Origin of the sequence: Ureibacillus acetophenoni, from assembly GCF_900220965.1 — a bacterium.
GTDB classification, from domain to species: Bacteria; Bacillota; Bacilli; order Bacillales_A; family Planococcaceae; genus Ureibacillus; species Ureibacillus acetophenoni.
This window is the reverse complement of sequence record NZ_OBQC01000009.1, coordinates 1-57,671: the sequence shown is the minus strand read 5'-3', so window position 1 is coordinate 57,671 and position 57,671 is coordinate 1. Positions and strand designations below refer to the sequence as shown.

Annotated in this window: 53 protein-coding genes and 1 pseudogene; 9 read left to right on the top strand and 45 right to left on the bottom strand. The window is 35.3% G+C overall.

Annotated features, from left to right (window positions below; all coding sequences use genetic code 11):
* Positions 1-141 precede the first annotated feature (141 nt).
* The 6 genes from CRO45_RS12430 to CRO45_RS12405 all read right to left on the bottom strand — a co-directional run bounded on the left by CRO45_RS12430 (position 142) and on the right by CRO45_RS12405 (position 6,852).
* Positions 142-582, bottom strand: a complete 441-nt coding sequence (locus CRO45_RS12430; protein ID WP_097149972.1) for a CoxG family protein — start codon at positions 580-582, stop codon at positions 142-144.
* A gap of 147 nt (positions 583-729) precedes the next feature.
* Positions 730-1,785, bottom strand: coding sequence for a PDDEXK-like family protein (locus tag CRO45_RS12425; RefSeq protein WP_097149971.1), 1,056 nt, complete (start codon positions 1,783-1,785; stop codon positions 730-732).
* A 56-nt stretch (positions 1,786-1,841) separates the two neighbouring features.
* The gene (locus CRO45_RS12420) at positions 1,842-3,098 is read right to left on the bottom strand and encodes a M20/M25/M40 family metallo-hydrolase (RefSeq protein ID WP_170949488.1); all 1,257 of its coding nucleotides are present in this window, start codon (positions 3,096-3,098) and stop codon (positions 1,842-1,844) included.
* Between the two features lie 107 nt (positions 3,099-3,205).
* Positions 3,206-4,399 (bottom strand): diaminopropionate ammonia-lyase, encoded by a 1,194-nt coding sequence (gene dpaL / locus CRO45_RS12415; RefSeq protein WP_097149969.1) that lies wholly within the window; start codon positions 4,397-4,399, stop codon positions 3,206-3,208.
* Positions 4,400-4,422: 23 nt separating this feature from the next.
* The gene (locus CRO45_RS12410) at positions 4,423-5,574 is read right to left on the bottom strand and encodes a M20 aminoacylase family protein (RefSeq protein ID WP_235864589.1); all 1,152 of its coding nucleotides are present in this window, start codon (positions 5,572-5,574) and stop codon (positions 4,423-4,425) included.
* A 24-nt stretch (positions 5,575-5,598) separates the two neighbouring features.
* Entirely contained in the window at positions 5,599-6,852 is a 1,254-nt protein-coding gene (locus CRO45_RS12405) for a Zn-dependent hydrolase (protein WP_097149967.1), read from the bottom strand.
* A gap of 109 nt (positions 6,853-6,961) precedes the next feature.
* Between CRO45_RS12405 and CRO45_RS12400 the strand changes: the two genes are divergently transcribed.
* A complete protein-coding gene (locus CRO45_RS12400) occupies positions 6,962-7,846 on the top strand; it encodes an AraC family transcriptional regulator (protein ID WP_097149966.1) in 885 nt (294 codons plus the stop codon).
* A gap of 62 nt (positions 7,847-7,908) precedes the next feature.
* On the opposite strand, the gene CRO45_RS12395 is transcribed toward CRO45_RS12400, so the two are convergent.
* From CRO45_RS12395 to CRO45_RS12375, 4 genes are all read right to left on the bottom strand, one after another.
* Positions 7,909-9,462, bottom strand: a complete 1,554-nt coding sequence (locus tag CRO45_RS12395) for a methyl-accepting chemotaxis protein (protein ID WP_141400331.1) — start codon at positions 9,460-9,462, stop codon at positions 7,909-7,911.
* Between the two features lie 259 nt (positions 9,463-9,721).
* The gene (locus CRO45_RS12385) at positions 9,722-9,997 is read right to left on the bottom strand and encodes a hypothetical protein (protein ID WP_097149963.1); all 276 of its coding nucleotides are present in this window, start codon (positions 9,995-9,997) and stop codon (positions 9,722-9,724) included.
* Positions 9,998-10,178: 181 nt separating this feature from the next.
* The gene (locus tag CRO45_RS12380; RefSeq protein WP_097149962.1) at positions 10,179-11,360 is read right to left on the bottom strand and encodes a NupC/NupG family nucleoside CNT transporter; all 1,182 of its coding nucleotides are present in this window, start codon (positions 11,358-11,360) and stop codon (positions 10,179-10,181) included.
* Positions 11,361-11,700: 340 nt separating this feature from the next.
* Entirely contained in the window at positions 11,701-12,111 is a 411-nt protein-coding gene (locus CRO45_RS12375) for a LysE family transporter (RefSeq protein WP_235864588.1), read from the bottom strand.
* Here CRO45_RS12375 and CRO45_RS12370 point away from each other — a divergent pair.
* Positions 12,083-13,180: a DUF4236 domain-containing protein gene (locus CRO45_RS12370; RefSeq protein ID WP_097149961.1), complete on the top strand. Its 1,098-nt coding sequence runs from the start codon at positions 12,083-12,085 to the stop codon at positions 13,178-13,180. The two genes, CRO45_RS12375 and CRO45_RS12370, sit on opposite strands and share 29 nt — an antisense overlap.
* Positions 13,181-13,261: 81 nt before the next feature.
* Here CRO45_RS12370 and CRO45_RS12365 read toward each other — a convergent pair whose 3' ends face one another.
* From CRO45_RS12365 to CRO45_RS12345, 5 genes are all read right to left on the bottom strand, one after another.
* Positions 13,262-14,119, bottom strand: coding sequence for a Gfo/Idh/MocA family oxidoreductase (locus CRO45_RS12365; RefSeq protein ID WP_097149960.1), 858 nt, complete (start codon positions 14,117-14,119; stop codon positions 13,262-13,264).
* The gene (locus tag CRO45_RS12360; protein ID WP_097149959.1) at positions 14,116-15,381 is read right to left on the bottom strand and encodes a hypothetical protein; all 1,266 of its coding nucleotides are present in this window, start codon (positions 15,379-15,381) and stop codon (positions 14,116-14,118) included. Before CRO45_RS12360 ends, CRO45_RS12365 begins: the two co-directional genes overlap by 4 nt.
* Before the next feature lie 66 nt (positions 15,382-15,447).
* The gene (locus CRO45_RS12355; protein WP_212613429.1) at positions 15,448-16,500 is read right to left on the bottom strand and encodes a dihydrodipicolinate synthase family protein; all 1,053 of its coding nucleotides are present in this window, start codon (positions 16,498-16,500) and stop codon (positions 15,448-15,450) included.
* A complete protein-coding gene (locus tag CRO45_RS12350; protein ID WP_097149958.1) occupies positions 16,501-17,520 on the bottom strand; it encodes an NAD-dependent epimerase/dehydratase family protein in 1,020 nt (339 codons plus the stop codon).
* 14 nt (positions 17,521-17,534) lie between these two features.
* Positions 17,535-18,788, bottom strand: coding sequence for an Nramp family divalent metal transporter (locus tag CRO45_RS12345; RefSeq protein WP_097149957.1), 1,254 nt, complete (start codon positions 18,786-18,788; stop codon positions 17,535-17,537).
* Between the two features lie 362 nt (positions 18,789-19,150).
* On the opposite strand from CRO45_RS12345, the gene CRO45_RS12340 reads away from it, so the two are divergent.
* Positions 19,151-19,336 carry a hypothetical protein gene (locus CRO45_RS12340; protein WP_097149956.1) on the top strand — a complete coding sequence of 62 codons (186 nt, stop codon included), beginning with the start codon at positions 19,151-19,153 and terminating at the stop codon, positions 19,334-19,336.
* A gap of 88 nt (positions 19,337-19,424) precedes the next feature.
* On the opposite strand, the gene CRO45_RS12335 is transcribed toward CRO45_RS12340, so the two are convergent.
* The 4 genes from CRO45_RS12335 to CRO45_RS12320 form a co-directional block, all read right to left on the bottom strand.
* Positions 19,425-20,072 carry a DarT1-associated NADAR antitoxin family protein gene (locus CRO45_RS12335; RefSeq protein WP_170949487.1) on the bottom strand — a complete coding sequence of 216 codons (648 nt, stop codon included), beginning with the start codon at positions 20,070-20,072 and terminating at the stop codon, positions 19,425-19,427.
* 38 nt (positions 20,073-20,110) lie between these two features.
* Positions 20,111-20,992, bottom strand: a complete 882-nt coding sequence (pdxS, locus tag CRO45_RS12330; RefSeq protein WP_170949486.1) for a pyridoxal 5'-phosphate synthase lyase subunit PdxS — start codon at positions 20,990-20,992, stop codon at positions 20,111-20,113.
* Between the two features lie 144 nt (positions 20,993-21,136).
* Entirely contained in the window at positions 21,137-21,502 is a 366-nt protein-coding gene (locus CRO45_RS12325) for an SH3 domain-containing protein (RefSeq protein ID WP_097149955.1), read from the bottom strand.
* Between the two features lie 96 nt (positions 21,503-21,598).
* Positions 21,599-22,162: a hypothetical protein gene (locus CRO45_RS12320; protein WP_097149954.1), complete on the bottom strand. Its 564-nt coding sequence runs from the start codon at positions 22,160-22,162 to the stop codon at positions 21,599-21,601.
* Positions 22,163-22,330: 168 nt separating this feature from the next.
* Here CRO45_RS12320 and CRO45_RS12315 point away from each other — a divergent pair, with 168 nt between their 5' ends.
* Positions 22,331-22,900, top strand: coding sequence for a YdhK family protein (locus CRO45_RS12315; RefSeq protein ID WP_097149953.1), 570 nt, complete (start codon positions 22,331-22,333; stop codon positions 22,898-22,900).
* A 69-nt stretch (positions 22,901-22,969) separates the two neighbouring features.
* On the opposite strand, the gene CRO45_RS12310 is transcribed toward CRO45_RS12315, so the two are convergent.
* Positions 22,970-24,157 carry a D-alanyl-D-alanine carboxypeptidase family protein gene (locus tag CRO45_RS12310; RefSeq protein WP_097149952.1) on the bottom strand — a complete coding sequence of 396 codons (1,188 nt, stop codon included), beginning with the start codon at positions 24,155-24,157 and terminating at the stop codon, positions 22,970-22,972.
* 234 nt (positions 24,158-24,391) lie between these two features.
* Positions 24,392-25,099: a S1 family peptidase gene (locus CRO45_RS12305; protein ID WP_097149951.1), complete on the bottom strand. Its 708-nt coding sequence runs from the start codon at positions 25,097-25,099 to the stop codon at positions 24,392-24,394.
* 132 nt (positions 25,100-25,231) lie between these two features.
* Between CRO45_RS12305 and CRO45_RS12300 the strand changes: the two genes are divergently transcribed.
* Positions 25,232-26,563 carry a glycosyl hydrolase family 18 protein gene (locus CRO45_RS12300; protein WP_097149950.1) on the top strand — a complete coding sequence of 444 codons (1,332 nt, stop codon included), beginning with the start codon at positions 25,232-25,234 and terminating at the stop codon, positions 26,561-26,563.
* A gap of 251 nt (positions 26,564-26,814) precedes the next feature.
* On the opposite strand, the gene CRO45_RS12295 is transcribed toward CRO45_RS12300, so the two are convergent.
* From CRO45_RS12295 to CRO45_RS12245, 10 genes are all read right to left on the bottom strand, one after another.
* Positions 26,815-27,987 (bottom strand): macrolide family glycosyltransferase, encoded by a 1,173-nt coding sequence (locus CRO45_RS12295; protein WP_097149949.1) that lies wholly within the window; start codon positions 27,985-27,987, stop codon positions 26,815-26,817.
* A complete protein-coding gene (locus CRO45_RS12290; RefSeq protein ID WP_097149948.1) occupies positions 27,984-28,421 on the bottom strand; it encodes a helix-turn-helix domain-containing protein in 438 nt (145 codons plus the stop codon). The genes CRO45_RS12295 and CRO45_RS12290 overlap by 4 nt, the downstream gene beginning before the upstream one ends.
* A 721-nt stretch (positions 28,422-29,142) precedes the next feature.
* Positions 29,143-30,276: a DUF418 domain-containing protein gene (locus CRO45_RS12280; protein ID WP_097149946.1), complete on the bottom strand. Its 1,134-nt coding sequence runs from the start codon at positions 30,274-30,276 to the stop codon at positions 29,143-29,145.
* A 132-nt stretch (positions 30,277-30,408) separates the two neighbouring features.
* Positions 30,409-30,759 carry a thioredoxin domain-containing protein gene (locus tag CRO45_RS12275; protein ID WP_097149945.1) on the bottom strand — a complete coding sequence of 117 codons (351 nt, stop codon included), beginning with the start codon at positions 30,757-30,759 and terminating at the stop codon, positions 30,409-30,411.
* 42 nt (positions 30,760-30,801) lie between these two features.
* On the bottom strand, positions 30,802-31,716 hold the full coding sequence (locus CRO45_RS12270) for a LysR family transcriptional regulator (protein ID WP_097149944.1): 915 nt from the start codon (positions 31,714-31,716) through the stop codon (positions 30,802-30,804).
* Positions 31,717-31,857: 141 nt separating this feature from the next.
* Positions 31,858-32,853, bottom strand: coding sequence for an ABC transporter ATP-binding protein (locus CRO45_RS12265; protein ID WP_097149943.1), 996 nt, complete (start codon positions 32,851-32,853; stop codon positions 31,858-31,860).
* Positions 32,843-33,853 carry an ABC transporter ATP-binding protein gene (locus CRO45_RS12260; RefSeq protein WP_097149942.1) on the bottom strand — a complete coding sequence of 337 codons (1,011 nt, stop codon included), beginning with the start codon at positions 33,851-33,853 and terminating at the stop codon, positions 32,843-32,845. The genes CRO45_RS12265 and CRO45_RS12260 overlap by 11 nt, the downstream gene beginning before the upstream one ends.
* Positions 33,826-34,752, bottom strand: a complete 927-nt coding sequence (locus CRO45_RS12255; RefSeq protein ID WP_235864587.1) for an ABC transporter permease — start codon at positions 34,750-34,752, stop codon at positions 33,826-33,828. Before CRO45_RS12255 ends, CRO45_RS12260 begins: the two co-directional genes overlap by 28 nt.
* Before the next feature lie 15 nt (positions 34,753-34,767).
* Positions 34,768-35,721 carry an ABC transporter permease gene (locus tag CRO45_RS12250; RefSeq protein ID WP_097149940.1) on the bottom strand — a complete coding sequence of 318 codons (954 nt, stop codon included), beginning with the start codon at positions 35,719-35,721 and terminating at the stop codon, positions 34,768-34,770.
* 202 nt (positions 35,722-35,923) lie between these two features.
* On the bottom strand, positions 35,924-37,474 hold the full coding sequence (locus tag CRO45_RS12245) for an ABC transporter substrate-binding protein (protein WP_235864586.1): 1,551 nt from the start codon (positions 37,472-37,474) through the stop codon (positions 35,924-35,926).
* Between the two features lie 251 nt (positions 37,475-37,725).
* On the opposite strand from CRO45_RS12245, the gene CRO45_RS12240 reads away from it, so the two are divergent.
* Together CRO45_RS12240 and CRO45_RS12235 are read left to right on the top strand one after the other, a co-directional pair.
* The gene (locus CRO45_RS12240; protein WP_408057147.1) at positions 37,726-38,880 is read left to right on the top strand and encodes an amidohydrolase; all 1,155 of its coding nucleotides are present in this window, start codon (positions 37,726-37,728) and stop codon (positions 38,878-38,880) included.
* 27 nt (positions 38,881-38,907) lie between these two features.
* Positions 38,908-39,333 (top strand): hypothetical protein, encoded by a 426-nt coding sequence (locus CRO45_RS12235; RefSeq protein ID WP_097149937.1) that lies wholly within the window; start codon positions 38,908-38,910, stop codon positions 39,331-39,333.
* A 627-nt stretch (positions 39,334-39,960) separates the two neighbouring features.
* Here CRO45_RS12235 and CRO45_RS12230 read toward each other — a convergent pair.
* From CRO45_RS12230 to CRO45_RS12215, 4 genes are all read right to left on the bottom strand, one after another.
* Complete coding sequence (locus CRO45_RS12230; protein ID WP_097149936.1) at positions 39,961-41,136, bottom strand: M15 family metallopeptidase; 1,176 nt, start codon at positions 41,134-41,136, stop codon at positions 39,961-39,963.
* Positions 41,137-41,147: 11 nt separating this feature from the next.
* Positions 41,148-41,867 (bottom strand): TraX family protein, encoded by a 720-nt coding sequence (locus CRO45_RS12225; protein WP_097149935.1) that lies wholly within the window; start codon positions 41,865-41,867, stop codon positions 41,148-41,150.
* A 327-nt stretch (positions 41,868-42,194) separates the two neighbouring features.
* Positions 42,195-42,425: a hypothetical protein gene (locus tag CRO45_RS12220; RefSeq protein WP_097149934.1), complete on the bottom strand. Its 231-nt coding sequence runs from the start codon at positions 42,423-42,425 to the stop codon at positions 42,195-42,197.
* 113 nt (positions 42,426-42,538) lie between these two features.
* Positions 42,539-43,672, bottom strand: coding sequence for an SEC-C metal-binding domain-containing protein (locus tag CRO45_RS12215; RefSeq protein WP_097149933.1), 1,134 nt, complete (start codon positions 43,670-43,672; stop codon positions 42,539-42,541).
* A gap of 417 nt (positions 43,673-44,089) precedes the next feature.
* Between CRO45_RS12215 and CRO45_RS12210 the strand changes: the two genes are divergently transcribed.
* Positions 44,090-44,575, top strand: a complete 486-nt coding sequence (locus CRO45_RS12210; RefSeq protein WP_097149932.1) for a pyridoxamine 5'-phosphate oxidase family protein — start codon at positions 44,090-44,092, stop codon at positions 44,573-44,575.
* Positions 44,576-44,713: 138 nt separating this feature from the next.
* On the opposite strand, the gene CRO45_RS20350 is transcribed toward CRO45_RS12210, so the two are convergent.
* The 8 genes and pseudogenes from CRO45_RS20350 to CRO45_RS12175 form a co-directional block, all read right to left on the bottom strand.
* On the bottom strand, positions 44,714-44,836 hold the full coding sequence (locus CRO45_RS20350; RefSeq protein ID WP_268878133.1) for a hypothetical protein: 123 nt from the start codon (positions 44,834-44,836) through the stop codon (positions 44,714-44,716).
* Between the two features lie 171 nt (positions 44,837-45,007).
* Complete coding sequence (locus CRO45_RS12205) at positions 45,008-46,936, bottom strand: serine hydrolase domain-containing protein (RefSeq protein ID WP_097149931.1); 1,929 nt, start codon at positions 46,934-46,936, stop codon at positions 45,008-45,010.
* 22 nt (positions 46,937-46,958) lie between these two features.
* Positions 46,959-47,537 (bottom strand): TetR/AcrR family transcriptional regulator, encoded by a 579-nt coding sequence (locus CRO45_RS12200; protein WP_097149930.1) that lies wholly within the window; start codon positions 47,535-47,537, stop codon positions 46,959-46,961.
* A gap of 429 nt (positions 47,538-47,966) precedes the next feature.
* Positions 47,967-48,461: a GNAT family N-acetyltransferase gene (locus tag CRO45_RS12195; protein ID WP_097149929.1), complete on the bottom strand. Its 495-nt coding sequence runs from the start codon at positions 48,459-48,461 to the stop codon at positions 47,967-47,969.
* Between the two features lie 398 nt (positions 48,462-48,859).
* On the bottom strand, positions 48,860-50,161 hold the full coding sequence (locus CRO45_RS12190; RefSeq protein WP_097149928.1) for a hypothetical protein: 1,302 nt from the start codon (positions 50,159-50,161) through the stop codon (positions 48,860-48,862).
* Between the two features lie 155 nt (positions 50,162-50,316).
* Positions 50,317-51,657: pseudogene (locus CRO45_RS12185) on the bottom strand (ABC transporter substrate-binding protein).
* Positions 51,658-51,890: 233 nt separating this feature from the next.
* The gene (locus tag CRO45_RS12180; RefSeq protein ID WP_235864585.1) at positions 51,891-53,108 is read right to left on the bottom strand and encodes a M20 metallopeptidase family protein; all 1,218 of its coding nucleotides are present in this window, start codon (positions 53,106-53,108) and stop codon (positions 51,891-51,893) included.
* Complete coding sequence (locus CRO45_RS12175; protein WP_097149926.1) at positions 53,099-54,484, bottom strand: M20/M25/M40 family metallo-hydrolase; 1,386 nt, start codon at positions 54,482-54,484, stop codon at positions 53,099-53,101. Before CRO45_RS12175 ends, CRO45_RS12180 begins: the two co-directional genes overlap by 10 nt.
* 247 nt (positions 54,485-54,731) lie before the next feature.
* Between CRO45_RS12175 and CRO45_RS12170 the strand changes: the two genes are divergently transcribed.
* Positions 54,732-56,000: a M20/M25/M40 family metallo-hydrolase gene (locus CRO45_RS12170; RefSeq protein ID WP_097149925.1), complete on the top strand. Its 1,269-nt coding sequence runs from the start codon at positions 54,732-54,734 to the stop codon at positions 55,998-56,000.
* 44 nt (positions 56,001-56,044) lie between these two features.
* Here CRO45_RS12170 and CRO45_RS12165 read toward each other — a convergent pair whose 3' ends face one another.
* Together CRO45_RS12165 and CRO45_RS12160 are read right to left on the bottom strand one after the other, a co-directional pair.
* Positions 56,045-56,680, bottom strand: a complete 636-nt coding sequence (locus CRO45_RS12165; protein ID WP_097149924.1) for a DUF421 domain-containing protein — start codon at positions 56,678-56,680, stop codon at positions 56,045-56,047.
* 145 nt (positions 56,681-56,825) lie between these two features.
* Positions 56,826-57,671, bottom strand: an 846-nt coding sequence (locus CRO45_RS12160; RefSeq protein WP_101956407.1) for an NCS2 family permease, incomplete at its 5' end; no start/stop codon positions are given.

Here is a 57,671-nt window from a genome sequence, read left to right as displayed (position 1 = left end):
AATTCGGTTTCCGTGACAAGTTGCCTCAATTCCCCTAAATACTGTCAAATAACTCACATATTTTCATCACATATTTTCAATAGAACTTCCTGATTAACAAAAAAAGAAGCCAATCCGATGATGGATTGGCCCTCATACAAACTACGCAAATACCAAAATTTTACGAGCAATTGATTCTGTTAAACGAGATGCTACTTTTGGAACAGCCCATTTAATAACTGGAGTCAACAGCGCACCTGAAATCCCGCCTGCGTTGACTTCTACCGTGCAAGTCATTGTTGTTTTTCCACTAACTTCTTCTGCAGTAAATTGACCGCTTCCTGTGAAGTTATCTGATAATCCTTTTAACTCAAACTTAATATTTGAAGGTTCGTTCCATTCAATAATGTCTACTTGCGCTTGGATTGTTTTTTTAATCCCTTTTACGCTACCTTCAAAAGTCCAAATTGATTGTTTGTCATTGAGAATTTCGTGTTCTTTATAAGCTGGCACTTCTGTTGCCCATTTTTCAAGGTCACTCACATAATCCCAAACTGCTTGTACTTCTACTGGAATTTCAACTGTATGTGTTCCCGTCGCCATCATAATCCCTACTTTCACTACGTATGAGCTTTAACTCAACAATTTCTTAAAAGATAATTATTGCATAAAATGTGTAAAATTACATTACTAAAATACACATTCGCCTATGTACAGTCCTCTCATATCTCAAATGTGCGTTGATCCTGCTCACGAAAAATATTGATTAAGGTGTTGTGCCGTAGAAATAAATACTTTCTTCGCTTCATCTAAATTGAATCTTTCTTCTGATTTATAACAGAGAACTGTTCCTTTGTTTTCCTTCCAATGATGAAATCCATCTATAATTAACTTTTTATTTTCCTCTTCTTGCAGCTCTTCTTCAATTCCGTATAAGTAGAAATAAACTTTGAAATCCCCTTGAGGTAATACGACTAAAACAAGGTTTGATTGTTGCCCCCACTGATCTGGGCAGTAAAAGCGGATCGCTACTCGTTTCGACCAATTATGAACTTTGTCTTCTACTTTATTGCCCGTTGTTTCAGATAAAATAGAAGAGAACATTTTTCGTAATGAATTAATATAATGATCCTTCACCTCAATGAGCTCAAGAATCTTATTATAGTTTTGCTGTACAAAATTCACCAATTCCTTGTCCACCTTAGACTCTCCTATCAATTCCTCTATATTTAATAAATAATCCTTCATAAAAAACGACCATTTCGCACTGTTACCATTAAACATATACGGTCCTGCTTGTTTCTTAATTTCCGAAATAAAATCATAATACAAAACACTTGTCCAATTAGGTGGTATATTCGATATTTCATTTATTGATAATAAAGCGAATATTGGCTGTTTATGAGGGTACTTCATTTTTATATAATCTTCATAGTCTTCTAGCGGATTAAGTAATGAGTGATAAATTTTGTTTTCGATAATGAGCACCCAATTTTCACTTTCAACAATTAGGTCGATGCGGTTCCCCGAATGAGTGACAACCTCACGCTCAATCTTTTCGATTTGACTCGCTTCAACACTTTCAAACTCTTTTCCTACAACTTTAATAAAGCTAGATAAAAATAAAGTATCAAATTGATGCTCCTCATTTGGATCTAAAAAGAAAGCCAACACATCACTAATCGGATTTTCATAATGTCCTCGTCCGCCAATAGAAAACACCGTTTTTTCCCTTTTAGGTCTGACAAATTTCTTCATATTTTCAAGGATGTCTTTGTATTCTAAAATCGTTTTTTGAACTTCCAAAACTTTGTTACCTCATTTCCTACATGCGGTACCAGAGAGATGCACCACTCCGCATATTAATTAGATAGAAAATCAATAGCAGTCAACAAATGAATCTTTGCAACATCAAGCAGTTCGTCCAACTCAATATATTCGTCCGGCCCACCAAGGTTATATGGCGTGAGTCCACATACAACTGTTGGGACTTGCTTAGAAATTCGATAGTGGCGGGCATCCGATGCGCCAACTCGCATTGTGATTACAGGTGATTTCCCCATAATTTCTTGAACGTTTTGGGCTGTTAAGGAGAAAATTTCATGATTTACATCTGAAAAGTTCGGTTCATATTGACGTAGAACTTTATAAGACAATCCTTCTATTGAATCTACGATTTCCTTCACTTTTTCGTTCACTTGTGCAATCGTTGTTCCTACAGGTATTCGAATATCCGCTCTTGCTGTTGCCTTGGCTGGAATTAGATTTGGAGATGTTCCGCCTTCAATTTCACCAAAGTTCACCGTAACGCTCTGTAAAACTTCCGTTTCTCCCCTACCGGAAATTTCTTCGGATATTTCGCTTGCTGTCAATATCGCACTTCTTACCATCTCATCGTGCTGAACTGGTAATTTTCTTAGGGTTTCATTAATTTTAGTAATGCCTTCAACGAGTCGATCGATCGCGTTGACTCCTTTATGCACATGTGCACCATGACCAGGTTTCCCGACCGCATTCAACTCAAGCCAGAACAAGCCTTTCTCCCCAAAACGCAATACTAATGGCGAGCCCACATCTCCGCAAATCATCGCATCACCAGTAGCTTCTGGAACGGTGTCTAGAAGAAATTTTGTTCCTTTTCCCCCCATCGTTTCTTCATCTCCAGCAAGGGTTAATACAATTTCCCCAGACCATTCACTACGATAGTTTGCTAGAATCATAAAAGTTAATAAATAGGATGCAATGCCACCCTTCATATCAGAGGATCCACGACCATATAACCTTCCATCTTTCAACTCACCAAAAGGATTGACTGTCCATGCCTTTGGATCGCCAACTGGATAGGTATCTAAATGGCCGTTGAAAATTAAACGTTTGCCAGGACCATACCCTTTAATGCGAGCTACTATATTTTGAATAGGTTCTTCCAATGTATGAACCGACACTTCTGCCCCTTCAATTCCCTGTAAAAACTCTACAATTATTTCCACTAACTCTTGTGTATCAGAGGTTGGAGATTCACTTGGGATTTTCACTAGCTTTGAACAAAGCTCTACTAGAAAACCTTCTTTCTCGTTTATTTCTTGAATTAATTTATTCCGTAAATTCTCGTAATACATTTCCATTCCCCCTTTGTGGAAAAAAATACTATTCTAGTAATTATAATAGATATGGATAATAAAATAAAAAAGCTAGGCCCGCTCTAAAGGAACCTAGCTAAATTAACTTAAACGGAATACGCTCCATCCCAAACTACCTTTTTAAAATGTTCAGCATCTGTATCGCCCTCTGTGCTGAAGAATAAAATCTTTGAGTCGGAATTAATTTGTAGTTGTTCTTTTAGTTGTGCGTATTCACTTTTTCTAACGAGTTCACTAACAGCACCTACTCCAACTGCACCAGATTCACCTGAAATTACTTGCGCATCATCTTTGATAGGCGCAGCTAAAATTCTCATTCCTTGGGCCGCGATATTGTCAGGACATGATAGAAATGCATCGGCATAATCCTTTAAAATCTCCCAACCTAGCGTACTTGGTTCACCGCATGCTAGTCCCGCCATAATTGTATCCATGTCGCCTTTTACGAAATGTAACGTTCCATCATTGGCTTCGGCTGTTTTAAATATGCAATCTGCTTTATCTGGTTCCACGACAACTGTAATTGGACGGTCGTCTCCATATACATTTGCAAAGAAGCCTTGAACTGCCGCTGCCATTGACCCCACGCCTGCTTGGATAAAGATATGAGTTGGCTTTTCGCCTGATTCTTTAAGCTGTTCATAAGCTTCAAAGGCCATCGTAATATATCCTTGCATAATTTTCTTCGGAATCTCTTCGTAGTTTTCCCAAGCCGTATCTTGAACTAGTACCCAGTTATTCTGCTCTGCATGTTGCGCCGCTAAGCGAACTGCATCATCATAGTTAACCTCCGTAATGGATGCATCTGAACCTTCGTTTTTAATATGGTTTAATCTTTCCTCAGATGACCCTTTTGGCATATAAACAACTGATTTTTGTTGTAGCTGTTTTGCTGTCCAAGCTACTCCTCTACCATGATTACCATCTGTTGCTGTAATGAATGTTAATTCTCCTAATCTTTCTTTCACTTCAGGTGAAACGAGCTTGTCATAGGTTAATTCATCTGGATTAATTTCTAACTTTTCAGCTAGGTAGTGTCCAATTGCAAAAGATCCACCTAATGCCTTGAAAGCATTTAAACCAAATCGATAGGATTCATCTTTTACGAAAATCTTTGAAACTCCCAGCTCTTTTGCTAGATTGTCTAAAACAGCTAACGGTGTCGGTTCATATTGTGGGAAGCTTTTATGGAACTTGTGAACATTATTTGCTTCTTCCAAATTTAAAAATTGAATATCAGTTTTCCCTTCAGTTTTGCGATCAAATTTAACTAATTTCAATTTGTTTTACCCCATTTCTTATATTATTTAGAAAGGCGTATCTGAACTATTTCTGCCAAAAATTCAGCACCAATCACTAAAACTTCATCATTATAATCATAGAGCTGGTTGTGTAGAGGAATCAATTCCTCTCCCTCATTTTTAACACCTAGGAAAACAAAACAGCCCGGAATGGTTTCGAGAAACTTACCGAAGTCCTCAGATGCCATAAATGGAGCACAATCACTGTTTGTATTTTTTTCACCAACAATGTTTTGCGCAGCCATTGTCGCGATCTTATTGCATTCATCCCAATTAATCGTAGGTGAAAATTCATGGGTATATTCAAACTCGCATTCAGCGCCATACATTTCGCAAATGCTTTCGCAAATTTTTCTCATTCGATCTTCAAGTAATTTTTGAACTTCCAGTTTAAAGCTTCTCGTATCCCCTTTGATTTCCACGTTTGAAGGAATTGCATTTCTAATTCCATCGGTGTGAATTTCTGTACATGACACCACTGCTGTTTCAATAGGGTCAAGATTTCTCGCAACGATTGTTTGTAGAGCAAGGATAATTTCTGCTGCGATAACTAAGGGGTCAACACTCATATGTGGACTCGATGCGTGGGCGCCTTTTCCCTTAATACGAATGACAAAGTTATCCTCACTAGCCATGATTGGACCTGGTCGAGTGTGAATCGTCCCAACAGGTAAATTAGGCATATTGTGTAATCCGTAAATTTCGTCTACTGGAAAGCGTTCAAACAATTTATCATTAATCATCGCTTCCGCACCTTTACCGATTTCTTCAGCAGGTTGAAAAATAAATCGAACTGTTCCATTAAAGTTTTTTCGTTCTGAAAGCAGTTTTGCAGCACCAAGTAGATTTGTCATATGTCCATCGTGACCACATGCATGCATTTTCCCAGGATGTTGCGAACGGTATGGATGATCTTTTATTTCATTTAAATTTAATGCATCCATATCCGCTCGTAACCCAATGACACCCTTACCATCTCCGACAGTAAGGTTAGCGACAACACCTGTACCACCGATATTTCCATGAACTTCTAGCCCCATCTTTTTCAGCTCTTCTGCAATATAAGCTGAAGTTTTCACTTCTTCAAATGCCGTTTCAGGATACTGATGCAAATGATAGCGCCATTCTACTAACTGTTGTTTCAAATCTATCATGTTTATACTCTACCTCCAACAAACTTACTCTTCTATACCTGTAAGATTACTCACCACATTAAGTAATACATTCGCTCCAGCTACCAAATCTGTGTCTTTCGTGTATTCCTTAGGATTGTGGCTTATCCCATCAACACTTGGAACGAAGATCATCGCAGTTGGACAAATTCGTGCAATCATTTGTGCATCGTGGCCCGCGCCAGATGTCATTCTTTTTGATGGAAGTCCTTGTTTACTAGCAGCTTCTTCAATCACGTTTACGATCTTTTCATCGAAAGTAACTGGTGAAAACCGAACGAGTTGCTCAGTTGAAATCGTTACTTCCTCTACTGCCGCTAGTTCTTTAAGGTAGTTTGCAAGTGCTTCTTCTTCCTGTTGTAATCTCTCTTCGTTCGGGTTACGTAAGTCAACTGTAAATGTTGCTAAAGCTGGAACTACATTTACTGCATTGGGTTCAAAACAAATCGTCCCAACTGTTGCTACAGTTTGTCCATTTGAAGCATTAGCACGATTTCTTAAATAAGTGATCACCCGCGCTGCCGCAAGTCCTGCATCATGACGCATTTCAGTTGGTGTCGTACCAGCATGGTTTGCAACCCCTGTAATCGTAATACGTTGCCATGAAATTCCTTGTAGATTTTCAACCGCTCCAATTGGAGTCCCTTCTTTATCTAAAATCGGACCTTGTTCAATATGAAGCTCAATGTATGCGTGAGGTTTAATAAAACCAGGCTCCTTCGAACCTGCGTAACCAATACGCTCAAGTTCCTTACCTAATACAGTGCCATCCGTACCTATTGAATTAAGTGCATCTTCAACAGAAAGCCCACCAGCATATACAAGAGAACCCATCATATCAGGCTGATAGCGAACACCTTCTTCATTTGTAAATGCGGCAACTGCGATTGGACGAGCTGGTTTAAACCTTTTCTCCTGCAAAGTTTTGATTACCTCAAGTCCTGAAAGCACCCCATAACAGCCGTCATACATTCCAGCGTTAATAACAGTGTCGATGTGCGAACCTAGCATAATTGGTTTTTCATATTTATTTTCTTCTGTAGTCCAAATTCCAAATATATTACCAATTCTATCAATTTCAACTTCCAAACCCGCTTCTTTTATCCAACTAATTAATTGGTCACGTCCAGCTTTATCTTCATCTGTAGCTGCTAATCTTGTACGTATATTGTCATTATCAAGACCAATACGTCCGAGTTCTTGAAGTCGTGAAAGTAGACGTGCAGAGTTGATTGTTTGAGGTATGTTAGTAGCTTTCATATATCTATCCCCTTTAAATAAATGTAACGATAATATCATGTTAATTGAATATTCTTAAAATTAATACTAATATTGAATAGAAAAATATAAATATATTGAGGTGGATGACATGCAAATGAAAAACTTCTTAATTGATGAAAATTTAAAAGAATTAACGAAGCATCAAACAGTCGTTTTGCCAATTGCATGTTATAAAACGACCATCAATCAACATATACATGGCCACATTCCACTCCATTGGCATGATGAAATTCAATTTGTATACATCGTTAAAGGGGAAGCTATTTTTCAAGTGAATGAAGAATGGATTGCTGTCAAACAAGGAGATGGATTATTTATTAATAGTGAATGCTTACACATGGCAAAAGATAAAGAGCAATCGGACTGTGTCTATATTTGCCTAAATGTTTCACCTTATTTTATTTTGTCTCCAGAGCTTTTTACGAGGTATGTTAAACCGTATATTCAAGCGACCAATTTACCCTATTTATACATTGATGCACAGAAAAACTGGGGGAAAAACATTTTAGAGGCAATTTTAAAAATTTATCAATATATTGAGCAAACTCCACCTTACTATGAAATGGACATAACGATGCAATTAACATACATTTGGAAAAATTTAATCGATAACGGATTTAAATTAGAATATGTTCAGACAGAAATCGTAAAAAGTCAGAGAATGAAGCAAATGCTCAGTTGGATCCATGAGCATTATGCAGAAAAGATAAAGCTAGAGGATATCGCTCGTGCAGGCCAGTTGAGCCGTTCGGAATGTTGTCGCTATTTTAAACGTTACTTAAAATGTTCACCTGTCAATTATGTGATTGATTATCGTATTCAAAAAAGCATCTCCCTATTACAACAAGAAAATTACACAATTACCGATGTTGCTTACCAGGTTGGTTTTAATAGTACAAGTTATTTTATTAAGGAATTTAGAAGTTCTATGGGGATGACTCCGTTAGCGTATAAGAAGAACTTTAGCTACTAAAAGTACTTGGAAAATGTAAAAACGCCAAAACCCTTATTTCTTAGGGTTTTGACGTGCCTATTTTATATTTTAAAATGATTCACTTTACTTTGTAGTTTTTCAGCAAGTTCTGCTAACGATTGTGCATTTGTTGTGATTTCCTCTGTTGTTGCTAATTGTTCCTCTGTTGCAGAGTTTGTTTCGTTTGCACTTTCTGCTGCTTTTTTAGCTAATTGTTGTACTTGCTCTTCATTGTTTGTGATTGATTCAGCCTTAGCATGAATTTCTCCAATTGCGCTAGCCACCGATTCAACTCTAGTAATAACATCCCCAACACTAGCTTCTATATTACTAAACACTTGTAGGGATTCAGTAGTCTTTACTATCCCTTCTTTTACTTTAAATCCTCCAGATGAGATTGCTTTTACACCATCACTAGAAGCTGTTTGTATTAGTTTAATCATGCTTTCGATTTCGGAAGCTGACTGTTTCGACTGTTCTGCTAGTTTACGAACTTCTTCAGCAACTACTGCAAAACCTTTACCATATTCCCCTGCACGGGCTGCTTCAATTGCAGCGTTTAAAGCTAGAAGGTTTGTTTGCTCGGAAATGTCAGTTATAAGTGATGTTACTTTTTGAATATCATCTGAATGCTTTGCCATATTCTCCATAATATCTGTTGCTTCCTCAAACGTAATATGAATCATATTCATTTGGTTGGCCACGTTTGAAACTACAGCAGAACCTTTTGTAACCAGTGTCTGCACACCATCCGTTGCATTGAGCATTTCCTCATTGTCCTTTGAAATTTGTGCAACACTATCGTTTAGCTCTGCCAATGAGTTTACAGATAGATTAATATACTCTACCTGCTGTTTCCCTAAGGATTTTTGCTGTTCAGAAGTCACCGCTACCATTTGAGAAGAAGCTAAACTTTCTTCAGCACTCGCTGAAAGCTGCTCAGCATTTGCCGCAAGCTGTAGAGATGATTCACGGACACCTGACACAATACTTTGTAAATCCACTAGCATCTTATTATAAGTAGCTGCCATTACGCCAACTTCATCTTTATTTTTAATATGTATCGGCTGAATTAGTAAATTACCTGCTGCAATTTCCTCTAATCCAGTAGTTATTTTCTTCACAGGGTTTGCAATTCCTCTACTTATGAAGTATGCAATCAATAAACCAACTACTATACTTAACAATGAAACTACAGTAACAAATAACAACATATTGCGCTGATAATCCTCAAGAGTCTCTATGGTCTTTGCTGAATTTTGTTCCTGAAGTAGAATCAATTGATCTAATGTATCTAGGATCTTTGTGTTTAATTCTACCGAGTTTGCTGCATGGCTGGTAAAATCTTGACCATTTGTTCTCAGTTCAATTATTTTTTCATTTGATTCAAATAATTTTACTGTTTCTGTTTGGATTACTTGTAATAATTGTTTAGATTCTTCATCTGTCGTCATTTCAATTAATGCTTTCGCATAATTTGTTCCTTCTTCAATGCCTTTTTCAAATTTGTCCATTGCCATGTTTTCTCCAAGCATCGCTGCGTCATCACCGAACATGACAAATTCTAATATAGCCGTCGCCAAATCTTTTTGAAAAGACTTTAATACCTTCTGCAAGATCCACTTTCTTTAAATCTACATTGATGATTTCTTTATATCTATCGGTTACAGTAAATAGAAAAATCATACTAAGTGCACTTACTATCAAAAGTAATGTAAGTAAAGAAGAAAAACCAAGCCACATTTTTTTAGATATTGTTAACTTCATCATTTCATTCCCTTTTTTGTTATTTATTTTAATTATTCTCAAATAATGATTATAATCTATTTAGAAACTATATTGTATCTTTAATTTACCCACAAAAAAAAGCAACGGTTATTCCGTTACTTCTTCGGCTTCATTTTCATCCGCAATCACTGTTCGATCTGACAATTCATTTTCATACACTGTTTTTCTTTTGTTGGCCGTTTTACGATTATTCCATATCTCAAACGACACTATCGTTCTGCTGAGTAATTCCCTTTCATGTACCGTTTTTATAGAATTAGCTACATCCTTACTCACTGACTTTTTTGCAGATGCCTCTCCTACAGTTCCAGCACCAACCAATAACGATATCCCTAATACAAATCCCAACCCTTTGTGTTTCATCACAATCCCTCATTTCAATTTTGTAAAATTCATGAGAGTTAATTCATATGATGTTTTTACTATAATACCATTAAACTTCATCTTTTGTAATTATCTGACATTAAAATAAAACATACAAAAAAGAGTGCCAATAAGTTTGACACCCTTTTTTTGACGATTTTAGTGGTCTTCACATTTAATTTTAAATAACTAAACTAACAATGATTGATGAAAGAACGCTGACAAGTGTGGCACCGTATAAAAGTTTCAAACCAAAACGCGCGACTGTATTTCCTTGCTTTTCATTGAGCCCCTTAACAGCTCCGGCAATAATACCAATTGATGCGAAGTTGGCAAAGGATACTAAGAATACAGAAAGAATACCCATTGTACGTTCGCTAAATTCATAATTCCCTCCAGATAAATCTAACATCGCAACAAATTCGTTTGTCACTAATTTAGTGGCCATTAAAGAACCAGCACTCACAGCCTCAGATAGTGGAATCCCCATAATGAAGGCAACTGGAGCAAAGATATAACCTAAAAGTTCTTGGAAAGAAATATTGATCACTAGCTCAAACAAATAATTAAACCCTGCAATTAAAGCAGTGTAACCAATTAACATGGCTCCAACGGCAATGGCAACTTTAAAACCATCCATGATATATTCCCCGAGCATCTCGAAGAAGGATTGCTTTTCATGATCTTTAACTTCCAATATATCTTCTTTTGGATCTACATCATATGGATTAATCAATGTAGCAATGATAAAACCGCCAAATAAGTTTAACACTAAAGCAGTAACAATATATTTTGGTTCTAACATTGTCATGTAAGCACCGACGATGGCCATTGATACAGTTGACATCGCTGAAGCACATAATGTGTATAAACGTTGTTTGGATAATATTCCTAGTTGTTTTTTCACGGTAATGAACACTTCAGATTGTCCAACCATTAACGATGCTACAGCATTATATGATTCAAGTTTTCCCATCCCGTTTACTTTACTTAAAATAAAACCGATCCATTTCATAAGGAAAGGTAAAATTCGTAAGTGTTGTAGAATTCCAATTAATGCGGAAATGAATACAATTGGTAGCAAAACATTTAAGAAGAATGGTGACTCTCCCTCATTTGCTAAGCCACCAAATACGAAAGCAATCCCTTCGTTCGCAAATTCAAGCAGCTTAGTAAATACAGCAGCGATACCTTTCGTAATAATTAATCCAAATTCTGTATTTAACAAGATCACAGTTAATATAATTTGAATGATAATCATTGTGATCACTGGTTTAATTTTTATCTTTTTTCGATTGGTGCTAGCAATCCAAGCTAGAAACAATACGATAAAAATACCTAAAATCGAAATAACATATTGCATATGTAACCTCCTGATGATTTAATATGTGCGCGCTTACAATGGAAGTTACCACTATACTACCGTTCGAAATAGTAACCTCTTTTCACTTCAATTGCAATGAATATTTTGCGAATATTAGCGGAAAACAAATAAACAGTTTATTCAAAAGAATATCTATTTTGAAGTTTAACCTGATTTTAAAATTTTACGCTTAGTATAGATAGTGGGTAGGATTTAAATTCTTCAAAACATTAGAATTTTTCAACCGGAATTTTCTTATGGATAGAAGTGTGCTGTTTTCGAAATAGATTCTCTTACATAACATAAAAAAGCTTAACCTTGATTTAGTTAAGCTTTTTCCCTATATTTCAAACCCAATTATCATTAAACCATATAAGCCGAATAATAATAATGTTAGTCCTGAATGACGATTAACAAATCTTAAAGAAAAATTTGAGCGGTTCGCAACAATTCCCGCTATGTAACTTAGCAATAGCCACCATAATGCTGATCCTAAAAATACTCCTAATACTAATATTAGGCCAAGATTATTTGAATTATTATTTGATAATCCAAGTCCTGAAAAAATTGCAATGAAAGATAAAATCGTTACTGGGTTAGTTATCGTTAAGAAAAATGTCGATGCATAAGCAGTAAAAGGTTTATTTCTTTTCCAGTTTGTTAAACGGAACATATTACTAAGAATTATTTCAAATAATAACAGTAGAAAGGATGGGTTATTATTGGGTTTAAGGTTTCGTAAAAGTTTCAAAGTTGCACCAGGGGTTAGAATTAATGTAGGTAAAAAAAGTACAGGAATAAGTTTTGGCGGAAAAGGAATGCGTTACAGCATTAATAGTAGTGGTAGACGGACAACGAGTATCGGAATCCCAGGATCAGGCCTTTCGTATGTTACGACAAAAACATCTGGGAAATCTTATAAAACTAGAGCCTATCAAACAAATCAACGTCTAAAGAGTATAGAAAGAGCGATTCAAAAAGAGCAAGAACTTGAACGTGCAAAATTTGAAGTTGAGTTATATGAAAACCAATGTGAACTTGTAAAGTCAATTCATAAAGAATGTGACGATGAAGTGAATTGGTCAAGTATTGTGTCTGGTCCTCCCCCTTTTCAATTAGGTGAGGTCGGTCCGAGAGAAAAAGAAGCAATGATAAAATATCAAAATTACAAACCAGGATTTTTTGAACGGTTATTTAAAAAAGAAGAGAAAGCTCGAACTCAATTAGCAAACCAAATTGAGATTGAAAAAGTGGAAGATCAAAAAGCCTATGAATTATGGGAAGAGCTTGTTGAATTAGCGAAGAAAGTACTCGCTGGTGATATCAATACATATTTCCGTGTGCTTGAAGAAATGGACCCACTAGCTGATTTAGCTGAATTCGGAAGTGGTTTTGAGTTCTCTACAGATGACCCCTCATACATGGAAGTAGAATTTGATGTTCACTCAGACAAACTAATCCCAAAAGAAGAAAAGAAATTAACGAAAACAGGAAAACTATCCACAAAGCCATTGAGCAAAACCCGCTACTATGAACTGCAACAAGATTACGTTTGTAGCTGTATCCTTCGCATCGCCAGAGATTTATTCGCCTTACTTCCACTAGAAACAGTTATTATCCATGCTTACGATGAATTCCTTAACACTGAAACAGGGCACGAAGAAAGAATACTAATCGTTTCTGTAAAAATAGAACGATCTATATTAAATTCTTTAAATTTGGATTATATCGATTGCTCGGATTCGATGAATAACTTTGAGCATAATATGAGGTTTTTGAAGACGAAGGGGTTTCATGCTGTAGAAAAGATTAACAAGTGAGGTTTTTTCTACTCTAGTATAATAACAAAATCCAGTTCTGAGCTCTGTTGGTACCAGAACTGGATTCATTTTATTTGGAGGCTAGCAATCTCGTATCTCCAATTTTTCTATCCATGTAAATATTCTTCTCGTTTGGTTGATTAAAAATGGTGGCTTTTTACTTTTGTAAAATTGTATAACTTCATCTAATAATGAAACATAATAGGATTTTTCCATTTTCGAGAAATCAAGTATTTTCGGAGATTTTCCATGATAGTGCACAATTCCACCGAATTGATCAGTCCAGTCATATTCCCCACGAAAAATTGCACGGCGACCATCTTCAAATTGCAACTCGACGATTTCATAATGCTTAAAACACTTTCTTTTTAAATGAATTAGTTCACAATTAAATAATGTATCCAACCATTCTAAACTATGAATTCCATACCAATAGTAGCCTGGCATTTTCTCTTGTAATGGTAAGGGACCATACGCATATACAAAATCAAAATCATTACCGATTTCCTTTAATATCTCACTAAAACGTAAACTAGAAGAGGAAAAAATAGGTGTTTGATACTTTTCTGATTGTTTTACAATTAAGTCGAAATTGTCCAAACCAATGGTCATTGGTTTGTCTATGAAAATGGGCTTTTGGAAGGAAACTATCTTTACAAACCAATCTAAATGATTTCTTCCATCAACCGTCATAATCCACCAAGCGTCGACTCTAGCATTTAGTTCCTGAATAGATTTATATTCAGGTATTAAATAAGAATGTAGTACTTGTTTATACTTTTCTGCTCGGTTTCGACTAATCGGCAAATCCTCTGAATAGCATTCTATAAAACCAACAAATTTTGCATCATTAACATAATATGGATGTTCAATATCATGTAACATACTAGAGAAAATCTCAACGTGTGATGTATCATTACCAATCAAACCTATATTCACGATATTGCCCCCTTAAATATATAGCATTGTCTTGGCCTACCTCTACCATTTACCTTTTCTAACCCATAAACTTCAATCAAATCCGAATCCATCCAACTGGATATAATACGATTGGCTGTACGTTTTGTAACGTTTAAATTGATCGCTACTTCATCTGAAGTAAAATAACTTAGATTGTTTTTAAGTATATAAGTCTTAATTTTTTCAATCTGCTTGTTTTGAAACTCTTTTTCGTTATCTGTTAGATGGTACACGGTAGGGATATTAATAATAATTGGACCTATTACTTTTCTTGCTTCATTGACTATAAATGCAATATTTGATGAATGTTGTTTACATTGTCTCACTGCCAAATCTGCATGAAACACTGAGACGGGTATAGACATGCCAAATCCAACACCTAAACTTATCCTCAACTCTTGGTATTGATTAATTTCTTTAAAAATATTTAATATTTTATATCCTTCTGTAATTCGCTCGAAATCACCACGGTAAGCAATAAAATGATATTCCGCTTCACTAACCGGAATAATGTATCCATACATTTCATCAACGAAGTGATATAGTGCTCTTTCTAATTTATATTTAATACGGGCTTTTTTATTTAACGTTTGTACAGTTTTTTCTGTATATTCTATAATAAATTTTCCGTAAATCATCTGGTTCTCTCTTTGCCTTCTTTGTGAAGAAGACAATAAGATACGTTCAATACAAACGATAATATCTTGTTGTGTAGGTTTTAACCAAACCACAGGAAGTCCTTTCTCATCAAGCGCATCCTTGACCTTCTTTATGGAAGTAATAATTCCTATATTAGAACGACCATTTACAGCCTCAAAATGACGTTGCACGATTTTTTCGTACTCGTCTAAAATTCCTAAATGTTCTACTATGTCATATTCAATTCCATTTATTTGATCCAGAACACTCTGTATATACTCTTTAGCTAGTCCATCAATACTAATGTATTCAATTTGATAATCTTTCACTAAGTAGAATAATGCTTCATAAAAGCCTGATCCTTTTAAAGGCAAATAGTATGACTTTATTGCTTGATTTAAATTGTTGTTCACTAATAAGTAAGTTGCACGGCTAGAATATAGAATACAGTCTACTTCATTCATTATTTCTTCTGTAAATGGAATAGCATCATATATATCATCTGACAATCGATAAATGACCTCTATATTGGGAAACATTGAGAAGCTACTTTTCATCATTTTTTCTATCCAATTTGGACCAATAAAGCCAACCTTCAGCATTCAAACCACCTTCCAAATAAAAAATAATCGAATGATTCTATCATAAACCATTCGATTACTAATTTATTAAATTCTAGTAGAGTTATTTATTAAGAATTGTTTTACAAATTCATCGTCATTTAAATGTGGATATAATTCATACACTTCATCAATTAACTCTAATTGCCCTTTACTCAATACCTCTCGATCACTCAAACAAATATTTGAACGAATTAACCCTTGACGTCGTAATATCTCGTTTATACCAGCAATGCTACCTTTAAATTGATTTCGAGAGTCAAAAAATGCTGCATTTACATGAGTTATTTGTTGAGCAACTGTCATCCATTTTGAGTTAAGCGCTTCTTTTTCTCGTTCTTCTTTAATTTCACGGAAAAGTTCAACTGCTTTCGAAGTCCATGCTGCCCAATGGCCAAGTAGACCACCAACAATTCTTTTCTTACGAAGCTTACCTGCTACTTCCTCTTCAAAGACCGTGAATAGGTCATGTACAATTGCATCGTCATTCCCTGTATATAGCGCTATTTCGTCGTGACGACTTGAATGCATTACAGCCCTCGCAACATCAATCGTTAAATAACGATCAAATGGTGCAATTTTAATGGCAAATACATTTGGAATTTCACAAAATTGTTTCCAATACTCTGTACTAAAAACGCGACCACCAACGCTAGTTTGTAGATAAAAACCGATGATTGGAATAATTGATGCAACTTCCTTTGCTCTTTCCAACAGTTCTTCTTCTGAAAAATGGGAGAGTCCATTATTACTTAATAGTACAAGATCGTATCCAAGATCTTTAACAAATTGTGCTTCTTTCTTAGCTTGTTCTACATCCCCACTTACACCTGCAACTTTAATGAAATCAGCAGATGCATTTGCTTGGATTTCTTCCAAAGCAGTTGATAGAACCTTTTGATAAAAAGAAAAATCATCATGTATTTCAAATTGTGTTGTATGAACTCCGACCGCTAATCCATCTACCCCAGACTCAATATAATATTGAGTGAGACGTCGTTGTGAAAGCTCGTCAAACGTTTTATCTTCAAATAGTGCTAATGGATGGGCTGGAATAAATGCTCCGTCCATTAGTTTGTCTTTAACTACTTTACTAAGCACTTAAAACTGCCCCTTTCTCTCTTGGAAATGGCTTGGTTTATTTAATAGCTCACCATCGTTTTGAATCCAGTTTGCTATTAATTCGATTAATTCTCTAATCGAAACAGAGGGGTACCCGAAGATTCGATGAGCTTTTGTAGCGTTACTTAATAATGCTGTTTCCGCTTCTTCCCCTATAATTATTGCTTCCTTTTCAAAATACTTTGCAAATTCATTTGCCACCCATTTTACTGATAATATCTCTGGACCGGTAGCGTTGAAAATAGTTGGTGGTGTCGATGCATGAATTAATGACCTGATTGCGTACTCATTTGCACTACCTTGCCAAATAACATTTACATGACCCATTGTGACATCCACCGGTTCGCCATTATAAACAGATTTTGCAACTTCCAACAAAACACCATACCTAAGGTCGATTGCATAGTTTAATCTAAAAATTGACATTGGCGTTTTATCTCTATGAGAAAAATACGTGAATACTCGCTCTCTTCCTAAGCATGACTGACCGTATTCTCCAACTGGATCTGGCGAAACCAATTCATCACATCCGCCTAGTTTTACATCCGATAAAGGATAGACATTCCCTGTAGAGAAAATGACCATTCTAGATCCTTTATAATGCTCTGCTACGCGGCCAGGTAGATAACTATTCATAGCCCAAGTGAAATGTTCGTTACCAGCTGTTCCAAATTTATTACCTGCCATATAAATAACGTTTTTAACAACAGGTAACTCTCGGAGCTCAGAGTCATTTAATAAGTCACAAGAAATCGTTTCAATCCCTTTTGAATTGAGCTGTATTTTCAAATCATCATTAGAAAACCTAGATACACCTATTACTCTTTGATTTGTACCTGCTTCATCAATAGCATTTTTTAATAAATATGCTAGAGTAGGACCCATTTTCCCACCAATTCCAAGAATAATAAAATCACCATCAAGTTTTTTCACATCTTCTATTAACGTTTTAGATGGGATTGACATAAATTCTTCAAGTTGTTCAACAGTAGTTACCATAATAAATCCCCCTTTTATTTTAAGAATATATTTATAAAGTTATTAACTGCTAGATAGATTAGTAGTAATAGACCAATGATTCCAAGTGCATTGCTGAAGATTCTATTTTTCATATCACCCATAATTTCTTTCGAATTGGCAATGAATAAAATTGCAATTGCGATAAATGGTACAACGAAAATTGTCACACCTTGTGCAAAAGTAATTAAGTTCACTGGGTTACCATCAAAGATTAATGCAATGCTAGATCCGAAAAGCATAACAGCAATGATAGAAATTTTTACTTTTAAAGATGATAATTGATGTCCTAAACCAAGACCATCTGCTAATAACCCACCACCAATTGTGGCATTTCCTATTAATGAGGAATAAGAAGCACCAAATAAACCAAGAACAAAGACAAATACAGCAAAGCTTCCAAATGAAGGTTTTAGAATATCTGCCATTTCAATCGCGTTATTAACCATGATACCTTCAGGATATAAAACTGTTGCAGCAGTGATCATAATTAAAAATGAAATAAAACCTAATAAGAAAATGCCAAATATGGATTCAAACATACTTGCTTTTGCATTTGCTTGGACTACTCCTTTTTCACGAACTAAATAAGATTGATATATTGCACCAACAATTGAGAACGAAGTTGCAATAAGACCTATTACTAGTGCCATACTTCCATCAGGGAATTTTGGAACAAAACCACTAAAAACATCAGTAATAGAAGGTTTAACGATAATTAAAGTAATTAAAAATGAGAACAACATAACAATAACTAAAGCCAACATTAACTTTTCTAGTATTCTATAAAATGAACTAAAGAATAATAGAGCAACCCCTAATAAAGTAGCGACAACGATCCAAACTTTTGAATTAACACCAGTCACTGCTTCGATAGCAATACCTGTCCCAATAGCATTCCCTGCTTGGAAAGATGAACAAACTAAAAATGCACCTATCCCGATAAAGACTCCTGCAAATTGGCCCCATTTTTCCTTTACAAGATTAATAAATGTACTTTTCCCTGCAATCCCGATTCTAGCGGCCATCTCTGTGTAACATGCCATTAATATGACTGCCACAATAATTGACCAGACTAATTCCGTTCCATAAATTGCACCGATTTTAGAGTTCAATGTAATTGAACCTGGCCCCAAAACTAATGCTGAAGTAATTAAACCAGGACCTAAAATCTTTAAAAATTTTGAAAATCCATTTCCGCTACTTGGTTTAGAATCTGAAACTGTAACTTCTTTTTCTTTTGTAACCATAATGCCATCCCCCTTTTGCCTGAGTATTCTTTATTCAAATTTATCAAAAAATTCCCAATAGTGACACGTCCTTAATTCGTCCTTAATTCACAATTGTTACTTTCAAGGAAGATTAAATAATGCATTGTTTCCTAATACTTTTCCATAAAAAAATTCCTCAAAATGTGTATTCTGAGTAAATTTTTTAGACCTATTTTATTCATGGAGTTTTTTTATTGAAATGTTTTCCATGATTTAATTGTTAATCTGACCTTTGAACTTTATCCAACTCATTAAATTCAGAATTTTCTTACTTAATAGAGGTATTTTCAATCATTAATTTGGAGAGAGTAGTAATGAATACCTAAAAGGGAGGAATTTAAATGGAAGTTAATATGAGTGTTGATGAGGTTGTTAGTAAAATTGCTGAGTTGGTGAAAAAAGAAGGCCAGCCCCTTCGAAAAAAACAAATAAAGAAAACAAATCCAGAATTAATGAGAAATGCATTATTTTATTTCCCAAGTTGGGAAGATGCAATTGAGAGAAGCACTAAATCATTAAACAGCTAAGGGAAAACATTATAAAAGGTTGGAAACGTGTGTTTCCAACCTTCTTTTTTTTGTATTCTCTGTGTATTAATTTTTAGTTCATAACCTATTAGTAATTATAAACAGCACTTTTAAAATCTTCCGGAGATGACAACGCATCGTTTAATAGATTGTTCTTCACTAGTGATACGTAAATTGCAGCTGCCTCTGCCTGACAATTAATAGATTTATGCGGATTAAACTCTATATCAGTAAACCCATCATAGTCTACTATTTTTTCTCCTAAATCAGGATGAGTAGACAAAGTATTAATGTATAGCCAGTTATAGAAGAATGTTTTTGGGTTTATAGGAAATTCCCTATCAAAATATCTGAAAGCTATAAGGTTTCCACTTTCTTTTAATCTCGTATCCCTCTTTGCTTCCTTTGAGCTTTTTTCATATAAATCATAAAATGGACCTGCAAGTTCAAATACCTTGCTTGCCTGGAATGCAGTTTCTACACTAAAATTCATGTTATTCTTTTTAATGATTAAATTAAATGCACTAAGTTCTATACCAAATTGTTCAGTTGACTTACTTGATATTTCAAGAAGTTTAATTTCCGGGAACTTTTCTCTAGCACGATCATGTAAGGAGTGGATGGATCTTTGCTTTTGTTTCAAAGAAAAACCTGAAAACCATTCAAATTCGATTAATTCCCTTTTAAATAACATTGAAGATTTGGGACTTGAAATGAAAATTGGTCTCTTCGCCAAGACATTTCCTCCTTGTTTCGCCATTTACATTTGGGTTACTACCATCCTCGCTCCTGCATACGTTCATTTACATTTAATGTAGCAATGTCAATTCCCTTCATCGGTGTTCCAAGTTCCTTAGAAATTTCAGCAATTAATTTATAGTCTTTGTAATTTGTTGTAGCTTCGACAATGGCACGTGCAAATTTCTCAGGATTCTCTGATTTAAATATGCCAGAACCAACAAAAACTCCATCAGCTCCTAATTCCATCATTAGCGCTGCATCTGCTGGTGTTGCAACTCCTCCTGCAGCAAAATTCACAACTGGTAAACGACCTAACCGTTTAATTTCCAGTAATAATTCAAATGGGGCTCCTAAATTTTTTGCTTCTGTCATTAATTCATCCGTACTCATCCCAACGACACGACGTACTTGAGCATTCACTTTTCGAATATGACGAACTGCTTCGACGATGTTCCCTGTACCTGGTTCACCTTTTGTACGAAGCATAGAAGCTCCTTCTCCAATACGTCGCGCAGCTTCTCCTAAGTCACGGCAACCACAAACAAATGGCACGGTAAAATCGCTCTTTAGTAAATGGAATTCCTCATCAGCTGGTGTTAAAACTTCACTTTCATCAATATAGTCAACACCCATTGCCTCTAGTACACGCGCTTCAACAATATGACCGATGCGTGCTTTTGCCATAACTGGGATCGTTACTGCGCCTATTACTTCTTCCACAATTCGAGGATCAGCCATACGAGCAACACCGCCAGCTTTACGAATATCTGATGGTACCTGTTCTAGTGCCATTACTGCCACTGCACCTGCTGCCTCTGCTATTTTTGCTTGTTTAGCATTGATGACGTCCATAATAACGCCACCCTTTTGTATTTCTATTCCACTTTTTACCCTATCTGTTCCAACTTGTATCATGTAAATAACCTCCATTCCTATAATAATTTTAGTTTAGTATTAATTGACCACTTGAAAAGTGCCAATTTTACAAAAAATATTAAGGTCAGTTACAGTTGATACTAGAAGATAGCTGTCCCGCCCACATTCCTATCAATTATTAATTCAAGAGAAATAAATATAGAATGTAAACATCATAGATATTATTATCCCAACTCCGAGAATTGAAAAACCTATCCATTTAAAGTCGTCTACTTTTTGAACTCTTAGATATTCTTTATAGCTGATTTCTCCCTTCGCAAATTTTAAACCGATTTCATCTGGATTAATTGTAAAAGAGTTATTTTTATCATCTTTTAAAATTATTTTTGTAATTAAATTATTTTTATTAAATTGTATAGGTTCGAATTGGGGTTCCCAACAATATCCCTCTTGAAATTCAACTCTCGCTACTTTCAACAATGTACTTTTGCTTATTTCCTCATAAATACGGTTTGATTGATTTTCGATGAAATCGTTATTGACACACATATTCTCACCTCACGTTTCAATTTGTATGGACCTTGTGCTTTGTTTTATTTATTCTATGCTGAAACTATAATACTTCTAGTATTTTAGTAAACAATATTACTTTAGAGAAGTTTGTCCCATGGGATGTTGTGAATCATTTGATACAGGGAAATGTTTTTCTGCATATGAAACCCCTCCAATAAAATAAAATGAAATCAAAATCGTAAGGACGAGGGGCGTTACAAACCAATACTTACTATTTGTTTCTTTAGAAATAATTTTAAATAAAAATATCGTCGAAATCGAAAGGAATAAAAAAATACGAACTAATGTAACACCCTGATCTTGTCTTATCATCTCACCTAACATGGCTCCCATCATACCACCCATGATTCCCGCCATCACACCATCTAACACCGACAATATCCCAAAATTACTTCCACACAATAATCCTACAAAGATGCCTATGAATATTGACAACATCGTTGAAAGATATAAATCCCCTTGATAAGTAACTCCCAAAAGAACCCCAACCGTTAAACTTAAATTCATACTAAAATACATCGAAATCATCATCCCTTCCATGGAAGAGATTTTTCGTTTAGCTATTCTCGATTGTATAAATACAGTAATTGTTATTACGAGAAGTGATCCTAAAATAAATAGTTGGTAATACCCCATCCAACTCTCCTTTTTTTGTAGGTTTTTAATTCTCTATAAAATATACTATATACCCCGAGATGGTATGCGTATAAATCAAGAATCAATATTCATTCCATATTAATAATTTAGATAGCTAGGGAAACAATATAGATTGGCTAATATTTAAACTAATTATAGGAGGTCATTATGGAGAATAATAAATTTGTATCAGTGATTTTTATGATAATTTTAGTGTTGATGTTATCTGCTTGGACAAACAGTGAAAGCCAGAATAGTTCCGATGAAACAATAAATACGGGCTATAACACTATTAAATTGAGCGATATTCCTTCTGGTTCTGCACAAGTCCCTGAAGGTTTAAAAGTAGTAAAAAATCCAACTTATAAAGTTGGTAGTCAAATAATCGTTCAAGCTGACCATATGAAGGGAATGTACGGTGCGAAAGGAACAGTCGTTGGTGCTTATGATACGACGGCATATGCTGTTACTTACACTCCGACTACGGGAGGGCCTATAGTAAAAAATCATAAATGGGTGATTCAAGAGGAAATTAAAAATGCTGGTACTAAAACCCCGGAGCCTGGAACAGAAGTTACTATAGAAGCAAACCACAAAGAAGGTATGAAAGGGGCAAAAGGAACGATTGATTTAGCTGAGCATACAACAGTTTATATGATTGATTACTTCCCTACTACTGGAGGACCAATGGTGAAAAATCATAAGTGGGTTATTGAAAGTGAACTTTCACCAGAATAGTAACCACAACGTTTCATTTTAAGTGAAACAGCCTCGATTCAACAAGAATCGAGGCTAACTATATTTAAATTAAACTCCATATTTCCGTTTCAAATGAAATACAATACCAACGGATGCAATTAATACTATTATGAAACTAAAAACTTTTGTATCGAAGGCCATCATTTTATCAACTTCATTATTTGACGAGTTTGCCAGTTCAACGGAATGATTTATTTCACCGGTATTTATTTCCCCTGTATTTATTTTCTCCAGTTGATAAGAAGCAACTACTATTCCTTCTTGATTCACTAGATTCAATTTCCCGTCACTTTCTATTTTTTGAACAATTTTATCATTTACAATGGCTGTAGTAGTCAGTGCTTCATTGTTTATAAATTCTTCATTACCAACCGTAAATGTTGTGCCTTCCTCTACAGAAGTGGTTGTGAAATTTTCAAAGCTAAAGTCTAACAGCTTGAGTGTGTCCTGATAGGATTGTTCTTCATAATAACTATTTAAAGTAATGACAATTAAGCTCAAATTATCTTTTTCAGCTGTTGTAGCTAAAGTAAACCCAGATTCGTTGACGTAACCAGTTTTCCCACCAGTAACGCCTTCATATGGAAATTCGCCTTTAAGGATCTTATGATGAGTGATGAGTGTTGTGTCCCACGCCTCACCATTCCAGACAAATTCTTTCGCTCCAAAGATATTTCTGAAAGTTTCATTTTTCATAGCGTATTGAGTGATTTTTGCTAAATCTTTGGCTGTTGTAGTATGTTCTGCATCAAATAGACCATGTGGGTTCACAAAATGTGTGTCTCGCACACCAATAACTTTTCCCAAATAACGATTTAATTCGATTCCAAATTTTTCGACGTTCCCGCTCATGTGCTCTGCAATCGCAACTCCCGCATCATTGCCAGAGTTAATTAAAAGTCCTTGAACAAGCTTTTCCAACGAAACTTTTTCCCCTTCTTCTAAATACACTCTAGTTCCGTCTACATTTCTAGCATTGTCACTGACAGTCACGACATCATTTAAATTACCCTTTTCAATCGCATAGATAGCTGTAGCAATTTTCGTTAAGCTTGCCGGATACATTTGCTGTTTAGCATTTTTTTCATATAACACTTGTCCACTATTTGCTTCTAATACAATTGCCGCTTCACTTATCAATTTTGGTGAAGATGGCTCATCTTGAGCGTAGGTTTTTAATGTTATGAATGAATTGATCACTATTAAAGTGATCATTAGTAAAATAATTTTTCTCATATTCCCTCTCCCAATAATACATGTATAAAGAATATACCTTTTTTATTGTATATGAAGAAAGTAAAAAGGTTTAGGGAATTCACCATAACTTATTCTTTTTGTAATTATTGAAATATGATAATTAAACATTTCAGACCATGATTTAAAGGATTTCTGTAAAAATTCAGGTCTTCATTTATAAGAAATAAAACGCCAAAATCGCTAGAGGATTTTGACGTTCATGAGTTTCTAGTCTTATTTTTGAATTAATGAATTTACAAATTCTACATTTTTTCCAACAATATTTATAGGGATTGCATACCCAATACCAAGATTCAAATTTCTTTGCATTTGATTAATCAATACTAAAATAAGTTCCACAAGATTATCATTATCCTTTAATTCATTATCTTTTGGCTTTGCTTGTTGAAGTTCTGTCAAAATGTAAGAAAGCGGTCCATGTTTTGCATTCACAATGCCGACTAATTCTCCATTCTCATTAAATAAGGGACCACCTGAATTACCGTAATTAATAGATGAATCCAGTCTAATTAATTCAAATTCATTTAACGATTCAAAACCAGCGATATTTGCTGAAAGGGCAGTTATCTTTTTTATATTTAGAGGAAATCCAACAACAAACGCCTCCTGCCCAATTTTTACAGTCGAAGAATCCCTTAAGTTTACCCCTTTTCCAATTGACTTGCCCACATCCAAAATCGCAATATCTATTTTAGGATCATTAAAAATTACTTTACATTTTTGAGCGCTACCTTGCCCAGAAAATCTCGCAGTATTTACAAATTTAGGTTTAATGCAGTGTGAACACGTAATAATTTTAGTACCATCGCCAATTAATACACCCGTTCCGGACGAAAGTATTTTCTTCTCTTCTGTATTATTAAGAACACAAATATTCACAACTGAGCCCTTTATTTTATCGAATTGCTTCGTAAAATCCATTTCAAACCTCCTAAAAAATCGTCGCCTCCTGAATTAATAGTATATGAAATAATGTAATTTCTGCTTTCACACTTGGTTTTTAGGGGAGAAACTACTCATACTAATCATGAGAATGAATTGGGGTGGGTTCGAATGTATAAAAAGTGTTTGGCTATGATGGTTATTTGTTTTACCTTTCTCTTAACATTATCAACGATTTCAAACGCGCAAGTCATTCATGAAGTTAAAGCTGGAGACAGACTATCGGAAATAGCGAAACAGTACGGAATTACTGTAAATGATCTTGCGAAATTAAATGGATTAGATGAAAATGCTCACCTCGTACTTGGTCAAGCTATATTGATTCCTGGTTCTACTTATATCGTTCAACCTAAAGATAGTATTTGGGAAATTGCGAACCGTCATGTTACTAATGAGGAAACATTAATGAGCCACAATCAGTTAACGAGTAGAGTTATTCATCCGGGGCAAAAATTGGAGATTCCTTCCCCTCAAAAGGCAAATGTATGGGCTGGTACTTATTTCGTACCTAAAGACAAAAACACCAATGCTTGGATGTTAGATCATTACCAAGATACTCTCTCAAGTATTTTCGTGTTTGAATATCGTCCGGATCCGTACGGAAACCTCATCCTATTAGAAGAAAATGAAGCACATACATTGGCTTGGAAGAAAAATATTCCACCATATGCTACGTTAACGAATTTAAGTGAAGTAGGATTTGATGCTGACTTAACGCACCAAATTATGAGCAACCCTTCAATCCGGAAAAAACTTATCGAGAATATTTATTCCCTTTTGGACAGTCATGATTACAAAGGTATAGTTGTCGACTTTGAATTAGTTCCAATAGAAGATAGAGAAAATCTAAATCAATTTATTAAAGAGTTAACCGAAAGACTGCATCCAAAGGGTATGGAAGTAATGATAGCTGTACCTCCAAAACAAGGTGATTATGTACCGGATTACTCAAGTGCATATGATTATAAAACTCTCGGCCAATACGTAGATCGAATGTTTTTAATGACCTATAATTGGCATTGGCCAGGTGGTCCATCTGGTCCAATATCACCTATAGATAAAGTGCGGAGGACATTAGACTACGCTGTATCTGTTGTTCCTAGTTCAAAATTAATGCTTGGAATCCCACAATACGCATATGATTGGACAATAACAGAGGATGAGCGAATAGGTACAGCTTATTCCACACAGCATGCAATTGATTTATATACACGTTACCAAAGTGAAATATACTATGATGAAGTAGCCTCTACACCGTGGTTTCGTTATGTTGATGAAGAAGGAATTTTACATGAAGTGTGGTTTGAAGATCCGCGCAGCCTCCTCGCGAAAATACGACTAGTCCACGAATACGGGTTGGGCGGAATCGGATGTTGGCACTTAGGGATTACCATGCCACAGACGGAGGATTTGATTTTGGAAGAATTTAATGTGATAAAGTGAGTTACGGTGCTGAAAAAGGTTCGGAAAATTAATAAGAGGAGAAATTCCCCCTATTTAGTAAAAAGTCCGAAAAATCGCCTAAATAGAGGGAGAATTTACCCTTATTTGCTTAAAAGAAGCGAAAATGAGGTGATTTTCTTAAAATAAGAGGAAAATTTACTCTTATATTCCCTAAAATAGGCTTAATTCAATAGATAACGGGAAATTTTCCCGTTATTTTTCTATTTAAAAAAGAACCAATTACGGTCCTTTTATGAGAGTTTATTTAGGATAACATTGGCTGCCTCTTTTGCCCCACCAGCTTTTCTAAAACTTTCGGATAGTTTCTGTGCATTTTCTTTATATAATGGATTTGCAATCACTTCTGCTACTGCTGTTGCTAACATTTTAGGATTTTGTTTTTTCAGACTTGTACCAGCTCCAAGCTCCGAAACTCGATTGGCTACCATTTTTTGTTCGCCATGTTGTGGAAACATCACCATTGGCACTCCAAAATAGAGACTTTCGTTTGTGCTATTCATCCCACAATGGGTAATAAATACATCGGCCTTCTGTAAAATAGCGATTTGGTCTACTCTGTTTTTCACTATCATATTTTCCGGAATGGGTCCAAGAGATGAAATGTCCGTTTTTTCGCCCACTGACATCACTACCTCATAATCTGTATTTGCAAATGCTTTAATACAGTTTTGATAAAAATCCTTATTTTGATTAAGTACCGTTCCAAGAGAAATATAGATTAATTTTCTCGAATTATGATTTTTTTGAATTGGTGAGGTTTGTCTAATGGATGGTCCAACAAATGCATAGTGGTTTGAAAATGTTTCTGCCATTGGCTGGAATTCCTTTGAAGTATATACAATTGTATCTGTTTCATTATCGTTTTCAATTAACGATACAAAATTCTTTACACGATAACCATGCTCATTTAAGAGTTTTATTTTTTTATTAATCCTTGGCATGCCCACAATCATTCTCCAAATTTCCATGAAACTTTGCTTCATTAACTTTACTGTGTGCTTATTAAAAGCAAAGGATGTAGTTGAAGAAATATATGGAATGCCTAGTTTAATAGCAAATAATTTCCCCCAAAAACATAATGAGTCTGTAACGATGCAGTCGGGTTGTATTTCCTTTAATTCTTTACACACCTTCTCGTCTAACGCAATCGTTGTATCTGCAGCCATTTCAATCAATGCAGCAAAATCTTTACCTGCTTTCTGATCGATTTCCTCTTGTGAAATGTTCGGTAAATACTCATCACAAGCAATAAAGGTCGCACCTGCATCTTCTATTTTTTGCAGGAATTCAGTAAAAGAATAATACCAAACTTCATGCCCTCGTTTTGTTAATTCCTCTACAACTGGTATGGTAGGGTTTGTATGACCGTGGGCGGGTATTGAAAAAAATACAATTTTACTCATTCGCTCTCATCCTTTAGCTCAGCATTTCGAATCATCTCTGCAAATTCTAAGAAGCCTTCCGCTTTTAAAACGGCAATTCCTTTCGTTGCATCGTCGCCCAAGACAACTAATTTATCACCTGCATGAATTCCATAGTTGTCCCGCGCTTGTTTTGGGATCACAATCTGACCGCGCTCTCCTACCTTCACCACACCAAAAAACTGCTTTCCTCTAGGTTGGAGATGTTTTACTTCATCTTCATCCAAATTGCTTGATAATTGGTCGACAGTTACTTTAAAAATTTCACTAAGTTTCTTACATTTATAAATATCCGGTAATGCTTCTCCATTTTCCCACTTTGCAATCGTCTGCCGTGAAACGTCTACCTTCTCAGCCAATTGTTCTTGACTCAGTTTATGCCTTTTACGTAAAACACGAATATTCATACCAATCATATTTTTCATCTCCTTACTAGTCATTATATATGCGATTTATAGGTAGTTCTATCAACTTTCCGTTACACAAAATGTTAAAGATTGTGGCATACCAATAATTAGTCGAGGGAATCGAGAAAAAAGACTTCAAGAGGTAACGTGGATGGGAGACTTCCGAAATTTAAGCGGGAAATTTCCGTCTATCGTAAAATTTCCGGTTAAAAAAGCAAATATAAGCGAAAGTTTTATACTGTGTGGCATTTCCATCTACCTGTGGTCTCAGAATTTCACTCATCGAATGAATAAGGGGAGAATTTACCCCTATTTAGTAAAAAGTCCGAAAAACCGCTTAAATAGAGGGAGGAATTACCCTTATTTGCTAAAAAAGGGCTTAAATGAGGTGACTTTCTTAAAATAAGAGGAAAATCTACTCCTATTTTCCCTAAAAAAGTCCTGATTCTATAAATAACGGTAAATTCTCCCGTTATTTTACTAATGCACATTACTCAAATTAGATCCGCTCCCAGTTTCAAATATTTGATTCGCCGATTAATCGGCATCCTCTTTTTACCAATTTTTTCGTTCAATACATAAAAATAGGGTGAAAAATCACTTTCGATCTCTCACCCTAAATATCTATCTATTTCGCCAATCCTAAAATCAACTCTCTATAAACATCAAAAACTAGTAGTGGAACTACATTAGTCGCTTCGCTTGAAGATCCTGCGGCATTTTGATTTCCCTATCGTCGCTCGCTCAAGTAAACAAACTTACGTAACAACCACTCCGCCGGTCCCTTCGAGTAACGCTGCCCGTACCAATTTGCTACAAATAGCTGTAGCACGTAGATAATAACCGCTAACACAAGGCCAAGAAATACTCCTACTTTCCCGAACAATCCAAAACCATAGCCATAGAAGATCGTTGTACATATAATCGACTGCATTAAATAACTAGTTAACGATAGACGACCAAGGTGAGCAAAGGCTTGTGTTAGCTTGCTTTGTTTCATTGAAATAAAGGCTACTGCAAAAGCAGCGATAAAGCCAATTGCCAGCATAGTTGAGCCTAAATTATATAATATCTTCCCACCAAATATTTCCGACTCGATAAATGCCTTACAAACTAGTCCAGCTGGAATCAGTAAAGTTAGTCGTTTTAACAACCCTATTTTTTCTTCAATATTTTTAAAGAAGTCGATCTTTGCTGCAGCCATCCCTATTAATACAAAGGGACCTATCACTAAAAACGATATAATTGTTAAAAAAACAACCACGAAACACAATACAATCATTAATGTTATAAATGAAATGTCCATTTCTAAACCAACACGATTGTTTATAACTTCAAAATATGTTCCATTTTTCAGAACCTCTATCATAGCTTCTGAATTCGGCAAGATTAATGATAGATTATCAGATTTCATTAATAAAAACGGCATCGTACAAACGAATAAAACAATCGCCCATATGAACATCGTTTTCACTTCTCGCTTTATAAAGTACATTAAGATTAGTAACCCTGAACCATAAATTATTAATATGTCTCCATCCCAAATAAAAACAATATGTATGAAACCTAAAATTATTAACCCAATCGCACGTCTAAATAATGGACCTTTTGTACTCAATTCACGATTTTCTAATGATCTGACAAATAAAATGATGCTATAACCAAAGATAAATCCAAAAATCGGAAAGAATGATCCCTCTACAAAGATTTTAGTGAAATAATAGGCTATTGTTTCCCACCAATTTGTAAGATGAAAATCATCATATATAAGTTGATCGTATTGAAAGTACAACATATTAGCTATTAAAATACCTAATAATGAAAACCCTCTAAGAGCATCTACTAATTCTATTCTTTTCTGCATTCTGCATCTCCTTTCCCATTACCTACTACTAAGGATAACAAAATTGGGAAACTTTTGTATAAGTTCAACTAGCTAGGTTTTCATCTAATCTAAAAAGCGACCGTACACAGTACATGTCGCTTTGCCAGTGGATTATTTATTTATAAAAGCTTTAATGTCTTCTTCAGACATCGATGAATCGCATTTCACGTTCACTGTGTTACCATTTGTATAGATGAACCCAGGAACCGTTGGGATATTGTATTCGTTTCGAAATGCAGTAATCCCTTCCAAATCCGATTCTTCCACACTATTCACATGATAAATATGTGTATTCGTTTCTTCGGCAACTTTTATAAGTTTTACTACAAACTTTTGGCAATACGGACAAACCTCCTTGCCAACATAAATAACAGCCTCAGCATCGCTTTTAATTAATTCTAACGCCTCTGTGGAATCAATTTTCTCAAAACTATTTACAATCTCTTCATAAGTAGTACTCATAACTCTCACCCTTCTTTTTATGTATTTAACCATCAAGCCAGATCATCTATTAACTTGTAACTGTTCATGATCCTTTTTATATGTAAAGTAATTCATTATTAATGATAGTAATTGTTTCGTTGCGCAGCCAAAGGAATCTACTTCTTCCTTCATTAATAGTCCTATAACGAGCTTTGTCTTTAAGTCTTCTATTTCTACTTTTTTTAGATCAGGAATTAGGTGATCTTTTGCGCCGCTAGGTAAGAAAGCAATCCCTAACCCTTCATTCACATAATGTTTTTGAGCTAAAATATCATTAATAATAAGTTTTTTATATTTTTTTCCGGTTGCTTGCTTAATTTCGTTTTCTACTTTTATTTCTAACGGGTAATTTTGAGAAGTGAATATGAAAAGTTCATTTTCTAATTCATTTAATCTAACTGAATTTCTTGTTCCGAATCTATGAAACTTTGGCACTAATAATACTATTCTTTCTTCAAACAAAGGTTGAAAATGATTATTCACTTTCTTTTCTGGTTCGTCACATACCGCAAAATCGATCTGGTTTTGGTCAAGCATCTTGCTAAGGGTATCCGAATCTGAAATCTCAATTTTATATTCTATATTTGGATGTTTCTGTAAAAATTGAGATATAATTTTCGGAAACTCTAAACTTGCTATTGGTTCAGAAACACCTATGCGAATATACCCCTCGTTTCCATTACCTAAACCATCCATTGTTTGTTCTAGTCTTTCATATTCTTTAAGTAAAGACTTTGCCCGCTTATAAAACACATGACCTGCTTCAGTTAGTTTAATCGTTTTACCTCTAACGATTAACTCTTTTCCTAGATGATCTTCCAAACTTTTAATATGCAATGTAACAGTAGGTTGCGAATAATTTAATACTTCCGACGCTTTTTTAAAACTACCATGTTTAATCACTGTTATAAACGTTTTAATCGCTCTTATTTCCACGTTATAATCTCACCCACTTTACTTATGGAATAATTTCTAAATAATCTGTAAGTTAATATATTTCATTTATCTTAGCACACTATCCCAATTATCCCAAGTAGTTTAGAAGGATTTCTTATAAAACAAGAACCATAAGTAGTTTTACTTATGGTCATACAAATGACATTTCACTGATCTATGTTCACCAACATGAATCTCAGCCGGTGATTCTTGTGAACATCGCTCAAAAGCAAATGGGCATCTCGTTCGAAACACACAGCCACTAGGTGGGTTAATTGGCGAAGGTATTTCTCCCGTGATCTCAATTTTTTCTCTTTCACTAGACTCATTGATCACTGGAACTGCAGATAAAAGTCCTTTCGTATATGGATGTAATGGATTTGAGAAAATTTCTTCAGTCGTACCTTGTTCAACCAAATTCCCTAAATACATCACACCAATTCGGTCAGCAATATGTCTAACTACACTTAAATCATGTGAAATAAATAAATATGATAGAGTTAATTGCTTCTGTAAATCTTTTAATAGATTAATAATCTGAGCTTGTATAGAAACATCTAATGCTGAAACAGGTTCATCACAAATAATTAATTTCGGATTTAAAATTAAAGAACGTGCAATACCAATCCTTTGTCTTTGTCCTCCAGAAAATTCATGTGGAAAACGATTATAATCATTTTCGTTAAAACCTAACTTAACTAACATTTCTGTTACAAGTCGTTTTCTTTCTTCTTTTGATTTCACTCCGTTAATAATTAAAGACTCTTCAATGGAATAACCAACTTTTCTCTTTGGATCTAAAGAAGTATGAGGATCTTGAAAAATCATTTGAAGATCTTTTCGAATTCCACGTAATTCTTTTCTATTTAAGTCAAAAATATTATTTCCGTTAAATTGAGCTTCCCCACTTGTTGGTTCTACTAATCTTAACAATGTCCTACCAGTCGTACTTTTTCCACACCCTGACTCTCCAACTAATCCATAAGTTTCTCCCTCATAAATCGTAAAGGAAATATCATTAATTGCTCGTACATAACCTGTTGTTTTCCCAAGGGAATTTCTTACTGCGTAGTGCTTTTTTAGATTACGGACCTCTAATAATGGCTGTCCTACACTTTTCATTGTACTAGTTGACATATTGCAGCTCTCCTTCTAAAACCTTTTCGTAATGCCAACATCTTACTTGATGATTTTCTTTTGCACTTTCTAAGTTTGGCATTTCTTCAAGACATTTTTCTGTAGCTAAAGGACAACGTGGTGCAAAACGACAACCTTTTGGAATTTGAGTTAAAGATGGGACAACACCTTTTATAGTAGCTAATTCTTTAGATCGATCTCCGTCAAGTTGTGGAACTGAATTAATTAAACCAACTGTATATGGATGTAGTGGTCTAGAAAATAGACTCTTTACATCTGTTTCTTCAATGACTTGACCTAAGTACATGACAGCAACCTTTGTACAGTAATTAGCTACAACACCGAAATCGTGAGTAATTAAGACAATTCCCATATTTAATTCCTTTTGAAACTGTAACATTAACTTAAGAATTTGCTCTTGTATCGTTACATCTAATGCTGTTGTAGGTTCATCGGCAATTAACAATTTAGGTTGGCAAGATAGAGCCATTGCAATCATCACTCTTTGTCTCATTCCACCTGATATTTCATGGGGATATTCCTTTACTCTTTGTTCAGGTGAAGGAATTCCTGTTAACCGTAATAACTCAACTGCTTTTTTCATAGATTCCTTTTTTGATAGCTTTTGGTGAATCCTAACTGACTCTGCAATTTGCTTACCTATTGTTATTACCGGGTTAAGTGAAGACATGGGATCTTGGAAAATCATCGAAATCTCATTTCCTCGAATTTCTTCTAACTCCCTATTTGAACTTTTAAGAAGATTTTTACCGTTAAAGATAATCTCCCCATCGTAAGTTGTCGTATTTTCATCTAATAATTGTAGGATGGATTCTGCTGTTACACTTTTTCCACAACCCGATTCACCTACAATTCCTAGAATTTCCCCCTCATTTAACTCTAGTGAAACCCCATCAACAGCGGAAAGTTCACCTTTATACGTGGAAAAGGTGGTTTTTAAGTTGTTAATTTTTAGTAACGGTTGTTTTTCCTTTTCCATATAATTCCCCTCTTTTTCAATTGTTTTGCTTTAGGATCTAAGAAGTCTCGTAAACCATCACCAAAAAGATTTAATCCTAAAATAATTAGAACGATAAATATACCAGGGAACACAGTCATCCACCATGCTACATAAATTGAAAGTTTACCGTCATAAAGCAAGTTTCCTAAGCTTGGCTCTGGAGCTGGAACCCCTGCCCCAAGGAAACTTAGAGATGCTTCTGTAAGTATCGTAACTGCGAAAATATATGTAACTTGAACGATTAAAGGTGACATTACGTTTGGTGCTATATGTAGAAACAGAATACGAAACGGATTAGCACCTTGCGCTCTTAATGATTCAATAAATGTTTTCTCCTTTACAACTAAAGCCTGTGAACGGACAATCCTTGCAACTGACGGGATGAAAACAAGGACTAAAGCAATAACAACGTTGATTGTTTTTGGACCTAAGGCAGCTGTAATAGCAATTGCTAATAAAATAGATGGAAAGGCAAAAAGTCCATCACAAATTCGCATTAAAATATGGTCCAATATTTTATTGTAAGCGGCTAACAAACCGACAATTAAACCGATAATCGTCGAGAATAATGTTACAAAAAAGCCGATAACTAAAGATAGTCTAACCCCGTGCATCACTCGGCTAAAAATATCTCTACCAAAATTATCCGTCCCGAACAAATGATCAACACTAGGTGGAACAAATCGGTTTTGCGGATTCATTTCTAATACATCATAAGGAGCTAATATTGGCGCAAAAATTCCAATCAGTAGGACAAAAAGAAGGATGATTGAACCTGTAACTAACAATCGATTCGAAGTAAGTCGAATCCACTTTTCTGACTTTTCCTTTTTACTTTTAACTTGAGTTGAATACTCAACCTTTACTTCTTTAGTCACAATCCAACCTCCTTTCTAAGATCGATAAGAATTTCTTACACGTGGATCTATAACTGCGTATAACAAATCGACGATTAAATTAATCAATACATACACGACCGTTATTAATAGGATTGATCCTTGGAGAAGAGGATAATCGCGTCTGCTAATACCAGATATAATCAACTGCCCCAATCCTGGTATATTGAATAGAGCCTCTGTAACAGCTGCTCCAGTTACTAATCCACCAAAAGATTCTCCAATTACAGTTAAAATAGGTAGAAACGCAACTCGTAAGGCATGTCCTAACAATATGGACTTTTCTTTTAGACCTTTTGCTTTTGCAGTTTTAATAAAGTTCTCCGACAAGACATCTAGTAATGATGATCGAGTCATCCGCGTAATAAGTGCTGCTTGCATAATTCCGAGAGTAATACCAGGCAAAATTAAGTATTTCAAATGTTCGCCTAAACCTTCACTTAGAGGTTGATATCCTGAAACCGGGAAAATCTTCAATTGAACTGAAAATAGTAATATAAGTATGGAACCAAGTAAAAAACTTGGAACGGAAATGCCAAATAGACTTCCTCCCATTACTAATTCATCTAATCTAGTGCCTCTGTATCTAGCTGCGATAATTCCGAAAACTAAAGCTAATGTAACACCTATAATTTGGGCTAGAATCGCTAACGAAACTGTTGGCCCTAAATTTTCCCAAAAGGCTTGTAGTACTGACTTTCCAAGAAAATAAGAGTCACCAAAGTCTCCTTTAAAAACATTCGTTAACCATAAAAAGAATTGGGTAACAATCGGTTGGTCAAGCCCCATCTCGTGTCTTAGTTCTTCAATCTGTTCAGGACTTGCCCCTTCTCCTAATATCATTGCTGCTGGATCTCCAGGCGTTATATGGATGATTAAAAATACAACAATCGCCACTACAGCTAATACAGGTATTAAGGAAAATAGTCTTCTAATAATGTAGCCAGCCATTGTACAAATCCTCTCTCTTATAAAATGAAACATCCAATAGTGGGGATATCGTCTAATCATGATGGGCAATTACTACCGAAGATTTGACGACGTAATTTCCTCCCCACTGATTGGTAGTTTCCGTCACGTTCTCACATATAAAGTTTGTAATCTAAAAATCACATAAAATATGCCTTTTGTTGGCTAAGTAAGAAGTTAAATATTATTTTGTTAAACTAATGTTGTAATAGACTGGTCCTAAATTATACTGATAACCCGCAATTTTGTTAGAAATTGCATTCACTTGTTTTCTATGTCCAAGAACTGTAAATGGTAGTTGGTCCCAAACATAACTTTGAGTTTCATCAATTGCTGTTCTCGCTTCTTCTACAGAAGGAGCTGCTTTAATTTTATCTAAATATTTTACGCTTTCTTCAACCGGTTGACCGTCTGATCCCCAGAATCCTTGGAAAATAGTTGAACGTGATGCCCAAGCAACCGTTAATATATCCCATGCAGCTGGATCTGCCCATTTTTCTTGGAATGTTGCCCAATCATATACTTCTAACTTCGTTTTAATACCAATTGCTTCAAGTTGTTGTTGGATCACTACAGCTGAATTGTATTGATCTTGGTTATCACGAGAAGTTAATAAAATGATTTCTTCACCGTTATAATTAGATTGCGCTAAATACTCTTTCGCCTTTTCAGGGTCGTTTTGGTTATATTCTTCTTTACCTGCTTCACTGTAATAATTAGGATATTGCGGATTTACAATTGAAGATGTAAGCTCATAGAATTCTGGATTACCATATGAAGCAATAAGAATATCATCCATATTCAATGCCGCATTAACGGCTTTTCTAAAATTAAGATCAGTAGAAATACCTTCAAGATTGTTGTAGAATAGCCCCATAAATCCACCTGGTGACAATTCAGTTGATACATCTGGTAAACCTTCAATTTGTTGAACATTATCGCTAGAAATATTCGAAACATGGAATTGTCCAGTTGATAAACCTGAAATTCGCGTAGACTCGTCAGTAATAAAACTAAAGACAATCTCGTCTAGTTTTGGTTCTTTTGCAATTCCTCTACCTTCAGAAGAGTAATCTTCAAATCTTTCTACTGTAATCGATTGATTTTGCTTCCATTCTTTTAACTTAAATGGACCTGTACCAATATATTCTTTTACGCCTGTATCTTCAGCACTTTCTACAACCTCTTTAGGATAAATAGCAGCTGCAGGAATTGGATCTGCTAGTAGCGCTGGAGTATTAATATTTGGTGATGGAATATGTAATTCAACATTATAATCATCTACTTTTACAAACTCTGATCCTTGGAAATTTGTTTTTCCTGGGCTAGATAATTTAATCCAACGATTTAAAGAGGCAACAACATCATCTGCAGTTAATTCTTTTCCATTATGGAATTTAATACCCTCTCTTAATTTGAAAGAATAAGTTAATCCATCTTCACTCACTTCAAAACTTTCTGCTAAATCCGGTACTATGTTTCCACTTTCATCAAACGTAACTAAGTTTTCATAAATATTTCGACCAACATCTTTTAGAACAGAACTACCGTTAATATGGACATCTAATGTTGGCGGTTCGCTTGAAATTGCAACGTTTAGTACTCCACCTTCTTGTGTTTCTTTATCTTCATCATTTGATGTGGAAGAGCCATTATTACTTGCTTCATTACTGCTACATCCAGCAATCATTAACATTAATATCATTGTAAATAATAACCAACTTAACTTTTTCACTGAAAACTTCTCCTTCATCTTGATTAATTTTTAAACCTACCATAACAATAGGTTTAATCAAATATGAAACCATGATACCTTTCCCCCTCATTTTTGTAAAATTAGGAAAACTAAATTGTGTGATTAGTATTTTTAAATTTACCCTCGCTTGTGCTTTTGTTGAATTCCGAGTATTCTACTATTATTAATATAATTACTAGAAAAATTGATTTTATTTATTATATAGAGGTGATTTGATGTTATTAAATACAATTTTAAAAACCGATTCGTCATTGGAAGAACACTTAATCGATGTTAGAAGAAACCTTCACCAAGAACCTGAACTTTCTAATGAAGAAGTAATAACAACGAAAAAAATAAAAAATTGGTTAAATGAAGCAGGAATTCGTGTATTAGATTTACCATTAAAAACAGGGGTTGTTGCAGAAATTTCCGGACAACAACCCGGACCTATTATTGCCATTCGTGCAGATATTGACGCTCTACCAATTCATGAAGAAACAGATCTTCCATTTAAATCACAAACACCTGGTGTGATGCATGCTTGTGGGCACGATTTTCACACAGCGGTTATTCTAGGTGCTGCATATTTATTGAAACAACAGGAATCCCAATTAAAAGGAACAGTAAAAGTCATTTTTCAACCTGCGGAAGAGACTGGCCACGGAGCTGAAAGCATTATTGAAACTGGAGTTTTAGAAGATGTTGAGGCGATTTTCGGATTACATAACAATCCATTTACTGAACTTGGAACATTTGGTACAAAAGCTGGAATTACATCTGCTGGTGTTGATCGATTTGAAATTAATATCAAAGGTAAAGGTGCCCATGCGGCGAGACCTTACGAGGGGATTGACCCTATTATTATTGCAAGTGAAATTGTATCTAGTTTGCAAAATATCGTCAGTCGACAACTGAAATACAACGATGAGGTTGTAATAAGCGTTACCCACATTAGCAGTGGAAGCACATGGAATGTCATCCCGGATACGGCTTATTTAGAAGGAACAGTACGTACTTTTAATGAAGATATTCGTAAAAGTATCCCTGAAAAAATGGAACGCATTATTAAAGGGGCTGCTTACAGTTATGGCGCTGAAGCTGAATTAATCTGGCATCCTGGTCCCCCTTCTGTAAACAACGATGAACAATGGACGGAATTTGTAAAAGCACTTGCCGAAGAACATGGTTATAATATATATGAAACAGAACCATCTGCAGGCGGAGAAGATTTTGCTTCTTATCAACAAACTATCAAAGGAGCATTTGTGAACATCGGAGTTTCAGGTTCCTATGGATTGCACCATCCAAAATTCACATTAGATGAATCGGCCATTCTACCAAGTGCAAAATACTTTGCAGACTTAGCAGAAAAAGCAATTGAACAGTTAACAAATAAGAAATAGTAGCCTACAGCGATAGGAGGACCCAACATGACATTAAATACAATCAATTTAATGGATGCATTTATCATTGAAACAGTTCGAAGTAACGGAGTATCAAATGAGGAATTAATACAAAAAACACTTAATAAAGATGTGGATACGTGGAAAGTGTTTTCTAAAGACTTTAAGTTTGAAAGACTAATAGAACTTGCTGAGGACGAAGAAGCATTTAAATCCATTATTGGAGAAGGTTATAAAGTTAGTTTCGTTACAAGAAATGGACTGAAAAACCTGATGAGATTAAAATTCCAAATTACCGAAAGTGACTATGAGCAAGTAGAAAACGGATACCTTAACTTAGAAATTTCGGATGAGCAATTAGCTGGCATTAAACAATTCATTTCTGGAAATTGGAATATCCAAGAAATCGAGCGAAATGAATCGAAAGTGAAAGTGAATATTACGGTTGGGTGAATTCATAAACAAAAACTCCCCCTTACCAATTTCACGTTGGTAAGGGGGAGTTTTTATTTTCTGATTTACTTGCGAATTCTGGTATTTTATTTGCGATTTTCGGGTGCTTATTTGCTAATCTCTGTACTTTATTTGCGATTTCCGGTACCCTATTTGCGATATCCGGAGGCCTATTTGCGTTTCCTGATTTACTTGCGTATTCTGGTGTTTTATTTGCGATTTTCGGGTGCTTACTTGCGAATCCCGATACTTTATTTGCGATATCCGGAGGCCTATTTGCGATTTCTCAGTTACTTGCGAGTTCTGGTACTTTATTTGCGATTTTCGGGTGCTTACTTGCGAATCCCGATACTTTATTTGCGATATCCGGAGGCCTATTTGCGTTTCCTGATTTACTTGCGAATTCTGGTGTTTTATTTGCGATTTTCGGGTGCTTACTTGCGAATCCCGATACTTTATTTGCGATATCCGGAGGCCTATTTGCGATTTCTCAGTTACTTGCGAATTCTGGTACTTTATTTGCGATTTTCGGGTGCTTACTTGCGATTTCCGGTCGCCTATTTGCGTATTCCGGTCAATTACAAAAAGAAACCAACTTGATTTCTCAAATTGGTTTCTTCGTTACTCTTAATTATTTTTGCTAGGAGGTACTACACTATAAACTTTCGTTAAAACATACCCTCCATCACTACTATTATCCTTCACTTCATTTAACGCATCTAAATCGTTAAAGTGCCACCATTCGGACGCTAAAGGTGTGAGTCCTGCTTTAGTATTGTAAGTTTGTAAATTGATTGCGGCTTCGTTCATATTGTCAGCTAATTGATTACCCCGCCAAGCCGTCGCAGAAACTGCCGTTACAGGTTTCTCGAATGTAGCCGATGCCAAGCTCAGTTCGTGAATTGGTGTAGGCATCGTATACTCGGTATAATCGGTGATTTCATTAACCGCGTAATTTCCAATGACGATGACCTCTTTTGAGTGAACTTTTGCCAAACTTACATCAATTGCATAACCAACTTGATGATTCGAAACGTTTGTTGCGATAAACCAATCGATCGACCATGGAGAGGAACTTATACCAGCAGCAACTTCGAAATCTGCCGCAGCTAATTTCGTTAATTCATTTACAATAGCTTGTTGTGCTGAAAAAGGACGATACCCCTCATAAATGAGCAAAGAATTACCATCTGCTAATGCGTATTGCTGTGCGAAATGGATTTTTTTCGACATTGAATATAAAACAGGAACGATGAATTCTTCTTTTCCAAGTCTCTTGTTAAACGTTTTTCCTTGGTAAAGCTGTTCCCCTGTTATATTTGGGATTGATTTTCCTGAAGACACATATTTAGCAGAATAAGTATTTGTATTATCATAAATAATGGACGGGATTACATCAGGTAAATTGATAAAGCAATATTTATGTAGTACCCATCCAGTTGACTTTTCATTTTGTATGAACCACCAGTCGCCATCTTCCTGCAAAATCTCGAAAGCAGTTCCTGCATCAAGTAGCTGCACTGTTTCAGACTCTAGACTTGCAGCTTCCTTTAACTCTAACTGTACAGATGTAAATCCTGTCGCACCTATTACTGGCAATTCCAAATCTCCTACGTAATGCTCAGGTGTTGGAGGTGGGATTTGTACAGTAGTCGGGATTTTATCTTCGGGACTTTCTGATACACTTTTTGAATCTTCCATATCCTCTACGTTAGTAGAGTTTGAACAGGCTGTTACTAGTGAAATCAATGCCAACAGAAGTGGAAATAATATAGCATTTTTTCGACGAAGTAATCTTGTCATATACCCTCCCGTTATGCGTAAATTATTATATAGATATAATATAATAATAATAGATGCAACGGATAAAAGATATAGAATCCCCATTTTAAAATTTTGGATTTCTTACCTTGTTTTCCTTTATACAATAGTAGTAATGGGACAGCTAAAAACATTCCTAATTGATTGAGCCATAACCAACCAAAATCGTATATCCTATGGGTAACATGGAAGAGGACACCTATCACAGCAAAGCTTATCAATTGCTTTACGATATCTCCCCTAAATAGTCCAAAAAACAGAATCCATAATACGCCAATATAATACCAATCAGCAGGAACAGCCAATATACAACACGCAATTACCGCTAGTACTTTTACGTAAACTGGATACTTGGTACCTTTTACCACTGCTAATGCGATTAACCCTAAAGCTAACGACCAAAAGACACTCGTGCCTTTCCACCATGGAATACCAAAGTAGAGGACGTATGGAAAATGAGAAATTGCAGAGAAGATTAGTAAACGTTTAATGTATTTATTGACATTAGATGTATAAAAGAATCCCTCAGCAATTAAATAACACATAATCGGTGCTACGATCCTTCCAGGTATACGTGATAGCGCACCTTCCAAACTACTTTGGTCAATAAAAACGGCAAATAGGTGGTCGAAAAACATGAGAATAATCGCAATGTATTTTAATTGGTTAGAAGTCATCTCTCTTTGTACTACATTTGCGTTTGTGAGCAGCATCGAATCCTCTAACTCCTCTTAAATATTTTTTTCATAACGAGTAAAACTTTCTATTAGTGTTCCCTGTTTTAAAGAGTCTAAAATGTTATTATGAAAAAATATTTAAATTTCGCTGGAGTACTTATTGGAAGCAACTTTTGAGTAATCCGATACTACTGAGGAAATGTTTTTATAGAGGGTAGTATAAATATGAAAGAGCTGACTACTCCCACCTCTAAAGAAGTGGGGTTTGTACCGTCATCGATAGTGATAGCTGATTCACCTACCAAAACCCGTTTTTTATAGCGGTAGGAATTCCCAAGTGGGATAGGTTTGTCCCTATTAAGTCTAAAATGGCTTAGACGAGGAACCTGTCACCTTATCCCGATTGAACTTTTCTTCATATAAATCACGAATCCACACTTTTACGGGGGCTTTCCACTGTTGATTAGGTGTGGGGATATTTTTTATTAAACTCTTTGGTGTCATCCCTAACCTCTTAGCCATTTGTATATCAGTATCATTCAGTCTGCATCTTTTTTTAGCCTCTACCCAATCCTGTGAATTACTTTTTGCCACAACTCTGAATCTCCTTTTTTAGGATATATTGTGAGGAAAATTTACAATCTCGAAATCTGTATAATTTCTTTATCTTCCCATTAATTTTTTTCATTTTATTGCTTTTCTAACATTCAGTTTCCGCAACATTTCTTATATTTTTTCCCACTACCACATGGACAAGGTTCATTTCTACCAACCTTTTGAAGAGTATGAAGGTGAATCACCTCTCCTTTTTTATTGGATAAAGAGCTTAACCCCTTCTTATCTTGTAAGGATAATTCTAAGGATGTGTACCCTTTTAAGTACCATTCCCGTGTATTATTCATTAGAATAATCAAAGCATCCACTAGTCTTTGCACAGCTTCTAAGCTTTCGAATGTCAGTTGAGTTTGTAAATATTGAAGAAGCTGACTAGGTAAATTGCCTAATTTCACTTGCAAAACACATTCCTCAATAAGCTCCGTTGCCTCTTGCTTAGACATCCCATACTCCTTAGTAAAAAGCGCTAATAGTTGGGAATACCCCTTTGGGTGCTCTACAAAATCCGTTTCACCTGCTTCAAGAAGCTGTTCTTTTGTGAATGGGTAGTAATCAATACCCTTTCTAGATGCCTGCTCCTCTAAGATGTTTAATGGCTCCAACACTTCCCAGAAGGAAAAACCGTACCTGTCAAAGTTAATTTCTTGGTTGTAATCCATCGCATCAAAAATAACTTGATTGAAATCAAGGTAATAAGGGTGAATGGGTGCATATTTTTCAACTAAATCAACTAATTTATCTTGCGGCACTACTCCATAATAATAGAGTAAACCACGGGTGATCTTGATCCATTCTGTGTTTCGCTTAATATCATAAAGCACCGTTTCGTCACGAACAATTTCCTCGAAAGTGTGCATTAGGTCTAAAGGAATTATAATGGCCTGATTACCATTCGAATAACTCATAAATGTAAAGCCTGTTTTTCGGAAATACTCTAACTCCTCGATTTCTAAATTTTTTACGGTAATCATACCTTTGTTGGCAATCATGCTTTTTATTAAAAATAAACGACGTTCATCGTACAATCTGATAATGTTTTTAAGATGGAATGGAATTGCCTCTGCCAAATATTGTATCAACTCTGCCTTTTTTAAAGAACTTACATTTTTTATTTTTAGTTTTCTCCTGATGTCTTGAAGTTCTGCGACTTTTAATGTGGATAATCCATCTGCTATTGAGGTAATTCCTACGAACTTACTCTTATTACTTTTATTATCTACTACCATTTTACCCCTCTTTTACATAGAGTTCACCTCTGACAATAACAGTCAAAGCAACTCTCAATTACTAGTCTCATTCTAATCTTATATTTAATTTCCATTGTATCATAGTATAATTCGTAGGTTTGAATAAGGTATCAATGTGCTGGTGAAACTTAACTCATTGTTTCATGAACATATTGGGAAGATAGATACATGGGAAGAAAATTTTACGTTTGTGAGAAGCAGCCGAATCTTTAACTCCTCTTAGTTTCATAACCAGCAAAACTTTTAATCAGCTTTGCCTGTTCTAGAAAGTCTAAAAAGTTATTATGAACATATATTTCAAATGTTTGGACTACATTGGAATGCCACTTTTGAATATTCCTATACACCTGAATAAATGCTTTTTTAGAGGGTAGTATAAATTTGAAAGAGGTGAATTTGTCTAACATGATGAATCAAGAAGAAATTGAAACATTAAGAGACTTAATTAAAGATATAGACATAGCTATGTTGACGACTGCTACTGATGAAGGGCTTGTATCTCGTCCTATGAAAACACAAGAAGTAGAGTTTGATGGTGACTTATGGTTTTTCACTAAAAAAGATACGGATAAGTATGATGAAATACAACATGATCAACATGTCAACGTAGCCTATGTAGGTAAATCTTATGTATCCGTACGAGGAAGAGCTGAAATTGTTGAAGATTTAGGAAAGAAAAAGGAACTGTGGAGTAAAGTGTACGATAATATCATGCAAACTTCTTATGATGATCCTAACGTTATTTTAATAAAGGTAAAAGTAGAAGCAGCCGAATATTGGGAATCAGGAAATCTCATTAAAAAGGTTGCTTATTTCTACAAACGCATGACAGGGCAAAGTTCTCAATCGACAGACATTAATGAAACGTTAGAACTAAATTAAAAAGATAATGGATTGTCCCGTTATAGACAATCCATTTTTTATGTTGAGTTATGATAATGCAAGAAGTTGCATTTCAATGATATTTTCCTTATTTCAGAAACGTGTCTGATTGCGTGATTTTCCATCGAACAAAGACAATTACTTCGTTTTATTTTTTCTCTTTTCAATTTCATTCTTTATTAGAGGTACACCTTTTTCTATAATCGCTTTTCTCACTTTAGGATTATTAAGTAGTTTTGCAATCTTCATCAATTTTGACATGGTTTGTACCTCCTATTAATCATCAGAGTCTAACATATCTGATTTACTTTTTATTATATCATAGCGGGTATACAAAAACGGGTCTGCTCTTTTTTAGAGCAGACCTCATTTATTTTAAATCCAACAACTGTGTAATTGGGAAATCTTTGTTGCAATGATATACAAGATTTTTTAAAACAACTGCCAATACCAAAAAATCCAAATTAAATGCATGTTCATGAGAACTAACCATGTAAAATGAATGCGTTGAATGATGCTACAATATTTTTTCGACCAAAGGTAAACAACATAGATAAGCATTGCCAAAGCTGACATCATTAAAAGGATTGGAATGACATTAACAATTAGGCTCCATGCAGGTTCTATGCCCATTGCAACTTTTGGTAGTTGATAGAGTGGGTCCGGTGCCCCAGTGACGATAATGCTGGCCAATAAAAACAACAGCAGTATTCCTGCAGTAATTGCCATTCTTTTCCCAAATACCTCTATTTTAGGTTGAGACGTTTTCCGTTTCCGTCGCACTAATGCTTTAATTCCCCAGAATAGAAGACTTCCAACAAAAGTTAAGATTACTAGAATTAATGATAAAAATGTAAATCCACTCGAAGCATACCATGGTGCCTTTGAATAGCTCATAGGTCCATCTGTTGTGAGCATTATATTCCCAAATTGATCTGTTTGAAATACGATCGTATTAAATTCACCATAAGCATCATAAGACATTTCTTCACGCATATTTTTGTATATAAAAGGTTCAACCTCAACAAATCGATTCGTGTTTCCGTTTATGGTAACTAATAAATCCCCTGAATCATCCTTCTGGACTAGGACTTTTCCCATCGTTAAACTTAGAAACTTATCTGGATCCGTAAAGCTCCTCCTATTTTGTTGATATTCCCCAACAAACTTGCTAGAGTCCCCACTTTTCATCGGCGTTACTGTAACACTTTTGTCTGAGGGGAAATAATGGTCCATGAATGCCTGGAAAAGTTCTTTATGTGTTAAAAAATTGCTTCCACTATAAGAAATAAATAGACCAACATTTTCATCTGGTAATAAATACAGTCCTGCATCAAATAGTGTCGTATTTCCATTATGATTGAGAATTTTTCTATCATTCATTGTCATTTCCATAAACCCTAAAGTCATTCCATCTAAAGTAGGATGAGCGGTAAATTGTTGTTGGAACATTTCCTGAACGGTTGCATCATCTAAAATCTTTATATCATTAAAACTACCACCTTCAAGATACATTTGCATAAATTTTGCCATATCCATTGCACTACTACTCATACTTCCGGCAGCTGATGGAACATACTCAAAACTTCCTTCTTTGTATTCTCCACCGATCCACCTATATGACTGTGCTAGATTTGTAGATAAATCTTTAGGTAATGGTTGTTGAAACGTACTGTAGTTCATCTCAAGGGGGTTAAAAATATTTTCTTTTATATATTCCGAATAAGGTATACCCGAAACTTTCTCCACAATGTACCCAGCCAAAGCCGTTCCATAATTAGAGTAAGCTATTACTTCTCCTGGTGGATATACTCTTTCTGGCAAATACTCTTTTACATATTGTTCAAGCGTAGGCATCTCTTCCGCTGAAAGTTTATAGATAGAACTTGAATAATCCTCAAATCCAGGTGTATGAGTCATTAAATGAAAAAGCGTAATTGGATTTGGCTGTTCCTTATTCGCTCCTACTACAAGAGTAGCTGGGATATCAAAATCTAAGTATTGATTAATATCCGTGTGAAGATCCAGTTTTCCTTGCTCCACAAGCTGCATGATGGCGGTCCAAGTGAAAAGTTTCGATACAGACCCAAGACGAAACATCGTTGTCTCTGGGTTTACCTCCGTTTGCTCATTGATATTTGCAAAACCATACCCCTTCGCAAAAACAACATCTCCATCAGCTACTAAGGAAACTGTTAGATTTGGAATATTGTCTTCATCCATTTTTTTCTGTATGAATCCATCCATAAACGTTTCAATGTCCGAAAAATCAGTAGCACTTCTCGCACTAATCGAATGAATAGAAGTAAACATGAACAGAAAAAACATACAAACAATTAGTAAGGGTTTGATAAGTTTCAACCCGATAAGCCTCCTTATTATTTTATAAAGTCTCGTTCTTATGGTTATAGGCAGACGTAATCACGTCATTGGCCATACTCTTCATCAACTCAATTCCCATTTCTTCATTAAACTCTTCCGGAAGCATTCCTCCAGCAACCATGATGGAAAGACCCGTTGTAAAAATGCGCATTTTCATGAAAATGGTCATCAACTCTTCAGTTGAAAATCCTTTTAGATCTTCATCACCTTTCATTTGTTCGATTAAACTGGCCCCCATATTTTCATCGTAATTATGGTTAATTTTGTTTTGACTGAAGACAAAGTCCTGAAACAGAACCGGATAATCTCTCGCAAAACGAAGGCTAGCAATCCCAATGTCAAGGAATGGTGTTCCTGAATTCACTTCCCCTAACATTTCAAAACTTAGTTCATTCACCTTTTGCATGACCGCCTCGATTAACTCATCAATCGTTTTGAAATTGACATAAATCGGCGCAATGGAGCTCCCCAAATGCTCTGCCACTTTTCGAATCGTAATGTTAGACAACCCCTCATTTTTTGCAATCTCAAATGCAGCGTCAATAATTTGTTCTTTCGTAAATTTTTTCTTTGGTGGCATGATTACGTTCCTTTCTTGTTATAAATCAGATGATATGAATCAGGTGTTATATAACGTATGTTATTCAATGAGGTGTAAAAAGATGACAATTTGATAAAAGTTATTGATTTAATGTAAACATCAATATTGAATTTGAATGGATAAAAAAATAAGCGGAGGTTTTCCGGTTAAAGGTGAAATGATGCTTGATTTGGGGGAGAATAAGCGGAAAATCTCCGCCTAAGTGAAATAAAACGTCGCTTTTTTACGGTTTTTAAGTTAATAACCGGAATTTCTCCGGCTATTTTGGCTATTTTCAATTTTAATTTCCAATTAAGCGGAATTTTTCCGTTTATTCAGAAATAAAAGCTAGCAATCCAGATCAATGGACTGCTAGCTTTGCCTTTTTTCAACCGCCTAGTATTATGGTCGATTAAATAAGCTATTTTGTTAATCAAGTTCCTTTTCATAACAATTAAATTTAAAGTCCTTATCACCTAACCGAACTTGTCCAACTTTCACATACTGAAGCTTGTTAAATAATCGGTTCATTCCTTCATTCAATTCAGATGTATCGGATTTAAGAAACTTGATTTCTCGTTCTCTTGCAAGTTGTTCAGCAAATTGCATAAGCTTCGTTGCAATTCCTTCTTTACGATTTGCTGCATTTACAGCTAACCGATGAATAACGAGAAAGTCATCTGCTTTCCAATTCAGCTCATTATATTCCTCTGGGTATTCTTTATTAATTGAAATAAATCCTTTCAGTTGTGCGTCTTCCTCAAAAACATATAATGAATTGGTATGGATGTCTTGAAGAAAATCATCTGCTAATGGATAGGTTTCATCCCATTGACGATTCTCAGATGTCGACATTTCCTCAACAATTTGCTCTACTATTACCATAATTTTACGTAAGTCTGATTCCATTGCTAATCTAAACATAAATACCTCCAAATTAGTTACTACAAATAATGATATCTAAGTATTGGTAATGTGTATATCTCTACATCTTACAAGCGTCGTAATCTATGCGGATTATTATGTAATGACGGATAGAAAAGAGGTCTGGCAAAACTAGCTAAGATAAATGAAAAAAATAAGGGGAGAATTTCCCTTTAAGGATAAAATGATGCATGACTTTGGGGGAAAATAAGGGTAAAATTTCCCTCTATTTGAAATAAAACGCCCCATTTTAGGGTATTTCAAGTTGATAAGGGTAATTTCTCCCTCTATTTCGGCTATTTTTTGATTGAATTTCCAAATAAGCGGAATTTTTACCTCTATTTATTATTTAGTAGGTTCGAATATAACCCGGTATCGATCTAAAAGAGCCGACAGCATTAAGCTATCGGCTTATCCATCTCCGCAACAATCTTATAAATCTTTCGCGGTCGACCTCGCTTTCCTACCGCTTCCTCATAAACCGATTCTAACAGTCCCATCTTTTCTAAATCATTTAAAATACGTCGTGTGTTTCGGTCTGTATTTTTTAATAGATTCGTGATTAGGTCGCTTCCGAATTGTTCGATTTGCTTTAGTATAACGTATCTATAGATTTTCAATGGCGTAGTAGTTGAATAGTTATGCCTTTGTAAAGTTTCCTGCCAAAACCTTGGCAAGGTATCGGAATTTTTCTCTCGACTCAAAATGTCCAGTAGATTTTTATTTTCATCTATGTAGAGCATGTTAGATCCTGCTCGCTGTTTACCTTCATCACAAGCTAGATTCGAATTCAATTTTGCCTCATAAACCGTATAACCGGAGCCTACCCCAATATTCATTTCTATATTTGTGGAAAGTTGGATACCACGAATAGTTTGAAGTATTGATTCGTCAGCAAGTGATAATTCGAAATCCCCATGTGTTGTGTAGATGTAAATGCGATCATTTTCTTTTCTTAAACTTCCATTTAACTTTTCAGTAAGCTCTAATAATTCTCGTTCTAGTTCTAAACTCTGTTTTTGCTTTTCATAAATCGAGTATTGCTCATTATTTTCCACTACATCAATACCGATAATAGTAACCCTGGAGTTTTCATTTAATTGTGATTGAGCTCTAGTCACCAATAAGTCTAATTCTTTTTGAATAGCAATTTCGGAAGAAACTAAACGATAACAAGGAATATTTCGTTTCGTCAGTTCTAAATAAACGGATAAATAACCGGTTATAGCTACTTCAGAATTTCCTAATCTATGTTGTTCTATATGAAAATCAATAATTTCTTCAGAGGATTTATTATATTCATATGGAGATAAGGCAATTAAACAATCATCAATGGAAAATTCAGATAGTAATTGTTGAACAATTTTTTTATCAATCGTATCTAAGCTAATTTTTGATACGAAATGACCTCTTTCCTTAACTATTCGTAGAAAAGTTCCAAGAAAACTAATTCCATGAAGTGGTGGAAAACTTCCATCTTGTTCATCAATTAATTGATGTCTTATCGCATAATCATAAGGATACTGTCCTGAGAAAATCCATTGATCTACTTTTGTTTTATTTTCTCTTAATATGTTTTTTAATTCTTCATAATCGTCATAAGAAAATCCAATCAATTCAATTCGATTGTCTTTTAACGCGACATCTTTTATTTTTTCTAATGAATCCGCTGCTCCTATTGCACCAATTTTCACTTTCATCTTCCCTTACTCTCCATTACATTTTTTAATTATATTTTTCTGTTTGTAAAGGGTGAACAAACAGTAAGATGATGGACTTCGTGAATAAAAATGACACCCGCATGTCATAGATAAGGCAGGTGTCATCTCCTAAATGGAGGATTAACCTCCTTTTATTATTTCAAAGTGATTTCATCAACATAAAACATTTCATTTAAATTAGGGTTAAATTCAATACGATCGTTAACTCCGTAAACTGAATCCATTTGATATAAGAAAATGTACGGACGATCTTCTGCAATCATTTCTTGTGCTTTCATATATTGTTGTGCGCGTTCTTCTAAGTTCATGTTTTTCTCAGCTTCTTGAAGTAAACTTTCTACTTCTGGATTGTTGTAATCCGTTTCTCCTGCTGCTTTTTCAAACTTTAATCGATCTAACGCTAACGAAGCATCAAACATAGAGTTTCCGTAAGCAATCATGAAAATATCACCAAACGATTTGCCTTGATATTTTTCGCTAAAGCTACTCCATTCTAAAAACTCTAGTTTAACTGTAATGCCGACTTCAGCAAGCATGGCAGTTATTAATTCTGCTGCTTCTTTATCTTTTAAATAACGTCCGCTTGGAGATGACATTGTGACTGTTAACCCATCTTCATATCCAGCTTCTTTAAGTAGCTCACGAGCACGTTCTTGGTCATATAAGGAAACACCATAAAGGCTTTCGTTTGCTCCAACGTTACCAGGAGTAACACGAGTTCTTGTTACAGTTCCCATACCTTGTAATAGCGTATCGACAATGATTTTTTTATCAATCGCTAAATCAATTGCTTCACGTACTTTTGGATCAGCAGTTGGGCCATCGCCACCTGTTCGAAGAGCTAATAGCAATACACGTTGTGTGGGAGATTTTACAATTGATACACCTTCAGTTGAATCAATTCTTTGGACATCTGTAGGTGGAATATTCACCGCAATATCAACACCACCTGTGATCACTTCAGATACACGCGTTGAATCTTCTGGAATAGAACGGAAGACAACTTCATCCCATTTTGGTGTTCCGCCAAAATAATCTTCATTTTTCTCAAGGACGACGCGGTCATCTTTTTTCCATTCTTTAAATTTGTATGGACCTGAACCTATAGGTTTTTGTAAAAATACATCCCAACCATTTTCTTCAATTTAGTTCTTTGGTAAAATTCCTGAACCAATACGGGAAATACGGTTTAAAAGTGCTGGTTCTGGATTTTCAGTGACAATATCAAATTCTAGTTCACTTTTAACGACTACTTCTTTAATTTGTTTATAACTACCATGTTCAAGTAATGTGTTGTCTTTTGCTGCACGTTCCAGAGAAAACTTTACGTCCTCCGCTGTTAATGGGGAACCATCATGGAATGTAACCCCTTCTTTTAATTTAAACGACCAAGTAGTATCATCGATATTTTCAAAACTCTCAACTAATACTCCTTCAAACCCATCTCCTGTATTTCTAACTAAGTAGTCAAACATATTGACGTGGATAGCTTCTGTACTCGTATTGTTGTGATTATGGATATCAAATGAAACCATATCATTCCCATTTGCAATGACTAATACCTTTTTCTCGCTTTGTTGGTCTGTTGTTTTCCCGTTGTCAGCTGTTGATGTTGATGTACCTTCACTATTGTTGCTACATGCTGATAGTACTAATAGAAAAGCCATAATCACAATTAAGTACGTCTTTTTCATATCTATTCCCCCTTTTACTCATTTAAAAATTTGTATGATAAAACACTAAATAACGTCATGCCATAACGAATCGCTTGTTCATCAATATCAAACTTTGGATGATGAATTGAATAATCTGTTTGATCACTAGATCTTGAACCTAGTCTGAAGAATAAAGATGGAACAAGTTTTGAGAAATAGGCAAAGTCCTCTCCTCCCATAGAAGGAGTTAACCAATGCATTGATTCTTCGCCGAACAGTTCAGTTACTAGCTCACCGAATTCATTTTTAGCTTGCTCGTTGGTGCTCATTGATGGAGTAACCCTTTGATAATCTAAACGCGCCTGCGCTCCAAATGACTCAGCAATTCCATTTGCGATTTTCTCCATTGACTCTGGAACTTGATTTCTAACATCCGGATCTAATGTTCGTACCGTTCCATTCACTGTTACTGTACTTGGTAATATATTTCCTTTTGTTCCCCCTACGATTTGACCGAAACTTAAAACTACTGGCTTTAGAGGATCTACTTGTCTACTAACGATTTGCTGCATTGCAACTAATACTTGTGCAGTAATCATCACTGCGTCAACTGCTTTATGAGGGTGCGCTGCATGTCCACCTTTTCCTTCGATGACTAGTTCAAAAATATCAACTGCTGCACAATCATATTTTGAATTTGCTAGAGAGAATTCACCTACATCTAAATTAGGGGCAACATGTAATCCAATAAGCTTATCTAATTTTGGATTTTCTAACACTCCATCATCAATCATTGCTTTTGCACCTTTACCGATTTCCTCAGCTGGTTGGAAAATCAGTTTTAGTGTTCCTTTTTCAAGACCTAGTTCACTAAAAACCTTTGCAACTCCTAATAGATTTGAAGTGTGAACATCGTGTCCACAAGTGTGTGCAACACCTTCATTGATACTTTTATACGGTTCAGATATTTCATCATTCATCGGAAGGGCATCCATATCTGCTCTAAGCCCTATCACCTTACCTGGATTTTTTCCCTTTAAAATACCAACAACACCGGTACCACCAACGCCTTCTTGAACCTCGTAGCCCCACTCTCTTAAGTAGTTTGCGACAATACTAGATGTTCGTTTTTCCTCAAATGATAGTTCTGGATGCTGTCTTAAATCTCTACGAATTTGAATGACAGTTTCTAAATTTCGTAAAATCGCTTTATTAATATCCGGGTATTTACTTTCTACGTTTTTGAATGCTTCGCTTTGTGTTAATTGCATGATTTTACTACTCCTTTACTTGCTAGTTTTTTTTCAAATCGCACAATAAGGTCTGCCACTTGTTCAATATGTTTATAAAAATCTTGTACACGAATGTTTTCATTTGGTGCATGGTTATTCGATGCGTAGTGTCCAACACCAAAGGAGACAGATGGGATACCAAAACGTTGGCATAAATCATACATCGGCCCTGTTCCAGGTGTATTCGGTACGATATTTGGAGACATTTCTTCGCTTTCAGTTACTGTTTCAATCACTGCCTCTACAATTGTTTCTGTAGGATGAGTTCTCGCTGCTTGAACACCGGACATTTCTTTGATTTTTATATCCTGGAACCCTTGATTGTCCAAATGTTCTCGTAAAAGTTTTAAAATTCGTTCTGAATCTTGTCCTGGAACTAATCTAAAATCTAATTTTGCAAAAGCATGGTTAGGTAGTACTGTTTTTGAACCTTCCCCTGTATATCCGGAGTTAATTCCACAAATGTTGCATGTTGGTTCAAACAAATGCTTCTTCTTTAAACTTAATCCTGTTAAATTATTCACAAATTGAGAGATTCCTAGATGCTCTTTATTCGCCTCTTCGTCAAATAAATATTGGGAAAGAAATTCAATTTCTTCATCTGTTGGTTCGATTACGTCATCATAAAATCCGGGAATTAAAACTTTATCGTTCTGATCCTTTAAGCTAGTCAGTGCAAAAAGAAGTCTCCATGCAGGACTTTCTATAATCGATGCGTTTGCGGAATGAAGGTCCGTATTTGCTCCTTCAGCAGAAAGTTCAACATAAAGCATCCCCTTTACGCCAAGGGAAACTTGTAGTCTACCATCCACATCACGATAGCCAAACTCCCAAACGTTGCCGTCAGATTGAATTTTATCTGTATGATTCTCAGCGAACTCTGAAAGGTGAATACTTCCAATCTCTTCTTCCCCTTCAAAAATAAATTTTACGTTGAGTGGAAGATACGGATTTTGTTGTTTCAACGCATGTACCGCTGCAAGTCTTGCGATTAAATTCCCTTTGTTATCAGCAATGCCCCGCGCATAAATTTTTCCATCCTTTTCAGTCGCTTCAAATGGTGGTGAATTCCATAATTCAATCGGATCTTCAGGTTGTACATCGTAATGATTATAAAAACTAATCGTATAAGGTGAATCAGACTTTATATGTGAATAAGCAACTGGATATCCACTTGTTTCAATAAATTCAACTTCCTCTTTTATATAAGTATCAAATAAATGTTGAAGAAATTTTTTGCTTTCTTCCATCCCTCTGTTCTGTGCTGCAACACTCGGGACTGCACAAAAATCGATGAGCCATTGTTTATAAAGGTCACGATTTTCATTGATGATTTCATTTATAGATTTTCCCATGTTTAAATCCCCCCATTTTCGGAAATTTGCCAAAAATATTTCCTTAATGGTAAACAATTGAAAAATACTAGTCAAGTAACTTTCTAACTATTTTGAATTGTTAGAAAATAAATTTCTAGTCTCGTACTTTTTTGAGTTTATAATCTAGCACTCTAACTTTCTTAATTGACTGATAATTTAAAATAGATTAATATGCATCTAAGTAATAAACGGGCTTATATTTTATTTAGATATGGGAGATGATAGAATGATTAATGAAACCGTTACAGAAAAGATTGTCGTTAGTGAACAAGTGAATAGTCTATTTAATGTACTCACTTCTAACGCTCAAGTGGAGAAAGCACTTTCCTTTCTGAAAGATGATAACGACAATACAACTGAAGAACAAATCGAACTGACAGCTATTGAGGCACCTACTTTTTTGGAAGAAACGAAAGGCAAACTTTACAAGAATAAACTTGAAGAGCTTGGCATTCAGGATATTACAGTAGATGAAGTAGGAAATGTTTTCGGAATTAGACCAGGTACAGGCGGCGGTCCAAAATTAGTAGTATGTGCCCATCTAGACACAGTGTTTCCTTTAGGGACAGATGTTGTTGCAAAGAGAAAAGATGGAAAAGTATATGCTCCTGGAATCTCTGATGACGGCAGAGGCTTGGCTGTTGTACTTTCGCTTACGAGAGCTTTAAATGAGGCCAATTTACAAACCGTTGGTGATTTAATAATAGGTGCAACAGTTGGTGAAGAAGGTCTAGGAGATTTACGTGGTGTTAAGACTTTATTTAAAAATAGAGACGATATCGACGGATTTATTTCCATCGAACCTGGTGAACCAAGCCGAATTACTTATTTAGGCACGGGCAGCAAACGTTATAAAGTCACTTATCAAGGACCAGGTGGCCATAGCTTTGGAGCTTTTGGAACACCGAACCCAATTCATGCAATGGGTAGAGCAATTGCGAAAATCGCAGATATCGAAACACCAGAAAATCCAAAAACTACTTTTAATGTAGGCGTGATTGAAGGTGGAACATCCATTAATACTATTTCAGAAAAAGCTGAGATGTTCATTGATCTACGTTCAAACTCTCAAGATGAGTTAAAATTATTAGAAGATAAAGTATTAACTATTATCAATCAAGCAAAAGATGAAGAAAATCTTCGTTGGAATCGATCCGATGATATCACTCTGACTATTGAACAAGTTGGAGATCGGCCTGCTGGTTCACAAAGCCCTGACGCAATTATTGTACAAGCTGCTGCAGCTGCCGCATCAACTCTCGGATTTGAACCCGATTCAAATCCAGCATCAAGTACGGATTCCAATATTCCAATTTCTCTAGGAATCCCAGCCATAACCCTTGGCGGAGGTGGAGATTTTGGAGGCATTCATACGTTAAATGAATACTTTGACCCTCAGGATGCTTATTATGGGGTGCAGAATTTACTTCTAACTGTTTTGGGGCTTGTTGGTTTAGAGGGTGTTTCGAGGCCATTGCTTACTAAGGAAATTTAATAGGATTTAATTTTGGGACGATGGTAAAGTACCTCGTCCCTTTTTTATTGTAGGTGCTTTGGCGGAGAGGTTTGATGACCTTTGTTATGAACTTCTGCGAATAAATTGTCTTGGTTATCAACCTTATTGTTTAGTTCGTTTAATAGTTGAAAGGTATGATTTTCTTGAGAATGACTTAATGATAAATTGAGCATGATTTGTTTAAATTCTTCGAAATCTTTTTTTGTTACTGGTTGAGCATCCTGTATGAGCTCAAAACCTAATTGTCCATTTGGTTCTAACGTTGCCCATTTCACATCACTTAATTTAGATACGTTATATTGCCTTAATTTCATTTCGAGTTGATCGACTGTTAATCGAAGTTTCTTCAAATTTTTTTCATTCAAATTTCCGTTTTCAATTACTACCTTAGCTTTACCTGTAATCAATTTTTCGAAAGTATCAGATTTTAATTGCATAAACTCCATTACTAACAGTGTTCCAACTAGGACTCCACCAACCAATATCGTTGTCCAAATATCTTCCCCAGCTATGGGTTGAATAAGTAATGAACCAATTCCAATCATGATCACTGTTTCTGCCAACGTCATTTGTGAAATCGTCTTCCTACCTGCAATTCTCAAAAGAACTGTTCCCGCAATAACAACTAAAACGGCCTTCCATATATGATCCCATTCCATAAATTTCATAACCACCGTTCATTCAAAGATTAATGATAGCTTTTCCAGTTTACCTATCACTATTCATATAGTTTTGATTAGAAAAAGCCAAAACCCTTTGTTTTAAAGGATTTTGGCTTTTTGCCACTCTTATAGTAGCTAAGCACTATACTATAAAAGCAAAGTATAGTATAAATAACAAACAAAGCACATACATAATCGGATGAACTTCTTTATAACGCTTTTGTGCTACTAAACAAAGTGGATAAAGAATAAAACCAAATGCAAGACCAATTGCTACACTAGAAGTTAGGGGCATCATGATGATGGTTAAAAAGGATGGAATGACAATTTCCAGCTTAGTCCAATCTATTTTTCTTATCTCCATTGCCATTAATGATCCTACAATAATTAATGCAGGGGCTGTAACCTCCAATGTAATAACTGAAAGAACTGGTGAAAAGAACAAAGCAATTGTAAAACAAGCAGCAATAATGACAGCTGTAAAGCCTGTTCTTCCTCCGACTGCAATTCCAGCAGATGATTCAACACTCGTCGCAGGTGTGGATGTTCCTAGTATTGCCCCAACTGCACTAGCGGTAGAATCGGCAAGCAATGCTCTTCCTATATTCGGAACCGTATTCCCTTTCATCATTCCCGCTTGACTGGTTAGTGCAATTAAAGCTCCAGCCGTATCAAAAAAGGCAACTATTAAAAAAGTAAAGATCACTGCCAATAATTCAGGGGTGAAAACTTGATCCAAATGAGAAAACACGACACCAAACGTTGGTTTCAAGCTCGGTATACTTCCAATAACTTTTGAAGGAACATTAATTAATCCAACAATCATTCCAATAATCGTGGTAATGATCATTCCATAAAAAATTCCTCCATTTATTCCACGTACTAACATAACTATCGTAATAACCAAGCCAATAATCGCTAGTAGAGTCGTAGGTGATGATAAGTTTCCAATCGACACAAATGTATCGGGATTGGAAATAATAACTCC

What these genes read in the sequence shown, in the direction of transcription:
- CRO45_RS12195 (WP_097149929.1), bottom strand. Translation starts at nt 48,461, where the DNA reads ATGTTTAGATTAGCAATGGAATCAGACTTACGTAAAATTATGGTAATA.
- pdxS (WP_170949486.1), bottom strand. Translation starts at nt 20,992, where the DNA reads ATGATACAAGTTGGAACAGATAGGGTAAAAAGTGGAATAGAAATACAA.
- CRO45_RS12410 (WP_235864589.1), bottom strand. Translation starts at nt 5,574, where the DNA reads ATGATAGATTTGAAACAACAGTTAGTAGAATGGCGCTATCATTTGCAT.
- CRO45_RS12360 (WP_097149959.1), bottom strand. Translation starts at nt 15,381, where the DNA reads ATGCTGAAGGTTGGCTTTATTGGTCCAAATTGGATAGAAAAAATGATG.
- CRO45_RS12320 (WP_097149954.1), bottom strand. Translation starts at nt 22,162, where the DNA reads ATGGGGTATTACCAACTATTTATTTTAGGATCACTTCTCGTAATAACA.
- CRO45_RS12305 (WP_097149951.1), bottom strand. Translation starts at nt 25,099, where the DNA reads ATGGATTTTACGAAGCAATTCGATAAAATAAAGGGCTCAGTTGTGAAT.
- CRO45_RS12250 (WP_097149940.1), bottom strand. Translation starts at nt 35,721, where the DNA reads ATGGCTGGCTACATTATTAGAAGACTATTTTCCTTAATACCTGTATTA.
- CRO45_RS12170 (WP_097149925.1), top strand. Translation starts at nt 54,732, where the DNA reads ATGATTAATGAAACCGTTACAGAAAAGATTGTCGTTAGTGAACAAGTG.
- CRO45_RS12225 (WP_097149935.1), bottom strand. Translation starts at nt 41,867, where the DNA reads ATGCTGCTCACAAACGCAAATGTAGTACAAAGAGAGATGACTTCTAAC.
- CRO45_RS12265 (WP_097149943.1), bottom strand. Translation starts at nt 32,853, where the DNA reads ATGTCAACTAGTACAATGAAAAGTGTAGGACAGCCATTATTAGAGGTC.
- CRO45_RS12260 (WP_097149942.1), bottom strand. Translation starts at nt 33,853, where the DNA reads ATGGAAAAGGAAAAACAACCGTTACTAAAAATTAACAACTTAAAAACC.
- CRO45_RS12300 (WP_097149950.1), top strand. Translation starts at nt 25,232, where the DNA reads ATGTATAAAAAGTGTTTGGCTATGATGGTTATTTGTTTTACCTTTCTC.
- CRO45_RS12345 (WP_097149957.1), bottom strand. Translation starts at nt 18,788, where the DNA reads ATGGTTACAAAAGAAAAAGAAGTTACAGTTTCAGATTCTAAACCAAGT.
- CRO45_RS12235 (WP_097149937.1), top strand. Translation starts at nt 38,908, where the DNA reads ATGACATTAAATACAATCAATTTAATGGATGCATTTATCATTGAAACA.
- CRO45_RS12165 (WP_097149924.1), bottom strand. Translation starts at nt 56,680, where the DNA reads ATGGAATGGGATCATATATGGAAGGCCGTTTTAGTTGTTATTGCGGGA.
- CRO45_RS12405 (WP_097149967.1), bottom strand. Translation starts at nt 6,852, where the DNA reads ATGAAAGCTACTAACATACCTCAAACAATCAACTCTGCACGTCTACTT.
- CRO45_RS12230 (WP_097149936.1), bottom strand. Translation starts at nt 41,136, where the DNA reads ATGACAAGATTACTTCGTCGAAAAAATGCTATATTATTTCCACTTCTG.
- CRO45_RS12310 (WP_097149952.1), bottom strand. Translation starts at nt 24,157, where the DNA reads ATGAGAAAAATTATTTTACTAATGATCACTTTAATAGTGATCAATTCA.
- CRO45_RS12295 (WP_097149949.1), bottom strand. Translation starts at nt 27,987, where the DNA reads ATGAGTAAAATTGTATTTTTTTCAATACCCGCCCACGGTCATACAAAC.
- CRO45_RS12180 (WP_235864585.1), bottom strand. Translation starts at nt 53,108, where the DNA reads ATGCAATTAACACAAAGCGAAGCATTCAAAAACGTAGAAAGTAAATAC.
- CRO45_RS12290 (WP_097149948.1), bottom strand. Translation starts at nt 28,421, where the DNA reads ATGATTGGTATGAATATTCGTGTTTTACGTAAAAGGCATAAACTGAGT.
- CRO45_RS12420 (WP_170949488.1), bottom strand. Translation starts at nt 3,098, where the DNA reads ATGTATTACGAGAATTTACGGAATAAATTAATTCAAGAAATAAACGAG.
- CRO45_RS12325 (WP_097149955.1), bottom strand. Translation starts at nt 21,502, where the DNA reads ATGTGTGTCAATAACGATTTCATCGAAAATCAATCAAACCGTATTTAT.
- CRO45_RS12280 (WP_097149946.1), bottom strand. Translation starts at nt 30,276, where the DNA reads ATGCAGAAAAGAATAGAATTAGTAGATGCTCTTAGAGGGTTTTCATTA.
- CRO45_RS12340 (WP_097149956.1), top strand. Translation starts at nt 19,151, where the DNA reads ATGGAAGTTAATATGAGTGTTGATGAGGTTGTTAGTAAAATTGCTGAG.
- CRO45_RS12200 (WP_097149930.1), bottom strand. Translation starts at nt 47,537, where the DNA reads ATGCCACCAAAGAAAAAATTTACGAAAGAACAAATTATTGACGCTGCA.
- CRO45_RS12380 (WP_097149962.1), bottom strand. Translation starts at nt 11,360, where the DNA reads ATGCAATATGTTATTTCGATTTTAGGTATTTTTATCGTATTGTTTCTA.
- CRO45_RS20350 (WP_268878133.1), bottom strand. Translation starts at nt 44,836, where the DNA reads ATGTCAAAATTGATGAAGATTGCAAAACTACTTAATAATCCTAAAGTG.
- CRO45_RS12315 (WP_097149953.1), top strand. Translation starts at nt 22,331, where the DNA reads ATGGAGAATAATAAATTTGTATCAGTGATTTTTATGATAATTTTAGTG.
- CRO45_RS12215 (WP_097149933.1), bottom strand. Translation starts at nt 43,672, where the DNA reads ATGGTAGTAGATAATAAAAGTAATAAGAGTAAGTTCGTAGGAATTACC.
- CRO45_RS12350 (WP_097149958.1), bottom strand. Translation starts at nt 17,520, where the DNA reads ATGGTAACTACTGTTGAACAACTTGAAGAATTTATGTCAATCCCATCT.
- CRO45_RS12430 (WP_097149972.1), bottom strand. Translation starts at nt 582, where the DNA reads ATGGCGACGGGAACACATACAGTTGAAATTCCAGTAGAAGTACAAGCA.
- CRO45_RS12385 (WP_097149963.1), bottom strand. Translation starts at nt 9,997, where the DNA reads ATGAAACACAAAGGGTTGGGATTTGTATTAGGGATATCGTTATTGGTT.
- CRO45_RS12190 (WP_097149928.1), bottom strand. Translation starts at nt 50,161, where the DNA reads ATGAAAGTGAAAATTGGTGCAATAGGAGCAGCGGATTCATTAGAAAAA.
- CRO45_RS12275 (WP_097149945.1), bottom strand. Translation starts at nt 30,759, where the DNA reads ATGAGTACTACTTATGAAGAGATTGTAAATAGTTTTGAGAAAATTGAT.
- CRO45_RS12400 (WP_097149966.1), top strand. Translation starts at nt 6,962, where the DNA reads ATGCAAATGAAAAACTTCTTAATTGATGAAAATTTAAAAGAATTAACG.
- CRO45_RS12175 (WP_097149926.1), bottom strand. Translation starts at nt 54,484, where the DNA reads ATGGGAAAATCTATAAATGAAATCATCAATGAAAATCGTGACCTTTAT.